This window comes from Spiribacter curvatus, from assembly GCF_000485905.1.
Classification (GTDB): domain Bacteria; phylum Pseudomonadota; class Gammaproteobacteria; order Nitrococcales; family Nitrococcaceae; genus Spiribacter; species Spiribacter curvatus.
Genome location: NC_022664.1, coordinates 114,287 through 169,797, shown reverse-complemented (window position 1 = coordinate 169,797; position 55,511 = coordinate 114,287). Strand labels below are relative to the sequence as shown.

The 55,511-nt window shown below is 62.2% G+C and carries 58 protein-coding genes and 1 pseudogene (2 of these 59 running past the window's edge); 29 read left to right on the top strand and 30 right to left on the bottom strand.

The features are described from left to right. The 4 genes and pseudogenes from SPICUR_RS00830 to SPICUR_RS00815 form a co-directional block, all read left to right on the top strand. Positions 1 to 41, top strand: the 3' portion of a protein-coding gene (locus SPICUR_RS00830) for an aldehyde dehydrogenase family protein (protein ID WP_023365068.1). Its footprint begins 1,411 nt before the window's first position; the window shows 41 of its 1,452 coding nt (coding positions 1,412-1,452); the start codon falls outside the window, past its left edge; its stop codon occupies positions 39 to 41. A 15-nt stretch (positions 42 to 56) separates the two neighbouring features. After that, a pseudogene (locus tag SPICUR_RS00825) lies at positions 57 to 290 on the top strand (BCCT family transporter); the annotation flags it as partial. A gap of 11 nt (positions 291 to 301) precedes the next feature. Beyond that, positions 302 to 2,050, top strand: coding sequence for a hypothetical protein (locus tag SPICUR_RS00820; RefSeq protein WP_023365064.1), 1,749 nt, complete (start codon positions 302 to 304; stop codon positions 2,048 to 2,050). Further along, positions 2,050 to 2,802 carry a DUF3726 domain-containing protein gene (locus tag SPICUR_RS00815; protein WP_023365062.1) on the top strand — a complete coding sequence of 251 codons (753 nt, stop codon included), beginning with the start codon at positions 2,050 to 2,052 and terminating at the stop codon, positions 2,800 to 2,802. Before SPICUR_RS00820 ends, SPICUR_RS00815 begins: the two co-directional genes overlap by 1 nt. Before the next feature lie 140 nt (positions 2,803 to 2,942). On the opposite strand, the gene SPICUR_RS00810 is transcribed toward SPICUR_RS00815, so the two are convergent. Next, entirely contained in the window at positions 2,943 to 4,142 is a 1,200-nt protein-coding gene (locus SPICUR_RS00810; protein WP_023365060.1) for an MFS transporter, read from the bottom strand. A gap of 11 nt (positions 4,143 to 4,153) precedes the next feature. Next, a complete protein-coding gene (locus SPICUR_RS00805; RefSeq protein ID WP_023365058.1) occupies positions 4,154 to 4,636 on the bottom strand; it encodes a YaiI/YqxD family protein in 483 nt (160 codons plus the stop codon). Positions 4,637 to 4,764: 128 nt separating this feature from the next. On the opposite strand from SPICUR_RS00805, the gene SPICUR_RS00800 reads away from it, so the two are divergent. Further along, positions 4,765 to 5,664: a homocysteine S-methyltransferase family protein gene (locus tag SPICUR_RS00800; protein WP_041381543.1), complete on the top strand. Its 900-nt coding sequence runs from the start codon at positions 4,765 to 4,767 to the stop codon at positions 5,662 to 5,664. A gap of 14 nt (positions 5,665 to 5,678) precedes the next feature. On the opposite strand, the gene SPICUR_RS00795 is transcribed toward SPICUR_RS00800, so the two are convergent. Genes SPICUR_RS00795 through SPICUR_RS00780 form a run of 4 tightly spaced genes read right to left on the bottom strand, consistent with a single transcriptional unit; the run spans position 5,679 to position 8,887 of the window. After that, positions 5,679 to 6,350, bottom strand: coding sequence for a haloacid dehalogenase type II (locus SPICUR_RS00795; RefSeq protein WP_023365054.1), 672 nt, complete (start codon positions 6,348 to 6,350; stop codon positions 5,679 to 5,681). A 17-nt stretch (positions 6,351 to 6,367) separates the two neighbouring features. Continuing rightward, on the bottom strand, positions 6,368 to 7,270 hold the full coding sequence (locus tag SPICUR_RS00790; RefSeq protein WP_023365052.1) for a cation diffusion facilitator family transporter: 903 nt from the start codon (positions 7,268 to 7,270) through the stop codon (positions 6,368 to 6,370). After that, entirely contained in the window at positions 7,260 to 7,982 is a 723-nt protein-coding gene (locus SPICUR_RS00785; RefSeq protein ID WP_023365050.1) for a DUF3320 domain-containing protein, read from the bottom strand. Before SPICUR_RS00785 ends, SPICUR_RS00790 begins: the two co-directional genes overlap by 11 nt. Then, complete coding sequence (locus SPICUR_RS00780) at positions 7,979 to 8,887, bottom strand: hypothetical protein (protein WP_148291298.1); 909 nt, start codon at positions 8,885 to 8,887, stop codon at positions 7,979 to 7,981. The genes SPICUR_RS00785 and SPICUR_RS00780 overlap by 4 nt, the downstream gene beginning before the upstream one ends. 33 nt (positions 8,888 to 8,920) lie before the next feature. On the opposite strand from SPICUR_RS00780, the gene SPICUR_RS00775 reads away from it, so the two are divergent. Genes SPICUR_RS00775 through SPICUR_RS00770 form a run of 3 tightly spaced genes read left to right on the top strand, consistent with a single transcriptional unit; the run spans position 8,921 to position 11,517 of the window. After that, on the top strand, positions 8,921 to 9,907 hold the full coding sequence (locus tag SPICUR_RS00775; protein WP_041381947.1) for a membrane dipeptidase: 987 nt from the start codon (positions 8,921 to 8,923) through the stop codon (positions 9,905 to 9,907). A 42-nt stretch (positions 9,908 to 9,949) separates the two neighbouring features. Next, complete coding sequence (locus tag SPICUR_RS10155; RefSeq protein WP_250634649.1) at positions 9,950 to 10,456, top strand: BCCT family transporter; 507 nt, start codon at positions 9,950 to 9,952, stop codon at positions 10,454 to 10,456. Continuing rightward, positions 10,414 to 11,517, top strand: coding sequence for a BCCT family transporter (locus SPICUR_RS00770; protein ID WP_250634648.1), 1,104 nt, complete (start codon positions 10,414 to 10,416; stop codon positions 11,515 to 11,517). The genes SPICUR_RS10155 and SPICUR_RS00770 overlap by 43 nt, the downstream gene beginning before the upstream one ends. Before the next feature lie 3 nt (positions 11,518 to 11,520). On the opposite strand, the gene SPICUR_RS00765 is transcribed toward SPICUR_RS00770, so the two are convergent. From SPICUR_RS00765 to SPICUR_RS00740, 6 genes are all read right to left on the bottom strand, one after another. Continuing rightward, positions 11,521 to 12,189, bottom strand: a complete 669-nt coding sequence (locus SPICUR_RS00765) for an SOS response-associated peptidase (RefSeq protein ID WP_023365044.1) — start codon at positions 12,187 to 12,189, stop codon at positions 11,521 to 11,523. 23 nt (positions 12,190 to 12,212) lie between these two features. Next, positions 12,213 to 13,229, bottom strand: a complete 1,017-nt coding sequence (locus SPICUR_RS00760) for a zinc-dependent alcohol dehydrogenase family protein (protein WP_041381946.1) — start codon at positions 13,227 to 13,229, stop codon at positions 12,213 to 12,215. A gap of 39 nt (positions 13,230 to 13,268) precedes the next feature. Then, positions 13,269 to 13,628, bottom strand: a complete 360-nt coding sequence (locus tag SPICUR_RS00755) for a helix-turn-helix domain-containing protein (RefSeq protein WP_023365040.1) — start codon at positions 13,626 to 13,628, stop codon at positions 13,269 to 13,271. Positions 13,629 to 13,749: 121 nt separating this feature from the next. Next, positions 13,750 to 14,388 (bottom strand): GntR family transcriptional regulator, encoded by a 639-nt coding sequence (locus SPICUR_RS00750; protein WP_023365038.1) that lies wholly within the window; start codon positions 14,386 to 14,388, stop codon positions 13,750 to 13,752. Between the two features lie 6 nt (positions 14,389 to 14,394). After that, the gene (locus SPICUR_RS00745; RefSeq protein ID WP_023365036.1) at positions 14,395 to 15,291 is read right to left on the bottom strand and encodes an alpha/beta hydrolase; all 897 of its coding nucleotides are present in this window, start codon (positions 15,289 to 15,291) and stop codon (positions 14,395 to 14,397) included. Next, entirely contained in the window at positions 15,288 to 16,157 is an 870-nt protein-coding gene (locus SPICUR_RS00740) for a LysR family transcriptional regulator (RefSeq protein WP_023365034.1), read from the bottom strand. The genes SPICUR_RS00745 and SPICUR_RS00740 overlap by 4 nt, the downstream gene beginning before the upstream one ends. 98 nt (positions 16,158 to 16,255) lie before the next feature. Here SPICUR_RS00740 and SPICUR_RS00735 point away from each other — a divergent pair, with 98 nt between their 5' ends. The 5 genes from SPICUR_RS00735 to SPICUR_RS00715 all read left to right on the top strand — a co-directional run bounded on the left by SPICUR_RS00735 (position 16,256) and on the right by SPICUR_RS00715 (position 22,860). After that, positions 16,256 to 17,815 carry a proton-conducting transporter transmembrane domain-containing protein gene (locus SPICUR_RS00735; RefSeq protein ID WP_023365032.1) on the top strand — a complete coding sequence of 520 codons (1,560 nt, stop codon included), beginning with the start codon at positions 16,256 to 16,258 and terminating at the stop codon, positions 17,813 to 17,815. Then, complete coding sequence (locus tag SPICUR_RS00730; RefSeq protein WP_023365030.1) at positions 17,805 to 20,216, top strand: YbcC family protein; 2,412 nt, start codon at positions 17,805 to 17,807, stop codon at positions 20,214 to 20,216. The genes SPICUR_RS00735 and SPICUR_RS00730 overlap by 11 nt, the downstream gene beginning before the upstream one ends. An 83-nt stretch (positions 20,217 to 20,299) precedes the next feature. Further along, a complete protein-coding gene (locus tag SPICUR_RS00725) occupies positions 20,300 to 20,992 on the top strand; it encodes a CsgG/HfaB family protein (protein ID WP_023365028.1) in 693 nt (230 codons plus the stop codon). A gap of 126 nt (positions 20,993 to 21,118) precedes the next feature. Then, a complete protein-coding gene (hemH, locus tag SPICUR_RS00720; protein ID WP_023365026.1) occupies positions 21,119 to 22,237 on the top strand; it encodes a ferrochelatase in 1,119 nt (372 codons plus the stop codon). A gap of 32 nt (positions 22,238 to 22,269) precedes the next feature. Continuing rightward, entirely contained in the window at positions 22,270 to 22,860 is a 591-nt protein-coding gene (locus tag SPICUR_RS00715) for a LysE/ArgO family amino acid transporter (RefSeq protein WP_023365024.1), read from the top strand. Positions 22,861 to 22,902: 42 nt separating this feature from the next. Here the strand turns inward: SPICUR_RS00715 and SPICUR_RS00710 are convergent, their stop codons facing one another. Genes SPICUR_RS00710 through SPICUR_RS00700 form a run of 3 tightly spaced genes read right to left on the bottom strand, consistent with a single transcriptional unit; the run spans position 22,903 to position 24,530 of the window. Further along, positions 22,903 to 23,859 carry a sulfurtransferase gene (locus SPICUR_RS00710; protein ID WP_237220338.1) on the bottom strand — a complete coding sequence of 319 codons (957 nt, stop codon included), beginning with the start codon at positions 23,857 to 23,859 and terminating at the stop codon, positions 22,903 to 22,905. A 10-nt stretch (positions 23,860 to 23,869) separates the two neighbouring features. After that, positions 23,870 to 24,304, bottom strand: a complete 435-nt coding sequence (locus SPICUR_RS00705) for a DsrE family protein (RefSeq protein WP_023365020.1) — start codon at positions 24,302 to 24,304, stop codon at positions 23,870 to 23,872. A gap of 31 nt (positions 24,305 to 24,335) precedes the next feature. Continuing rightward, positions 24,336 to 24,530 (bottom strand): YgaP family membrane protein, encoded by a 195-nt coding sequence (locus SPICUR_RS00700; protein WP_041381541.1) that lies wholly within the window; start codon positions 24,528 to 24,530, stop codon positions 24,336 to 24,338. Positions 24,531 to 24,646: 116 nt separating this feature from the next. Between SPICUR_RS00700 and SPICUR_RS00695 the strand changes: the two genes are divergently transcribed. From SPICUR_RS00695 to SPICUR_RS00670, 6 genes are all read left to right on the top strand, one after another. Further along, the gene (locus SPICUR_RS00695) at positions 24,647 to 25,330 is read left to right on the top strand and encodes a Crp/Fnr family transcriptional regulator (protein ID WP_023365016.1); all 684 of its coding nucleotides are present in this window, start codon (positions 24,647 to 24,649) and stop codon (positions 25,328 to 25,330) included. A gap of 80 nt (positions 25,331 to 25,410) precedes the next feature. Beyond that, on the top strand, positions 25,411 to 26,832 hold the full coding sequence (locus SPICUR_RS00690; protein WP_023365014.1) for a cytochrome ubiquinol oxidase subunit I: 1,422 nt from the start codon (positions 25,411 to 25,413) through the stop codon (positions 26,830 to 26,832). After that, positions 26,829 to 27,827 carry a cytochrome d ubiquinol oxidase subunit II gene (gene cydB / locus SPICUR_RS00685; protein ID WP_023365012.1) on the top strand — a complete coding sequence of 333 codons (999 nt, stop codon included), beginning with the start codon at positions 26,829 to 26,831 and terminating at the stop codon, positions 27,825 to 27,827. Before SPICUR_RS00690 ends, cydB begins: the two co-directional genes overlap by 4 nt. A 3-nt stretch (positions 27,828 to 27,830) precedes the next feature. Beyond that, the gene (cydD, locus tag SPICUR_RS00680) at positions 27,831 to 29,510 is read left to right on the top strand and encodes a thiol reductant ABC exporter subunit CydD (RefSeq protein ID WP_023365010.1); all 1,680 of its coding nucleotides are present in this window, start codon (positions 27,831 to 27,833) and stop codon (positions 29,508 to 29,510) included. After that, the gene (gene cydC / locus SPICUR_RS00675; protein ID WP_023365008.1) at positions 29,503 to 31,194 is read left to right on the top strand and encodes a thiol reductant ABC exporter subunit CydC; all 1,692 of its coding nucleotides are present in this window, start codon (positions 29,503 to 29,505) and stop codon (positions 31,192 to 31,194) included. The genes cydD and cydC overlap by 8 nt, the downstream gene beginning before the upstream one ends. Before the next feature lie 16 nt (positions 31,195 to 31,210). Further along, on the top strand, positions 31,211 to 32,269 hold the full coding sequence (locus SPICUR_RS00670; protein WP_023365006.1) for a tartrate dehydrogenase: 1,059 nt from the start codon (positions 31,211 to 31,213) through the stop codon (positions 32,267 to 32,269). 39 nt (positions 32,270 to 32,308) lie between these two features. Here the strand turns inward: SPICUR_RS00670 and SPICUR_RS00665 are convergent, their stop codons facing one another. The 4 genes from SPICUR_RS00665 to rpmB all read right to left on the bottom strand — a co-directional run bounded on the left by SPICUR_RS00665 (position 32,309) and on the right by rpmB (position 34,592). After that, entirely contained in the window at positions 32,309 to 33,046 is a 738-nt protein-coding gene (locus SPICUR_RS00665) for a cupin domain-containing protein (protein WP_237220337.1), read from the bottom strand. Positions 33,047 to 33,292: 246 nt separating this feature from the next. Further along, complete coding sequence (gene mutM / locus SPICUR_RS00660; RefSeq protein WP_041381935.1) at positions 33,293 to 34,111, bottom strand: bifunctional DNA-formamidopyrimidine glycosylase/DNA-(apurinic or apyrimidinic site) lyase; 819 nt, start codon at positions 34,109 to 34,111, stop codon at positions 33,293 to 33,295. Positions 34,112 to 34,191: 80 nt separating this feature from the next. Then, entirely contained in the window at positions 34,192 to 34,347 is a 156-nt protein-coding gene (gene rpmG, locus SPICUR_RS09670) for a 50S ribosomal protein L33 (RefSeq protein WP_076742123.1), read from the bottom strand. An 8-nt stretch (positions 34,348 to 34,355) separates the two neighbouring features. Beyond that, positions 34,356 to 34,592, bottom strand: coding sequence for a 50S ribosomal protein L28 (rpmB, locus tag SPICUR_RS00655; RefSeq protein WP_023365000.1), 237 nt, complete (start codon positions 34,590 to 34,592; stop codon positions 34,356 to 34,358). 172 nt (positions 34,593 to 34,764) lie between these two features. Between rpmB and SPICUR_RS00650 the strand changes: the two genes are divergently transcribed. After that, on the top strand, positions 34,765 to 35,727 hold the full coding sequence (locus tag SPICUR_RS00650) for a DnaJ C-terminal domain-containing protein (RefSeq protein ID WP_023364998.1): 963 nt from the start codon (positions 34,765 to 34,767) through the stop codon (positions 35,725 to 35,727). Here the strand turns inward: SPICUR_RS00650 and SPICUR_RS10220 are convergent. After that, a complete protein-coding gene (locus SPICUR_RS10220) occupies positions 35,711 to 36,301 on the bottom strand; it encodes a hypothetical protein (RefSeq protein WP_237220336.1) in 591 nt (196 codons plus the stop codon). The two genes, SPICUR_RS00650 and SPICUR_RS10220, sit on opposite strands and share 17 nt — an antisense overlap. Positions 36,302 to 37,355: 1,054 nt before the next feature. On the opposite strand from SPICUR_RS10220, the gene SPICUR_RS00640 reads away from it, so the two are divergent. The 3 genes from SPICUR_RS00640 to SPICUR_RS00630 are packed head-to-tail and all read left to right on the top strand — an operon-like array spanning position 37,356 to position 39,705. After that, positions 37,356 to 38,018 carry a protein-L-isoaspartate O-methyltransferase family protein gene (locus SPICUR_RS00640; protein WP_023364994.1) on the top strand — a complete coding sequence of 221 codons (663 nt, stop codon included), beginning with the start codon at positions 37,356 to 37,358 and terminating at the stop codon, positions 38,016 to 38,018. A 26-nt stretch (positions 38,019 to 38,044) separates the two neighbouring features. After that, complete coding sequence (locus SPICUR_RS09665; protein ID WP_076742122.1) at positions 38,045 to 38,368, top strand: rhodanese-like domain-containing protein; 324 nt, start codon at positions 38,045 to 38,047, stop codon at positions 38,366 to 38,368. Positions 38,369 to 38,385: 17 nt separating this feature from the next. Beyond that, on the top strand, positions 38,386 to 39,705 hold the full coding sequence (locus SPICUR_RS00630) for a TolC family outer membrane protein (protein WP_041381534.1): 1,320 nt from the start codon (positions 38,386 to 38,388) through the stop codon (positions 39,703 to 39,705). A 23-nt stretch (positions 39,706 to 39,728) separates the two neighbouring features. Here SPICUR_RS00630 and SPICUR_RS00625 read toward each other — a convergent pair whose 3' ends face one another. After that, on the bottom strand, positions 39,729 to 41,027 hold the full coding sequence (locus tag SPICUR_RS00625) for a 3-deoxy-D-manno-octulosonic acid transferase (protein WP_148291296.1): 1,299 nt from the start codon (positions 41,025 to 41,027) through the stop codon (positions 39,729 to 39,731). Then, the gene (locus SPICUR_RS00620) at positions 41,024 to 42,139 is read right to left on the bottom strand and encodes a glycosyltransferase family 9 protein (RefSeq protein WP_023364986.1); all 1,116 of its coding nucleotides are present in this window, start codon (positions 42,137 to 42,139) and stop codon (positions 41,024 to 41,026) included. Before SPICUR_RS00620 ends, SPICUR_RS00625 begins: the two co-directional genes overlap by 4 nt. On the opposite strand from SPICUR_RS00620, the gene SPICUR_RS00615 reads away from it, so the two are divergent. Next, the gene (locus SPICUR_RS00615) at positions 42,131 to 42,841 is read left to right on the top strand and encodes a 3-deoxy-D-manno-octulosonic acid kinase (protein WP_023364984.1); all 711 of its coding nucleotides are present in this window, start codon (positions 42,131 to 42,133) and stop codon (positions 42,839 to 42,841) included. The two genes, SPICUR_RS00620 and SPICUR_RS00615, sit on opposite strands and share 9 nt — an antisense overlap. Here SPICUR_RS00615 and hldE read toward each other — a convergent pair. Further along, on the bottom strand, positions 42,823 to 44,283 hold the full coding sequence (gene hldE, locus SPICUR_RS00610; protein ID WP_023364982.1) for a bifunctional D-glycero-beta-D-manno-heptose-7-phosphate kinase/D-glycero-beta-D-manno-heptose 1-phosphate adenylyltransferase HldE: 1,461 nt from the start codon (positions 44,281 to 44,283) through the stop codon (positions 42,823 to 42,825). The two genes, SPICUR_RS00615 and hldE, sit on opposite strands and share 19 nt — an antisense overlap. A gap of 99 nt (positions 44,284 to 44,382) precedes the next feature. On the opposite strand from hldE, the gene SPICUR_RS00605 reads away from it, so the two are divergent. The 5 genes from SPICUR_RS00605 to SPICUR_RS00585 are packed head-to-tail and all read left to right on the top strand — an operon-like array spanning position 44,383 to position 49,374. Continuing rightward, a complete protein-coding gene (locus SPICUR_RS00605; RefSeq protein ID WP_023364980.1) occupies positions 44,383 to 45,342 on the top strand; it encodes a lysophospholipid acyltransferase family protein in 960 nt (319 codons plus the stop codon). Continuing rightward, positions 45,339 to 46,418, top strand: coding sequence for a lipopolysaccharide heptosyltransferase II (gene waaF / locus SPICUR_RS00600; RefSeq protein ID WP_023364977.1), 1,080 nt, complete (start codon positions 45,339 to 45,341; stop codon positions 46,416 to 46,418). Before SPICUR_RS00605 ends, waaF begins: the two co-directional genes overlap by 4 nt. Before the next feature lie 24 nt (positions 46,419 to 46,442). Then, positions 46,443 to 47,411, top strand: a complete 969-nt coding sequence (locus tag SPICUR_RS00595) for a UDP-glucuronic acid decarboxylase family protein (RefSeq protein ID WP_023364975.1) — start codon at positions 46,443 to 46,445, stop codon at positions 47,409 to 47,411. A gap of 28 nt (positions 47,412 to 47,439) precedes the next feature. Next, positions 47,440 to 48,261, top strand: coding sequence for a glycosyltransferase family 2 protein (locus SPICUR_RS00590; RefSeq protein WP_023364973.1), 822 nt, complete (start codon positions 47,440 to 47,442; stop codon positions 48,259 to 48,261). Between the two features lie 15 nt (positions 48,262 to 48,276). Continuing rightward, positions 48,277 to 49,374, top strand: a complete 1,098-nt coding sequence (locus tag SPICUR_RS00585) for a glycosyltransferase (RefSeq protein WP_023364971.1) — start codon at positions 48,277 to 48,279, stop codon at positions 49,372 to 49,374. A gap of 62 nt (positions 49,375 to 49,436) precedes the next feature. Here SPICUR_RS00585 and SPICUR_RS00580 read toward each other — a convergent pair whose 3' ends face one another. The 7 genes in view from SPICUR_RS00580 to glnE are tightly spaced (at most 33 nt apart) and all read right to left on the bottom strand, a layout consistent with a single transcriptional unit that may run on beyond the window. Next, complete coding sequence (locus SPICUR_RS00580; protein ID WP_023364969.1) at positions 49,437 to 50,486, bottom strand: glycosyltransferase; 1,050 nt, start codon at positions 50,484 to 50,486, stop codon at positions 49,437 to 49,439. Continuing rightward, entirely contained in the window at positions 50,479 to 51,444 is a 966-nt protein-coding gene (gene rfaD, locus SPICUR_RS00575) for an ADP-glyceromanno-heptose 6-epimerase (protein WP_023364967.1), read from the bottom strand. Before rfaD ends, SPICUR_RS00580 begins: the two co-directional genes overlap by 8 nt. Further along, the gene (locus SPICUR_RS09900; RefSeq protein ID WP_148291293.1) at positions 51,441 to 52,184 is read right to left on the bottom strand and encodes a sulfotransferase family protein; all 744 of its coding nucleotides are present in this window, start codon (positions 52,182 to 52,184) and stop codon (positions 51,441 to 51,443) included. The genes rfaD and SPICUR_RS09900 overlap by 4 nt, the downstream gene beginning before the upstream one ends. Next, positions 52,181 to 53,125, bottom strand: coding sequence for a lysophospholipid acyltransferase family protein (locus SPICUR_RS00565; RefSeq protein WP_023364963.1), 945 nt, complete (start codon positions 53,123 to 53,125; stop codon positions 52,181 to 52,183). Before SPICUR_RS00565 ends, SPICUR_RS09900 begins: the two co-directional genes overlap by 4 nt. Beyond that, positions 53,122 to 53,376, bottom strand: a complete 255-nt coding sequence (locus SPICUR_RS00560; protein WP_023364961.1) for a zinc-finger domain-containing protein — start codon at positions 53,374 to 53,376, stop codon at positions 53,122 to 53,124. The genes SPICUR_RS00565 and SPICUR_RS00560 overlap by 4 nt, the downstream gene beginning before the upstream one ends. Positions 53,377 to 53,409: 33 nt before the next feature. After that, complete coding sequence (locus tag SPICUR_RS00555; RefSeq protein ID WP_023364959.1) at positions 53,410 to 54,333, bottom strand: branched-chain amino acid transaminase; 924 nt, start codon at positions 54,331 to 54,333, stop codon at positions 53,410 to 53,412. After that, positions 54,333 to 55,511, bottom strand: partial view of a bifunctional [glutamate--ammonia ligase]-adenylyl-L-tyrosine phosphorylase/[glutamate--ammonia-ligase] adenylyltransferase gene (glnE, locus tag SPICUR_RS00550; RefSeq protein WP_041381531.1) — the 3' portion only. It continues 1,740 nt past the right edge of the window; only the last 1,179 of its 2,919 coding nucleotides appear in the window; its start codon lies off the right edge, out of view; its stop codon occupies positions 54,333 to 54,335. The genes SPICUR_RS00555 and glnE overlap by 1 nt, the downstream gene beginning before the upstream one ends.

Below are 55,511 nucleotides of genomic sequence, written 5' to 3'. Positions count from 1 at the left end.
CCCAGGTCAAGACCAGCTACGTGCGGATCGGGGAGCCCTGAACCGGCCATGACCGGCCAAGCACCGTGGTGCGGGCGTTCTGGGGCATCACTCTGGCAGTGATGGCCGCCATCCTGCTCTACATGGGGGCCGGCCAGATCTCCGCGCTGCAGCAGTTCATCGTGGTCACCGCCATCCCGGTCTCACTGGTCCTGCTACCGTCGCTGTGGACCGGGCCAAAAGCCGCCTATGCCATGGCCCGCGAGCAGGGGTTGGTGCGTCAGGCCTCGCTCGCCAAGGCCGAGCCGTAGGGAGGATCGATATGGTCTCGAGAATCCGTCGCACCGTCAGCGTGCAGGCCGACAACCCACGGCCGGATACCGGCCGTGTGCCACTCCGCCCAGCGTCTGAGGTCATGGATCTTGAGCGGCTGGGCAGCCTGCACCCATGCCGGCTAAGCTTCATCCGCACGTTGATGCGCAAGGTCATGGCCGAGCGCTGGGCCATCCAGCGCGAGCGCTTCGATCTTGATGACAACGGTTATGGAACCTGCATCTATCGCGTGGCCAGTCCCACGCGTATCTACAACCTCGTTATCTTCTCGCAGTACCTGGATCCGGATGCACGCTCCGACCGGGTGATCGCCAATGCCTGGGATGTCGCCTTTGCCCTGTGTCTCGGCGATGTCGATGATAGCTATATCGAGCGCCTCCGCGAGAACGTACCGCGTCAGGAGGCGGGGCGCTGTGACCCCCGCGTCATGGTGCTCTCCCGGGCCAACCGCTCACTGCGCAACTTCGACAGCACGGTTGAGGCCCTGTCCCGGGGTCATCAGCCCGATGCCGATCAGCTGGCCCGCGTCGGTTATCTCTATCGCACCACGGCTGTTTACGGCAACGGCAAGTTCGGCATCGCCGACTATCCGCGCATCCGCGAGCTGGAGGATTTCGGACTGCCGTTCTCGGCGCAGATGTTCGCGGTCTATCTGCTGCGCGATTTCAGCATCCGCCAGGTCGAGCATATCGCCCGTTGCCGCTCGCCTGAGACGGCGGTCGGTCTACACCCCGACCTGCAACGCTATCTGGGGATCGGCAACAGCACCGGTCTTGGCATGGCGCCGTTCCTGATCAATCACCCACAGCTCATCAATCAGTGGCTGCTGATGCGCGAATCGGCGCTGGCACGCTGTCTCGGCGAAGTGCCCAATCGGGAGACCCGCGAGCGCATGATTGGACTGATCGATCACGCCATCGCGCACAATGCCGAGACGTTCACCGATGATCCGCGCCAGTCGGCCTGCAACGCGCAGCTCGGCGCCGAGTTGCAGGAAGCCCGCGACTGGCTTGCACAAACCGCCATCCCCGAGGCGATGCTCTGGCAGGCGCTGCTCGACTGGTCACGGGCGTACTGCTCCCTTGAGACCCAGGAGCTGCTCAACTCGCTGTTACTCGAGCTCTACCCCGAGCGGGTGGATGAGCTCGAGCAGTCCATGGGCGCCTCTGAATCGCAGGACCTCGTACCGGAAATGGGTACAGACGATCTGCTGGCACGGCTGCGGCGGGACTATGACTGGGCCCTCAACTACGATTTCGATGATGCTGAACAGACCCATCTATTCTGGTATCGATCGGCCGAGAAGGAGGAGCCGCGCTTGGGTGAGCGCGGCGTTGATCCCGGTGATGAATGGGAGATGGGCCTTGATGTGGCCCGACAGACCCGCGAGCTCTACGACGCCCTACTTGACTGGCGCGCCACGCAGGAACGCTCCACGCCACTGGTCGAATTCCTGCTCGCCCATCCCCGTTTCAAGGGCATCGCCCGGCGCGTGCAGACCCTCTCGGAGCACGCCTTCGGCGACATCCGCGCCAACCTGCTCGCCCAGGGCACGCTGCCCATTCACTTGCTGCGGTGCAAGCTCGCCTTTTTCGGTGCGACCAAGTTCGATCCGCGGTCGGATCGCTGGGTGAGGATCACCCTGTTCCAGGGCGCACCCCGTATCGAGGACATCGGTCAGCATTTCGCGGATGACTGGTGGATGCCCCTCAAGCCCGAGCTCGGAGGAGAGCGTTAATGCATGTCTCTTTGAACGAGTTCACGCCGATCTGTCGCCGCGCCCTTGATGGTCTGGGATTCCCGCCCGGTGAATTCGAGGATGCCGCCGATATGGTGGTGTGGCTCGAGCAGCATGGCCTGGGCGGCGCGGCGCTGCTCGGTGAAATCCTGCCAAGACTCAGCGGTGAACGCTGGCCCGCTCTCACCCGGCGCTATGACGATGGCGGCTGCGTAGTCCTGGAAATGGATCACGGTTCACTGCTGCATGGCGGCAGCCTCGCGGCGGATCTGGCCTGCATACGGGCGCTCGAGTGGGGACTGGGTATCGTACGGCTTCGGGGTTGTCGCGATTGCAGCTTTATCCTGGGCTATTTACCCCGCTGCGCGAGACGGAGCCACCACATCGCCGCTTTCTGGTGCACGGGTGAACCCCGTCGCGCCGTACAGAACGTCGGCGTCGCTCTGGCCGATGAGCAGCTGCCGGTGTTCCACCGCTTTCGCGCCGATGGCGGCGGTGAACAGGAGGCCGATACCGACACCCTGACGATCATGGCCACCCGGGACTTTGCGATGCTGCCCGCTGCGTCTGCCGATCACCCGAGCATCGAGCGCCTCGAGACGGTCACTGCGGAGGAGTTCAATGCCCGTTCGCGGCGCGCCTGGGATCAGGGCGTCGATATCGACCCCCAGATCTGGGGAGAGCTGAAGGTGCTCGCCCAGCGCAAGCTCGTTGAGGCCACTGCCGAGTCCCGCGCCCGTGGCGCCGGGTGAATGGGTAATGATGATTGATTGACGCAATCTGCATGCCATTCGCCCCAACGAGACCAGCATCCGCATCAGTCCTGAGGAATTCGGACCGCGGCAGCGGAGCGATGGCCGCGGTAACCGCTGATCCCGACCGCCCTTATTGATCAGTCGGTGACTCGCGGCCAGACCCGGGTCGCGAGCCACGCACCGAGCAACACGACCGCGGCGATCACCGCCAGCACCGTGGTCAGGCCAAGCTCGGTCATCAGCCAACCGGACAGCGGATAGGTCACCAGCCAGCAGGCATGCGATAACGCGAATTGCGCGGCGAACAGGGCCGGTCGGTCCGCGGACCCGGACGAGCGCTTGAGTAATCGTCCAGAGGGGGTCAGCACCGCCGCATAACCCAGACCGATCACGAACCAGGCACTCAGCAGCATCCCCCAGCTCAGTCCATTTCCGCTCACCCCCACTATCAGGCCAAGCAACCCCATCAGCATTGTCCCCGCGCCCGACATCATCACCGGCCGATCCGACAGGCGATCGAGCAGCTGTGGCAGCACGAGCGCGCTCAGCATGGAACCCGCCCCAAAGGCGAATAGCGCCCAGGCGACCGCCGATTCAGGGCGCCCGAGCAGGCTGCGCACGAGCAATGGCGTATTCACCAGCACCAGGGCGCCACCCGCGGCGGCGGCGAGATTCAGCGCGAGCAGCCCCCGCAGGCGTGGCGTCGCCAGATAGATCCGGATCCCCCGGGTCGTCCGGTCATAAATCCCACGCCGCTCCGGGATCTCGGCTTTAGGCAGCAAAACGGTGACCACCAGCGCAGCGGAGGCCAGAAAGCCAATCACCGTGCCAATGAAAAGCGCGTCGTAGGTGAGCACGACCAGCAGCAGCGCCGCCAGTGCGGGGCTGATGATGTTCTCCAGATCATACGCAAGGCGTGACAGCGACAGTGCCCGGGTATAGCGTGCTTCATCGGTCAGCACATCGGGAATGGTCGCCTGGAACGTCGGCGTGAAAGCCGCCGACGCCGACTGCAGCATGAAGATCAGCGCATAGACGTGCCAGACCTCGGTGACGAATGGCAGACTGATGGCCGCGAGCGCGCGCACCAGATCCAGGCCGACCAGGAGATGGCGGCGGTTGAATCGGTCAGCGAACGCCCCGGCGATCGGCGCGATGCCAACGTAGGCGACCATCTTGATCGTGAATACGGTACCGAGCACCAGCGAGGCCTTATCCCCCGCCAGATCGTAGGCGAGAAGCCCGAGCGCGACCGTGGCGAGCCCGGTCCCCAACAGCGCGATGACCTGCGCGGCGAGTAGGTGTCGATAGGCCCGATCAGCGAGGACGTCCAGCATGAGCGCTCACCTCAGGGCCGAAGCTGCGCGAGATAGCGATCCAGGGCATCCGCGAAGCGTTTACGATCGGCGGCCGTCAGGCCTGCCGGCCCTCCGGTATGGATGCCGCTGCTGCGCAGGGTTTCCATGAAATCACGCATCTGCAGCCGGGCGCGGATATTCTCACGGGTCTGCGCCTCACCCCGGGGCGTCAGCACAACCGCATCCCGATCAATCACCTCTGCGGCCAGTGGGATATCACCCGTCACCACCAGATCGCCGGCGCTCACCCGGCGGACGATTTCGTCATCGGCCACATCAAAGCCTGAAGCGACCTTCACGGTATCAATGAGGGGCGAAGGTGGCGTTTGGATCGGTTGGTTGGCGATCAAGGTGAGCCTCACGCCGGTTCTCTTCGCCGCCCGAAACAGGATTTCGCGAACGGCGACCGGACAGGCATCGGCATCGACCCAGAGACGTTGAGTGATCCGATCCGCTTTTGGAGTATCCACCATGGCGGCGAGTCTAACTGCCGGATGCGCACCGGCAACAGCAGGCGACGGATTCTGGTGGTTGGCGCTTCAACTTCCGCGTCCACAGGCTGTCCGAGCAACTGACATATCCTCAATACGGAAGCAGCCCATTGGACAACAGCACATTGATCCTCCTTGACGGCGGCATGGGACAGGAGCTCCGCCGGCGCAGCCAGCAGCCCGCTTCCCCGCTCTGGTCGGCGCAGGTCATGCTCGACGAACCAGCGCTCGTCACAGCGGCCCATCGCGATTTCATCGCCGCAGGGGCGGAGGTCATCACCACCAATACCTACGTCGCGACCCCACCGCGACTCGCCCGCGATGGACAGCCTGACTGGTTCGCGCCGCTCCATGCGGCGGCGCTGGAGGCGGCCCATCGAGCGCGCAACGAAGCCGCTCGGCCGGTCCGCATCGCGGGCTGTCTGCCGCCGCTGGTCGCCAGTTACCACGCCGAGGTCGTCCCCGATGATGAGACATGCCTGCGTGACTATCGCCATATCGTATCCGCACAGGCGAGTGGCGTTGAGCTTTTCATCGCCGAGACCATGACCCTCACCCGTGAGGCCGTTGCCGCAACGCGGGCCGCGCGGGAGAGCGACCGCCCGGTCTGGGTGGCGTTCACGGTGGATGACCGGAACGGCCAGCAATTACGCTCGGGCGAGGCACTGGCGGACGCGGCCCGAGCCGTCGTCGGTGCCGGGGCCGAGGCGGTGCTGGTCAACTGCTCCGCGCCGGAGGCCGTCAGCCACGCCATGGGGGATCTGGCGGCGACTGGGGTGCCGTTCGGCGCCTATGCCAATGGCTTTGCCGCGGCTGCGGATCTCCAGCCGGGTGGCACGGTGGACGCTCTGACCGCCCGTGAGGAGCTTACGCCCGCCGCTTACGCCGCCCATGTCAGGGATTGGATCCATGCGGGTGCCACGCTTGTGGGCGGGTGCTGCGAGATCGGGCCGGCGCATATCGCCGCGATCGATACGATGCGCGCCGAACCGGCGAGCGCCAGGGACTAGGTTCCGGGGATCGCTCAGGCCGCGATCAGCGTTTCTGCCAGCGTCCCGAGATCATCGGCGACGAAGTCGGGCCGGGGCAGATCCGCGAGGCGGATCTCGGCATTGCCCGCGCGCTTGACGAACGCGGCCTGACAGCCCGCCGCCTGGGCACCGATCGTATCCCAGCCGTGGCAGGCCACCAGACATAGATCCCGCATCGGCACGCCCAGTGCCGATGCCACCTGGCGGTAGCAGGCCGGCGCGGGCTTGAATTGCCCCACGGGATGGACGCTGTAATGTGCCTCAAAGTATTCGGCGATCCCCGCCCGCTCGAGCGGCGTCGGGGATGCGGACGGCGGCGAGTTGGTCAGCGTCACCAGCCGGAATCCGCCCACCCGCAGGCGATCGAGTGCCGGGACCACATCCGGATGGGCTGGCATGGAGCGGATCAACTCACCCAGTGCCTGTTCATCCGCGGTTGCCGGTCGAGCCCCCACGACCTCGGCGCGCATGCGAAGGGTCGCGACCGCCAGCTCGTCGAGCGGCATATAGTGCCCCGCGAGCGTGACGGTCTGGGAGTAGAGGATCAGTTCCGCGAACCAGTCACGCATGGCGTGACGATCACCCAGGCAGCGCTCGAACAGGGGCTCGAGCGTTGTCAGATCCAGTAGCGTCTCATTGACGTCGAAAACGAGTATCGGCTTCATGGCTGCCACGCTACCACTCAACAACCGCTACCGGTCGGGCACTGTTGATGGTCGCGTTCGTACTGGATGGTGGTGTGCTGGATGTTGAAGTCCGCGGCCAGCATGGCTGAAGCCTCGTTGATGAGCGTGTCGTCGCCCTCGGGATCGGGTTTGACGAGATGAACGGTGAGCGCGTTCTCGGTCGTGCTGAGCGCCCAGATATGTAGATGATGGGCGGAGTTCACACCGGGCAGCGCCTCGAGCCGGGCCCGGACCGCGGCTGGATCAATGCCCCGGGGTACGGCGTCGATGGCAAGCGCCAGCGAATCCTTGAGCAGCTGCCAGGTGCCGATGAAGATCACCGCCGCAATGACGAGGCTCACCACGGGGTCGATCCAGGCGAGCCCGGTCAGCACCAGCACCGTGCCGGAGACCACAACGCCAACCGATACCGCCGTATCGGCAGCCATGTGCAGAAACGCCCCGCGGATATTGATATCTCCCCGCTGACCCTTAAGGAACAGCAGCATGGTAATGGCGTTGATCACCACCCCGATGGCCGCCACCCCGATAACGGTGAGACCGGCGACATCAGCCGGATCAGCCAGCCGTCGCACGGCCTCCCAGGTGATCCCGCCGACCGCGGCGATGAGGATCAGCGCATTGAACAGCGCCGCCAGAATCGTGGTCTTTTTCAGGCCATAGGTCTTATCGTCGGTGGCGGCCTTGCTCGCCATCCAGCTGGCCGCCCAGGCCATGGTGAGCCCCATGACGTCGCTGAGGTTATGACCGGCATCGGCGATGAGCGCGAGCGATCCGGCCATCACGCCATAAGCCGCCTCAATCACCACGAACAGCGTGTTGAGCACCACGGCGATGGCGAATGAGCGGTTATGGGCATCGAAATGCGCGCTATGGTCGTGGCTATGATCATGTGTCATGTCGCGGGGAGGATAACGTGGCCACGCGGAGCCCGTCGCCCACCACTTCCAGTATTCCCGCATCGCGCAGGGCCGCCAGTGGGGCCTGTAGCCGCTCGCGGGCGTTGTCGGTCAGCCGCGTGAATCCGATGGCATGGATGCCCGCGTTCATGGCCGTCTCGGCATCGTTGGCGTTGCCATCGAGCACAGCCCGGAAGAGCGCCAGCATGAGCTCTTCATCACTGACACCCTCGAGGTGCCGGGTTTTCTCCGGCGCCTCACGCCAGTCGCGATAGGACGGCTGGAGGAACTGCACGGGACGGGCTACGAAATCGCCCCGCTGGCTCAGATGCGCGGTTGCCGACAGGACCTCGAGGCGTGCCTCGATCCGATCGCGGATGCGCGAGCCGAGCCGCCCAACGTCGGCGGCCACCAGCAGGCGGTCAGCGAGGGTATCGAAATGCAGCGGTCCCTCGGTGTCGACAACGCGCTCGATCGCCGCATCGAGCCGGGCATCAGCGATTGCATGAAAGTCGTCATAACCCGCCAGTGCCAACCGATTGGGATCAATCGCTTGATAGGCGCGTATCGGATGAAGATCGGGTGTCCACCGGGTTGGCGCGTCAAGCCGGCCGGGGTGCAGCCGTGCCGCCGTTGCCCGTGGGTCCGGACGCCGCAGGAGCTGTTCATGCAGGCGAACCGCTGCCTCAAAGCCGCCGAGGTCGTCTGTCATTCCCGCTCTCCGATCAACTGGAGTTCGACACCGAGGGATTCGATCAGCCGGTCGAGCAACGCATCCTGCAGGATGGTGCGTGGCCCCAGCGCCAGGCCGGCATCATCGATGGCGAACACCGCCTCGGTGCGGGTCGCCTCATCGACGCGCTCGGCGAAAGCGCCCGCCAGATGGTGGATCACGCCGAGGATCGCCGCGGGGTCTTCGGCGGCCGGACGATCGGCCAGGGCGTGCTCGAGCACCCTACCCGCTGCATTGACATCGGCAACCAGCACCGCCGTGAATGGGTTATCGGGGACATGGGCGTCAGCAACTGCCGCATCAAGCGCCCGATCGCCCCGCCCCATGACGGCGGTGAGGTAAACGAGCGCGGCGAACAGATCGCGGACCGGTTCGGCGGATGGGACGATGGAGTATGCACCAAGCACGGCCTCGCCGGCGGCAGCCGCGGTGCCCGTATCCACCTCAATGCGCTCCCGGGCCTGGCGGGCCTGCTGCCAGCGCCCGACGGCCCATTGCAGGGCACTGGCCATTAACCGGATGCCCCACGCCGCGAGGCGGAAGAATCCCCGAGTCAGGCTCGCCAACCCCATCAGCGCCAGGTAGATTCCATTGGCAGCCGCCGCTTTCTGGCCACGGAACTGCACGCCCGCGAACTTTGCCGACGAGGCGCCCGGCCGCAGCCAGTTGATGGTGCCGAGCCCGACCTTGCTCGAGACACTCACGCCGCTTTTGGAGAGGTTTACCTTGGCGACATCAGGCCCGTATCGACCCCGGAGCACAAACCGGCCGTTCTGCATGGCGACCTGGGTGTTCCTCGCCAGCCGAGTGGAAACACGAAAGCCATGGCTGGTATTACCGGTCAGGTTGATGCCGGCGGCCTTGACGTGAGCGCGCAGCGCCACCCCGCCGGTGCGGCTCCCCCGAGGGCCGGGGACATGGCAGAACGAGTGCGCATCGACGGGCTCCAGTACAGCAACTGGAGCCGCGCGATCTTTGAGGAAATGCGGGCCGCGGGGCTGGATGCCGTGCACGTCACCGCCGCGTACTGGGAGAGTGCCCGCGAACTCATGGCCAACATCGGCGCCTGGCACCGGCGCTTCGAGGCGCATGCCGATCTGATCATGCCGATACGAACGGCGGCGGATATCGACCGGGCGAAGGCCAGCGGGCGCACCGGGATCATCCTCGGGCTCCAGAACTGCTCGCCCATCGAGGACTCGATCGATCTTGTATCGGTGTTCAAGCAGCTCGATGTGCACATCATGCAGCTCTCCTATAACAATCAGTCGCTGCTGTGCAGCGGTTATCTCGAGGATGATGACAGTGGTCTCTCCCGCTTCGGCCGCGAGGCCATCCGTGAGATGAACCGCGTTGGCATGGTTGTGGACACCTCGCACACCGCAGAGCGCTCGACGCTCGAGGCGATTGAGTATTCGAGCCGCCCGACCGTTGTGTCCCACGCGAATCCGCAGTCGGTCCGCGACACCCCGCGCAACAAATCCGAACGGGTCATGCGAGCGCTGGCGGAGAGTGGCGGTCTGATGGGGTTCAGTTGCTATCCCTTCCATCTGCCCGCCCGTTCGGACACCACCCTCGAGGCGTTCACCGAAATGGTCGCGCGGGCCGTGGACGTCATGGGCGTATCGCATCTCGCCATCGGCACCGACCTCTGTCAGGACCAGCCGATCGAGGTGCTCTCGTGGATGCGGAACGGCCATTGGGCCCGGGTCATGGATTACGGCGAGGGCTCGGCCGATCAGCCCGACTGGCCCGCGCCACTCGGCTGGCTACGGGGAGCCGCTGACTTCCCCAACATCGAGCAGGGGCTCGAGAAACGAGGCTTTTCGTCACCGGAAGTCGACGCCTTGATCGGCGGGAACTGGCGACGCTTCCTTGACGGGGCATTGCAACCCCAGGGCTGACCAAAACCGACAATACCCAATGGAACGATCAGGAGAGAGAGCATGAGCATCGATAACGATCAGCGCCGGACTCAGGCGCCCCCGGCATCAAACATCGGTGAGACCTTCGGCGATCCATGGGTGCTCGGCCTCAGTGCCGGGTTCATCCTGCTATTCGTTGGTCTGTCCATCTTCGACGTCGATCTGGTCAGTCAGCTCGTGGGCAGCGGGTTTGCCTGGACGGCCAAGTATCTCGGCTCATACTTCCAGCTCCTGCTGCTGCTGACCTTCGTCATCGCCCTCGGGGTGGCGATCTCGCCGGCGGGCGGGGCGGTCATGGGTGATCTCGACAAGCCCGAGATGAGCACCTTCCGCTGGCTGGCGATCATCATGTGCCCCTGCTCGCCGGCGGTGGCGTGTTCTCGCCGCCGGCGAACCGGTCTATCACTTCATCGCCCGACGCCGCCCGCCTTTGAACCGAGACCGGCACGGTCGAGGCCATCCGCGGGGCGCTCGCGCAGTCGTTCATGCACTGGGGCTTTCTCGCCTGGGCGGTGCTCGGCGGGCTGACCAGCCTGGTGCTGGTGCACGCGCACTATGTCAGGGGCCTGCCGCTGCAGCCGCGCACCCTGCTCTACCCGTGTTCGGTGATCGGGTCATGCACGGCGCCATCGGCGGCTCTCGATGCCGTGTGCGTGATCGCCGTGGTGGCGGGGACCGTCGGGCCCATCGGCTTTCTCGCCACCCAGGTCGCCTATGGCGGCAGCGTGCTGTTCGGCTTCTCCGATGGCTACGGCACCCAGCTCGCGGTGCTCGTGGTGCTGGGCATGATCTATGTCTCCTCGGCCGTGAGCGGCATCCATCGCGGCATCCAGCTGCTCAGCCGCTTCAACGTCTATCTCGCACTCGCCATCGGCGCCATCATCCTGCTGTTCGGGCCCACGCTGTTCCTCATCGATGCCTACACCCAGGGCATGGGCGCCTATCTGGGCAACTTCCTCGCCATGGCCACCATGACCACCCAGACCGCGCCGGAGTGGTGGATGAAGTGGTGGACGGTGTTCTTCTTCGCCTGGTTCATCGGCTACGGGCCGCTGATGGCGCTGTTCGTCGCCCGTATCTCGCGCGGCCGCACGGTGCGCGAGATGATCCTCGCCGTCTGCGTCGCCGCCCCCATCGCCACCACCGTGTGGTTCACGCTGCTCGGCGGCTCGGGGATCTTCTACCAGCTCAATGGCAGCATCGACCTCGCCGAGGCGCTGACCAACTTCCAGTTCGATGTCGCCACCCTGACCGTCGCCGAGGCCCTGCCCCTTGGCTCGCTCATGGCCGCCGCCATCCTCCTGCTCACCACCATCTTCGTGGCCACAACCGGTGATTCCATGAGCTACACCATCTCCATGGTGGCCACCGGCCATGACCGGCCAAGCACCGTGGTGCGGGCGTTCTGGGGCATCACTCTGGCAGTGATGGCCGCCATCCTGCTCTACATGGGGGCCGGCCAGATCTCCGCGCTGCAGCAGTTCATCGTGGTCACCGCCATCCCGGTCTCACTGGTCCTGCTACCGTCGCTGTGGACCGGGCCAAAAGCCGCCTATGCCATGGCCCGCGAGCAGGGGCTGGTGCGCTGAGCATCAGCCCTCAACGGGCTCGATGAGCGTTGCATCGTCCTCGCTGGGTCGATTGACGCGGGACGAGACCGGCCAGGCGGTGAGCCTGGCCGGATCGATCCGCTGAACCGACCGCCGGATCGCCGGGCGGGTAGTCAGTGACGGATCAAGCCAGGCCGTGATGGCCTCGGGCGCCAGTACCAATGGCATGCGCGGGTGGATCGTCTCGGCGATACCACGGGCCGGCTCGGTGATGATCGCACAGCAGCGGCCCGGAGCCTGATCCGAGTCGGCCCATAGGCCGGCGTAGAAGATCAGCGGCGCATCTGCCGCGCTGACGTACCAGGGTTGTTTACCGCTCGACGTCGGCTGCCACTCGAACCAGCCATTGGCCGGTATCAGGCAGCGGCGGTGGGCGAATGAATCCCGGAAATACCGTGACGATGCCACCTTTTCCGCCCGGGCATTGATGGGCGCCGGTGCATCATCCCCCGCCCATTGTGGGCGAAAGCCCCACCAGCCAAGGCCCAGCACCGGCTCTTGCGGTGATGAACCCGCGTACACCGTCAGGATGGATCGACCGGGCGTGATGTTATAGCCCCACGCCGAGGTCAACTCTGGCTCGGCGGCTGTCGCCCCGATCGATCGGGCGACCCCATCGGGACGGGCATGGAGGTCGAAGCGTCCGCACATCGGTCAGACCGTGGAGGTCTAGTCTAGATATCGATGCAGATCTTGCCGAAGTGGGCGCCGCTTTCCTCATGCTGGAAGGCCGCGACCAGCTCGTCGAGGGGGAAGTGTCGGTCGACGACCGGGCGGATCCCGGTGGCCTCCATTGCCTCGACCAGATCCTGCTGATCACGACGGCTACCCACCAGCACCGCCTGCAGCCGCTGCTGTCGCAGTAATGCCTGAATCAGCGGGAAGTCACCGTTGATGCCGGTGAGCACACCGATCAGCGAGACATGGCCACCCACCGCTGCGGCCTTCATTGACTGCTGCAGCGTACCGGGACCGCCGACCTCAACGACATGATCGACGCCGCGTCCATCAGTGAGCTCTCGAACCGCATCACCCCATTCCGGCGTCTGCCGGTAATTGACGACGGCCTCGGCGCCCATGGCCTGTAGACGGGCAAGCTTCTCATCGCTGGATGACGTGGCAATCACCCGCGCCCCGGCCGCCACGGCCATCTGCAGCGCGAAAATCGACACTCCACCGGTACCGAGGGTCAGCACGGTCTGCCCGGGTTTGAGGTTGCCGTTGACGAACAAGGCCCGCCAGGCCGTCACCCCCGCCGTCGTCAGCGTCGCCGCCTCGGCATGACTCCAGCCCGCGGGAATGCGCGTAAAGGCGGTAGCCGCGCGGGTCACGGCATCACGTGCATAGCCATCAATGCCGTCCCCCGGCGTCCGGCCAAAGCCCTCGGCGATGGCGGGTCCATCGATCCAGTCCGGAAAGAAGGTGCTGACCACTGCATCGCCTACGGCAAAGTCACTGACGCCGGGACCGACCGCAACGACATCGCCTGCGCCATCGGACAGGGGAATGCGCGCCTCGTCCCGAGGTGCCATTGGCCCCTTTACCACGCCATAGTCATGGAAGTTCAGCGAACTGGCACGCAGCCGCACGGTCATCTCACCGTGGCCCGGCGCGGGCGGGTCGTCGGCGTGGTCGATGCTGACGTTATCGAAGCCACCGCCGGGGGCGAGTCTGAGTATGCGATTGGCCATGTCCATCTCCTCCGCAATGATCGGGACCGTTGATCCCGATCATGCTGAGGGCCCGGGCGCCCGGAGGCAAGCACTCCGCTCCCGGACCTCGGCGAAGGCATTGATGACGCGCTCTGTGGGAAGCAGCCGGACCAGGCGTCGGTCCTCGCCCTGACGGGACTTGATCAACCAGCCATCAGCCACCAGCTGTGCAAGGTTATAGCGGATCCCGGTCACGGAGTACGGCAGCATGGCCAGCAGCTGCTTGACGCTCAACGGCCGCTGGCGGTGATGCGCCCGCGTCACCGCCACCAGGATATCCAGCGGAATCAGTGATGCACCGTAGGGGAGCGCCGGCGTTATCGCCTCCCTCAGCTGCTCGGTCAGGTGCGCGTCGTTGAGCACCGTCTGCCGGTCCATGGCGACCCCCTGTTTCCCCAGACTTACCGGACGCTAGCCACGCCACCGGCGAGTCGCAATCAAATTCGAGTACTAATTTAGTAGACGAATGACCGGGAAACCGTGATCGGGTACCGCTTCGTCAGCCCGGTTGCTCGGGCTGGCCACGGGCCACAGAAAGGATATGCACCTGCATCAACTCACCAGCACGCTCGCCATCGGCATGGGCCAGCGCATCGACGATCCGGGCATGCTCATCAAGTGCATTCTCCATGACTGGTCGGGTAAGTCCGTAGGTACTACGTGCCGAGATTGCCCCGTGCAGGACGGTTTCCAGCGAGCGCTGCAGCCGGCGGCTGCCCGCTGCTGCCAGGATGGTCTGGTGGAACTCGAGATTGAGATCGCTCAGCGCATCATGTGGGGGTTCGGGACGCCTCAGCAGTGTCCATTCCTGATCGACCACCGCGCGCAGTCGGGTCAGTTGCGTGGCACGGATGCGAACCGCGGCACGTCGGGCGGCATAGGCCTCGAGCAGCGCCCTGAGCTCGAAGACCTCGTGGCTGTCCTCGCGGGTCCACTCAATCACTCGGGCACCGCGATAGGGAATGATCTCCACCCAGCCATCCCCGGCAAGCCGCGCGAGCGCGTCGTGCACAGGCGGCGTCGAGGCGCCCAGCTCATCGGCGATGGCTTGTTCCTTGAGGAAGTCCCCGCCGTTGAAATCGCCCTGGAGAATGCGCTGGCGGATGGCGAGGCAGATCTGGTCGGTCACGGTGTCCATAGGCGGTTAATCCTGCCCCCGGTATTGCCCGGTTGCAATGCCGGCCACCACGCCCTCAAGGAAGGCGGCGAGCCGGGGCCATTGGTCGGCCAGCTCGTCGCTGAGATCATGACCGCCTTCGAGCCAGACCAGGGTCGTTGTCGCGGGATGACCGGCCTTTGCGAGCGCCTCGGCATCCGCCGGCGGAATCACCTGATCGCGACACCCATGGGCGATCAGCACCGGCACGCGGATCCGCCGGATCACCGCCACCGGGGCAATGGCGGCGAATCGGTAACCGATGACGGCTTCAACATACCGCAGCACCAGCCAGCCAAAGGGCACGAACGGCACATGGCGGGCGGCGAGCCAGCGCTTCATCATCTGCTCTGGATGGACAAAGCCGGACAGACTGATCACTGCGTCGACATCATCGCACCAGGCCGCCGCCAGCAGGGTGGCCGCGGCACCCACGGAGTGGCCGGCCAGCACCAATGGCCCCTCATCGCCGCTGTCACCGCGGCGCAGCCAGGTCACCGCAGCGAGGATATCCTCGGCGAAGCGCGGCATGGACGAGAAATCATCGGCATCGCTATTGCCATGGTTACGCACATCGAACAGCAGGACCTGCCAACCGGCCTGCTGCAGTGGTCGTGCCAGTGACAGCATGAATAATCGATTGACCCCCCAGCCGTGACAGATGACCACGCGCCCGATGCGCGGATCACCGTCCAGCAGCCACCCGGACAGCCACCGCCCCCGGACCGTGGGCACGCGCACCGCGACCCCGTTGACTCCGTGATCCGCCGGACTGCCTGCCACCGATCGCCGGGGAGCCGTCAGGCTTCGCCGCAACCACCCCGTCGCTGCCCACGAGAGCGCCACGACCACCAACAGCGCCCCGCCAATCCATGCCAGCGTCATCCCGACAGAACCTCACGCAGCAATGGATTGGGGAATCGGCGTTCGGTGGTCACCGCATAGAAGGTCTCGCTCATCGCGGGCAGACGATCGGCCTCCAGCAATTCCCCCGTATCGAGCTCATCGCGCACGACGATCGGAGGAATGACGGCGAGCCCCACCCCCTCGCGGGTCAGGAGCCGGAGCATCGCCATGTCATCGATTTCCGCGGCGATATGGGGTTGCACATCGTACTGGGCCAGCACCGCTTCAAAGGCCGTGCGCAGGCCACTGGAGCGGGTCGGCAGGAGCAGCGGTGACGTCGCCAGGCGACTCAGCAGTGACTGCTCGCCATCCACCAGCGCTGGCACACCAATCAGGCTCACTGGCTGTTCCGCGACGCGATGGGTGATGAACGGATGGAGCGCGTCCGACCGCGGCGACGCGTTGGTGAGGACAACATCCAGCTGCAGGGCGCTCAGTGCGTCGAATAGCTCACCGGCCCCGCCGGCGCGCAGCACCACCTCGACATCGGCCCGATCGAGGACCGGACGCAGGAAGGCGAGCTGGAAATTCCGCGACAGCGTCGCGAGCGCGCCGACCCGCAGCGCCTGTCGGGTGCGTGCGGTCTGCTGAAGGGTAGCCACCAGCTCATCACCGGTGGCGAAGATGGTGTCGGCATGGTCGAGTGCGATCCGCCCTGCCTCGGTCAGATGCAGGGCGCGCCCGCGGCGCTCGAAAAGCGGCTGTCCAAGGCGCTCCTCGAGCTGGCGGATCTGTGACGATAGCGCCGACTGGGAGATCCGCAGGCGCCTGGCCGCCCGTGTGAGGTGGCCTTCGTGAGCGACCACCTGGAAATACTGGAGATGATGGTAATTGAGCTGAGCCATATCGTTCTATTTTATCGAACATATAGCACGCATTTCAGTATTTTTAACTAATGAGTGTCTTCATTAGGATGTTCCGAGCCTGATCACCGGGGGAATCAATGAACGCCTATCTTCTGCCATTAGTGAGTGCCGCGACACTGGCACTGGTCGCCCTGCTGGCCATTCGGACACCCGGGCGGCGGCCACAGCGACTGTTACTCGCGGCCGAGGCGGCGACCCTTGTCGCCCTGGGTGGCGCCATCGCCACCGCCGTCCTATTCGCGCTTTTCGGTCCGGGAACCAGCCCCCTCCTTGGTGCCGGCGGTATTGGTCTGAGCGCCCGTGTCGACAGCGTCAGCGTCCCGATGATCCTGCTGGTCGCTTTCATCGGCTGGGTGGTGGTGCGCTATGCCCGGGTCTATCTCGATGGCGAGGCCCGCCAGGGGGTATTCATGGGCTGGCTGCTGGCGGCGCTGGCCGCGGTCCTGCTCCTGGTGCAGTCGGGTAATCTCATCCAACTCGCGCTGGCCTGGATCGTCACCGGTCGCTGCCTCCAGCAGCTTCTGTGCTTTTATGCCGAGCGCCCCCGGGCGGTCCGTGCCGCCCGTAACCGGCTGGTCTTTGTGCGGGTTGGTGACATCGCCCTGGTCGGCGCACTTGGGCTGCTGGTCTGGCAGTTCGACAGCACCGATATCGCGACGGTGCTCGAGAGCGCCCGGTCCGCCACCGGCACCGGCATCCTGCAGGGGACAGTCGCGCTGCTGGCCGTCGCCGCACTGCTCAAGTCGGCGCAATTCCCCACCCATGGCTGGCTCACGACGGTAATGGAGGCCCCAACACCGGTGTCGGCCCTGCTCCATGCCGGCGTGGTCAATGCCGGCGGCTTCCTGCTGATCCGCCTCGCCGATGTTGCCCTGCTGAGCCCCGGAGTGCTCGCCGTGCTGGTGGTCGTGGGCGGCTTCACGGCCCTGTTTGGTGCCATGGTCATGCTGACCCAGTCCGCGGTGAAAACCTCGCTTGCCTGGTCAACCATCGCGCAGATGGGGTTCATGATCATGCAGTGCGGTCTTGCGCTATTCCCACTCGCGCTACTGCATATCGTCGCCCACTCACTTTATAAGGCTCATGCGTTCCTGTTCTCCGGCGCCGCCATCGACGGCGTCGCCAACATCCGCCGCCCCGGGCCGGTCGCCACTCCAAGCCCGAGGGCGGTGGGCCGCGCCTTCCTCATCGCCCTGCTGATCTTCGGGGTGATCGGGTTCGCCTTCGGCCTCGATGACAAGCCCCCTCAGGCCATCGCGCTCGGCGCCATGCTGATTTTCGGTGTCGCCTATCTAATCGCTCAGGGCCTCGCCGATGCCGCGCCGCGCACACTGACCCGACGCACCGCGCTCTACTCCGTCGGCGCGTCGATCAGCTATTTCACGCTCCAGATCGGTGCGGATGCCTTCACCGCCCGCGCGCTACCGGTGGCACCGGCGCCCGGCCCCCTGGAGTGGGCACTGCTGATACTGACCGTCACCAGCTTCGGGCTGGTCGCGCTGGCTCAGGCGCTCTTCCCCCTCTGGGCCTATCACCCGGCGGTGGGGGGATTGCGGGTGCATCTCGCCAACGGCCTGTATGTCCACGTTCTCGTCGAGCGCCTGCTCGGCCACTACGGAGATCCCCATGTCCGCTGATCCGATGATCATCGCCGATCAGGTCGGCCGCCAGATCCCGCCGCTCTGGCCCCTGTCCGCCTCCGTCGCCGTCAATCCGTTCATGGGTCAGACGCATCAGACACTCGCGGACACCCATGCCCGACTGCGCCGGATTGGCGGGATCGACGCGATTGCACCACGGGCCTGGCACTGCGAGCAGTTGGACGCCGCCACGATGACTGAGGCCGATCTGCTGGCTGCGTTGATGGCCTCACCACACGCCGAGCGGCCCGCCGACTGCGAACAGCTGATGGCAGCGGCACGACAGCCCCGGCCTGCGGCTGAACCGACACCGACCGTCGCCGAGCTGGCGCGATCGATCTCGGGGACGGACTGGCCGGAGATCGTCGAGGAGCGCATCGGCCACTGGGCCGGCGGCTACTTCGACCAGGGACAGGCGCTGTGGGCGGCACCCCGACGCGGTGACACCTGGACGGCCTTCCGCAGCCATGCCGTCCATGACCTGACGCCGGAGATCCTCGGGCTGACCGGGTTTGCACGCTTTGTCGCCGACGCGCCCGACCGCCCCGGCATCTATCTGCAGCGCGCCATTGAACGGCTCCAACTGACGCCAGAGATGCTGCCCACCTACTGGCACAGCCTGCTACTCACGCTGGGGGGATGGGCGCAGTACGCCCGTTACCAGCAATGGCAGGCGGAGCTCGAGGGCGACACCGACTCCACCCTGGTCGAGCTGCTGGCGATCCGCCTGCTCTGGGACGAGGCGCTGTTCACCCACTACGGCGATGCACTGAGCGCGGCCTGGGCGGATGCCAGAGCCCGCCATGCTCAACCCGTGACCCTGAGCGCGGACGATGTGGTCGACGAGATTCTCCAGGAGGCGGCCGAGCGTGCCCGTCAGCGTCAACTCGCCGAGGCGATGGGCACAACCGATGACGATACCGAATCGGTTCCACCGAATGCGGCGCCGCGGCCCGCCCTGCAGGCGGCGTTCTGCATCGATGTCCGCTCGGAGGTCTTTCGACGCGCGCTGGAGCAGGTGGTACCGGCGGCACAGACAATGGGATTTGCGGGTTTTTTCGGTGTCCCGGTCACACATCAGGGCTTCGCCTCCGATCTGCAGGAGTCGCGGCTGCCGGCGCTGCTCCAGCCCAGCCTTCACTCGCGTGCGGGCGGTGGCGGGCAGGACGCCGCGGACACGGCACGGCGCCATACGGCGCGCGCCAAGCGGGCCTGGGGACGGTTCAAACTGGCGGCGGTCTCATCATTCGCGTTTGTCGAGGCCATGGGGCCGGTCTACATCACCCGGCTCGCCCGGGAGGCCCTGGGCATCGCCGACAGGCCACTACCGGGTGGGCCAACGCCGCACCTCACACCGCTACCGGCGGCCCGTGAACGTGTTGATACCGCCGAGACGATCCTGCGGGCGATGTCGCTGACCGATGGGTTCGCACCGCTTGTTCTGCTCATGGGCCATGGCGCGAGTGTCACCAACAACCCCCATGGCAGCGCTCTGCAGTGCGGCGCCTGTGGCGGCTATGCCGGTGACGTCAACGCACGCTTACTGGCCGGGCTGCTCAATGACACATCGGTGCGCGCCGGCCTCAAGAATCGGGGCATCACGTTCCCCGAGGACACCTGCTTCATGGCCGGTCTGCATGACACCACCCGTGACCGGGTCCAGCTCTATGATCAGGACCTCGAAACAGCGGTGGACCGGGACCTGCTAATACGCGTGCAGACCTGGATGGCCGACGCTGGCGAGCTCGCCCGAACCGAGCGCGGCCGGTCGCTGCCCCATGCCGAGAGCACCCGAGCCATTGAACGGCGTGCTCGGGACTGGTCCGAAGTCCGGCCCGAGTGGGGGCTCGCCGGGTGTCAGATGCTGATCGCCGCTCCTCGAACCGTTACCCGGGGTATCGATCTGGGCGGACAGGCATTCCTCCATGATTACGACTGGCGTGCGGACGCCGGTCAGGACTATCCGGTCCTCGAGCTCATCCTCACCGCACCGGTGATCGTTGCGAGCTGGATCAGCCTCCAGTACTACGGCTCCGCCGTCGCTCCGGCGCTATTTGGCGCTGGTAACAAGCTGATTCACAACATCGTCGGTGGCATCGGCGTGCTTGAGGGCAACGGCGGGATGCTGCGTACCGGTCTGCCATGGCAGTCGGTCCACGACGGTGAGGGTCGACGCCATGACCCCCTGCGACTGACCGTCGCCATCCAGGCGCCAAAAGCGGCGATCAGCGACACGCTCGCCCGGCATCCCTCGGTACAGGCATTGTTCGACAACCGCTGGCTGCACTTGCTGGCGATGGACAATCAGGGCCGGCTTGCGTGGCGCTATACCAGCGACGGGCAGTGGTCGCCCATGGCCCATCACCTCGAGGGGGGACATGACGGCGACGCCGGCTGACGCATTGGTGCGCTAGAATCAAACAGATGAATGATCAGGCAAGCTCACGGTCTGATCACTGAACACGACGATGGAGCGAACCCATGCCAACAACACAGCGCTTACTGACTTTTGGGGCCCTGATGGCCATCGCACTGCTGGTCGCGGGTTGCGCCTCGGTCAGCGGTAGCGGGGAGTACAACCGCAGCTATGACTTCGCGACGGTGGAGCGCACCGCCGTGGTCTCGGTGGATGGTATCGGCGGCCAGGCGGCCCGGGATCAGGTTGCCAGCATGTTCAATCAGGCGCTGCTGGGCCGCGGCTACAGCCCGGTCGAGCGCAGCCAGATCAAGACCGTTCTCACCGAACAGGATTTCTCCCGTTCGGATGTGACGACTGCCTCGGGAGCGGCGAAGGCAGGCGAGATTCTCAACGTCGACAGTGTCGTGCTGGTCAACGTCCCTGAATTCGGCGACGACATGAGCATGAGCGGCCAGATGGTGGATGTGAGCAACGGCACGATCCTCTGGTCGGCTTCCGGCAGTGCACGCACCGGTGCGGACATGACCCGTCGGGCGGGTCAGATACTGGGCGCGATCGGTGGCGGCATCATTGGCGCGGAGGTCGGCGGTGACGGCGACACGGGCGCCATTCTCGGCGGCGTGGGTGGCGCTGTGGGCGGTGGCGTTGCCGGTGATGCCCTGTCCACCCAGCGCCAGGAGCAGACCGCCGTGCTGGTTGATCAGCTGACCCGGAGCCTGCCGGCACGCGGGATGGTCAGCGACGACGGAGAATGATCCAGTGAATCCAACGGCCTGAATTGGATAGACGGCGACTATCAATCCATCCAGATTGTTGCATTTTCCCCGTCGCTCATTCCGGCCTATCATTGCCTTTTAATCTCAAATGCAAGGTCAATCGACATGCCGATGTACACTTCCAAGCCCAACGCACGCCACGATGATGCCCCGCGTCTGGGCGTGCTGGTCACCAACCTTGGCACGCCCGATGCGCCGACAACGTCCGCACTTCGCCGCTATCTTGCGGAGTTTCTGGGCGACCCGCGTGTTGTGGAGATCAACCGGGTGCTCTGGTGGCTACTGCTTCATGGGGTGATACTGCGTACCCGGCCCAAGAAATCCGCCGCCGCCTACGCGGAAGTCTGGGAGGAAGGCGGTTCCCCGCTGCTGACCATCGGCAAGCAACAGACCGCGGCGATCGATGAGCGGCTGCAGGAGCGGATGAACGGGCCCGTCTCGGTCAAGCTTGCAATGCGCTACGGCAACCCGTCGATCCGCGAAAAGCTCCAGGAACTCCGGGATGAGGGGGCAGAGCGCATCGTGGTGCTGCCGCTCTATCCGCAGTATTCGGCAACCACCGTCGGTTCGACCTATGATGCCGTCTTCGATGAGCTCAAGAAGTGGCGCAAGATCCCCGAGCTTCGGCTGGTCGGCCAGTACCACGACGATCCCGGCTACATCACAGCGCTTGCGAACAGTATCCGTGAGCATCGCGAAGTCCATGGCAAGCCTGAGAAGATGCTGTTCTCCTTCCACGGGATGCCGCGGCGATACCTGCTCAACGGCGATAACTATCATTGCCAGTGCCAGAAGACCGCCCGTCTGGTCGCCGAACAGCTGGAACTGGCGGACGATGAGTGGCAGGTGACCTTCCAGTCGCTGTTCGGGCGTGAGGTCTGGCTGCAGCCCTATACCGACGAGACCGTGAAGTCGCTCGCGGAATCCGGCATGAAGACCCTGGACGTCATCTGTCCCGGCTTTTCCGCCGACTGCCTTGAGACGCTTGAGGAAATCGAGGGCGAGAACGCCGAGATCTTCGAAGACAACGGTGGCGAGCACCTGCGCTACATCCGCGCACTCAATGCGCGCGAGGATCATGTCGACATGCTCACGGATCTGGTGGTGGATCATGTGCAGGGCTGGCCAGAGGCTGATCCTTCGGTCAGGCGCAGTCGCCGTGACCCGCAGGCGACCCTCGAGCGGGCGCAGGCCATGGGCAGCAGTCAGTGGATGGATGAATAGCGCTGATCACGGTCTTTGCCACCGGTCTGGCGGTGGGCCTTGGGCTCATCGTCGCGATCGGTGCCCAGAACGCCTTTGTCCTTAAACAGGGCCTCAACGGACAACATGTCTTTACGGTATGTCTTGTCTGCGCGCTCTCCGACGCGATCCTGATCACCATTGGCGTAACCAGCTTTGGCCAGGTAACTGCCTGGCTACCCTGGCTCGAACCGGCTATGCGCACGGCCGGCGCACTCTTCCTTTTCCTCTATGGCGCCCGAAGCCTGCTGGCCGCGGTGCGTCACCAGGGTGCGCTGCAGCCGGATAGCGCCGTCGCTGGCGGCAGGCCCAAGGACTCACTGCGCACGACGCTGGTCACCTGCCTGGCCATAACCTGGCTCAATCCGCACGTCTATCTGGATACGGTGGTGATGCTGGGCACCGTCTCTTCTCAGTACCAGGGGACCCGGGGTGCATTCGCCGGCGGTGCGATCTCGGGGTCTTTCCTGTTCTTCTTCACGTTGGGCTACGGCGCGCAGAGACTGCAACGCCTCTTCGCCCGCCCAATGGTCTGGCGCCTGCTCGAGGCCGCAATCGGCGCTGTCATGTGGCTGATCGCCGCCCAGCTGGCGCTGGGGGTTTAGGGAGGTTTGGGACAGGCACAAAGCCCGCCCCAAACACCGCGATTATTCGCCGATCACCAGTGAGCGATCACCGTCGAGGGTCCACTCATGCAGTGAGCCATCGTAGAGCGAGACATTGGGCAGGTCGGCAATCTCGGACATTCCGAACCAGGCCAGCGACGATACGTGGCCCGAATTGCAATAATTGATGATCGGGCCATCCACGTCAGGCAGCATCGCCGAGACAATCGACTGTGCCGATTTCGGCGAGCGCCAATAGACCACGCCATCCCGGACCTCTACAAAGAGTGTGAACGGAACAGGTCGGGCACCGGGCAGATGGCCATTGCCATCCACATAGTCTTTGCTCATCTGGCCGGTGAACTGGACAAGCGGACGATTATCCACCAGTTGCGCTGATCGCCCGCCATCAATCACGGCCTGGACGTCCTCCGTCGCCGAGAACAACGCATCCCGAGCAGCGCCGGCGGTATAACGGCCATTCGCCGACGATCCGGGCGAATCCGCAACCGCGCCACCCGCGGCATCCCAGGCGGCCACGCCCCCATCAAGGATCGCCACGTTGTCGTGGCCAAGGTATTTCAGTTGCCAGTAAAACCGGGTGGCCACTGTCGCATCGCCATAGACCCTGTCACCCGCCGGTGCGATGACAATCGCATCGTCATCATCCACGCCCAGCCCTTGCATGACGGTCTCAAAGCGCTCGGGTGACGGCGCCAGATACTGGATTGTGCCCTTCATGCCTGGGCGCTCAGTCATGAATTCGGACAGCCCGACAAACGGCGCGTCGTCAATGAATCCGGTGGCATCGTAATTGGACGGACGACGCGAGACATTAATGAGAGTGGTGGCTTTTTCATGATCCAGCACCCATTCGGCATCCACCACCGGCCCCGGTACCGCCACCGCGTCAGTCGTCTGGGCGACCGCCATACCGGGTAGCGTCATCGCGACGCCCAAAAGGGTCGCGACGAGTAATTCAGGTAAGCGCATATTCATCCCTTTATTATCAGAACGTGAAGCGACGGACATCAGGATCTGCGACGAGCGCGCCAATCGCCGGTGGCTGGGCGACGCCCACGCCATCAATCAGATCAGCCTCGGTATAGTCGCGATTCGGCAGGTAAATGGCGCAGACATCTACCTGAACACCGTTACTCACCAGCCGCTGGATCATCTGCGCCGGGCTTGCATCAGGCCCGCGCAGGGTCTCCGATTCACCCGTCTGCGCCGTTACGGCGAGGTCACCCGCTTCATCGCAGAGCAGCACCTGAGGGATTGCGCCCTTCTTCTGCGCCTGCATGGTGAGGATCAGCGCCATCGCCTGTGTATCGTCCTCGTCGCTGGTCAGGATGGTGAGCATATCCGCACCGCCCTGAGCGACCGCTGCCGCGGAGAACAATGTGAACACAAGGCTGGCGAGCAGTGGTTGTATCGTCTTCATGTTGGTCACTCCTGTTGTAGCATGGGATGGATCAGGTGCTGCGACCGCAGGTATTCAGACCGAGCAGGCTATAGGCCGGGCAGACGCTGAACACAGCGGTTGCCAACGGCACTACACCGATCCAGCCCCACGCCATGCCCTGATTGAAGACCGCCAGCGCGATCAGGGCGAGGCCCACTGCGATGCGTAGGGTTCGGTCAACGGGTCCGATGTTCCTTTTAAGCATTCATTTGCTCCTTACAGTGCGAGTCAGGTTCGGGTTAAATGATGGGTCCAGTAAGCGCTTCCCCACGCGGGTCATTCAGTGATGAAGTCACACAACACAGGTAGGTCAGAGTCGTGATGGATCCCGAGCAAACCGCAGTCACGAGCAATGCATTGTTCGAAGCGCTGGACGAGGGGACGTGGCATCGCGTGCATGAAGGCGGAAGGCGCATGCAGGTCTCGGCCGGTACGCCGTTGTTCGCGGCAGGCGATCCATGTCAGGGACTGCCGCTGGTGCTCAGTGGCGAGATCCGCGTACAGATGATCGGCGCCTCCGGGAACGAAATCGTCCTCTATCGCATCAAAGGAGGAGAGATGTGCCCCCTCTCTCTCGGTTGTCTGCTCACGAATAACAGCCATCAATCAGAGGCAGTTGTTGAGCAGGACAGCGAGGTGCTGGTCATCCCCGCAGGACTGACCGAGAAACTGATGAATGATGCAGTGTGTTTCCGCCGGGCGCTGCTCGAGAGTTATGGTCAACGATTGCAGTCGCTGATGCTGGTCATCGAAGAGGTCGCTTTCCGTCGATTGGATGAGCGATTGGCCCAGCGACTTGTCGAGCGTCAATCATATGGACGATTATCGGCCACTCATCAGGATCTTGCGGTAGAATTGGGGTCTGCTCGTGAGGTTGTCAGTCGACTCCTCAAGGAGTTTGAGCGTCGCGGGATGGTCGAACTCGAGCGCGGGCTGATCACCATTACCGATCTGCCGGCGCTCAATCGGATCGGCCAGGTGAACACGGACGGAAAGACTGACTGAAACCAGGCCACTCGCGCCGGCCCGGGTAGAGACAAGGCGTCATCGCTGCGCCCTGATTGGATAAGACAGAGGCAAATGTCATGGAATTTGATCCAGTACTGATATCGCGGATCCAGTTCGCTTTTATCATCTCGTTCCACGCCATCTTCCCGGTGTTCACCATCGGGCTGGCGTCGTATATCGCGCTGCTGGAAGGCCTGCACTTTAAGACCGGCAACCGGGCATGGGCCCAGTTATCACGGTTCTGGACGAAGGTCTTCGCTGTCGCGTTTGGCATGGGCGTGGTCTCGGGCATCGTGATGTCGTTCCAGTTCGGTACCAACTGGAGCAACTTCTCACAGGCATCCGCAAATTTCCTCGGGCCCGTTCTGAGTTACGAGGTGGTGACCGCGTTCTTCCTCGAGGCCGCATTCCTGGGTGTACTGCTATTCGGCCGCGAGAAGGTGCCGCGGGGCACTCATCTGTTCGCGGCATGCATGGTTGCCCTGGGAACGTTCATCTCGGCGTTCTGGATCCTTGCCGCCAACAGCTGGATGCATACGCCCGCCGGCGTTGATTTCCGCGACGGTGTATTCCATGTAACGAGCTGGACCGAGGCGATCTTTAATCCGTCGTTCCCGTATCGGTTCACGCACATGGCCGTTGCCAGCTTCCTGACCGGCAGTTTCGTGGTTGCCGGCATCAGCGCCTGGTATCTGCTCAAGGGCCACATGGTCGAGGCGAACAAGAAGGCACTGTCGATGTGTCTGTGGATGATCCTGTTCCTGGCGCCGGCACAGGCGGTGATCGGTGACTTCCACGGCCTCAACACCATGGAATACCAGCCGACGAAGCTGGCTGCGATGGAAGGCAACTGGGAAACCCAGGCCGGTGCGCCACTGCTGCTGTTTGCACTGCCAAGCAAGGACGAGCAAGGCAACCTGTTCGAGGTCGGTGTACCGAACCTGGCAAGCATCATCCTTACCCATCACGCGGACGGCGTGGTTCCGGGTATCAATGAGGCCTCTGCGGCAGAGCAGCCACCGGTATCGATCGTTTTCTGGACGTTCCGCACCATGGTGGGCATCGGATTCCTGATGATCGCCATCGGCATCTGGGGCTTGGTCCTGCGACTCCGCCGGCAGCTCTATGAGCCGGGACTGTTCCACCGGGTGATGCCGTTGATGATTGCTGCGCCATTCATCGCTGTTGTCGCAGGCTGGTTCACTACGGAATCGGGGCGGGCGCCCTGGCTGGTCTACGGCATGGTCAGCTTCTCTGAGGGCATCACTCCGTCATTGAGTGGCTGGATGGCCGTTGTCAGCCTGATCGGCTATATGGCGGTCTACGCCGTGGTCTACGGTGCTGGCGGCTATTATCTCTGGCAGGTCGTCAAGGGCGGCATGGATGAGACGGTCCCCGGTAGCGATGAGTCTGGCGCCCATCCCAAGCGTCCGCTCTCCGGCGGTGGCCCGATCGGCAATGCAGCGCCCGCTGCGCCGCTGAAGGGAGACTGGACATGATCGACTTCACAATGATCTGGGCGGCCATCATTGCCTTTGGCGTGATCATGTACGTCCTGATGGACGGCTTCGATCTGGGCGTGGGGATCCTCTATCCCTTCGCTCCGGACGAAGAGTCGCGCGACATCATGATGAATTCGGTCGCGCCCTTCTGGGACGGTAACGAGACCTGGCTGGTACTGGGCGGCGCCGGCCTGCTGGGCGCTTTCCCGCTGGTTTATTCTGTGCTGCTGCCGGCCCTGTACCTCGGCGTATTCCTCCTGCTTGCCGGGCTGATCTTCCGCGGAGTCGCCTTCGAATTCCGATTCAAGGCAAGCCGCGAGAAAAAAGCCTACTGGAGTACCGCGTTCTGCGTGGGCTCGGGCGTTGCCGCCCTGGCTCAGGGGATTGTCGTCGGCTCTTACATTCAGGGCTATCAGACCGAGAATATGGTCTATACCGGCGGTGCGTTTGACTGGCTGACGCCGTTCTCGCTGCTGACCGGTGTCGGGCTGCTTATCGGCTACGCGCTGCTCGGCAGCACGTGGCTGATCATGAAGACCGAGGGATCAGTCCAGGATTGGGCATACCGTATGACGCCAAGGCTGCTCGCCGGACTGCTCAGCATCTTCCTCATCATCAGTTTCTGGACGCCGCTGGTCGACGAATTCGTGCGCGATCGCTGGTTCAGCAACCTGTTCGTGATCTGGCTGCTGCCAGCCGGCGCGATGGGATGCGCCTATCTCATCCTCCGGGCGGTCCGTCGTCGGGATGAAGGGCTACCGTTTGTCGCGACGATGGGGCTTTTCGTCTTTACCTACCTCGGACTGCTCGCCAGTAAGTGGCCCTACGTCGTCCCGCCGGACTACACGCTCTATGACGCTGCCTCGGCGCCGGAGTCGCAGGCCTTCCTACTGGTCGGCGTGCTTTTCGTGATCCCGGTCGTTCTGGCCTACACCGCCTGGACCTACTGGGTCTTCCGCGGCAAGGTTCGTGCCGGCGAGGGCTATCACTAGGGAATGACGCCGAAAGAATGGCTGGCCCGGCAACGCCGTGAAGTTGCCGGGCCGCTCCGGCTGGCCGCGCTATGCGGCACCATCGAAGGTGGACTGATCATCGCTCAGGCGGGTTTCATCGCCTGGCTCGTGCAGCAGGTTGTCATGAACGAGCGGCCGCTGGTCGATTTCGTGATCCCCGCCCTGTTACTGATCGGCGTGGTGAGCCTGAGACCGGTGTTCGCGTCGCTGCGCTCGGCCGCTGGCATCTCTGCCGCCGCCCGAGTCCGCGCCACCGTCCGCCGTCGCCTCCTTCATCATGTCGAAGCGCTGGGCCCGGCGGGTCTGGCGGATATGAGCGGCGGTCAGCTGAGCAGTCAGCTGACCGATCAGGTGGACGCACTCGACGGGTATTTCGCACGCTACGTTCCACAGATGACCATCTCGGTCATCGTGCCGGCTGCGATTGCGGTCACCGCCTACACGCTGGACTGGATCGCGGCAAGTTTCCTGCTGCTGTCCGCGCCGCTCATCCCTCTTTTCATGGCGCTGGTCGGTATGGGCGCGGAACGACTGAACCGGGACCAGTTCCTGGCACTGGGTCGATTGTCAGGGCAGTTCCTGGATCGCGTTCGCGGTCTTACCACGCTGCGGCTTTTCGGACGAACGGAGGACGCCGCAGAGGGTATCGTCTCGGGCTCGGACGAATACCGGCAACGGAGTATGCGCGTCCTCCGCGTCGCTTTCCTGTCCTCCGCCGTCCTTGAGTTCTTCGCCTCAGTAGCCATCGCAGTCGTGGCGATCTATATCGGCTTCGGGCTGCTCGGCTATATCGAATATGGCCCGTCGACACAGCTCACGCTTTTCAGTGGCCTGTTCATCCTTCTGCTCGCACCGGAGTTTTTCCAGCCACTACGCACGCTCGCTCAGCACTACCACGACCGCGCCACTGCCCTCGGCGCCGCCGAGCTGCTCAACGAGCTCGAATCGCGACCCGCGACGGAGGGAAACTTCGGGACAGGCACGTTGCTCGAGGGTGAGAACCTTGGGGGAAACTTTGGGACAGGCACATTGCAGATCTCGAAGCTTCGAGTCGACCGTGTCGGACGTGGAACGGTTGTCCATGTGGATTCGTTCAGCGCAGACGCCGGCGAACGGGTTTTGATCGAAGGCCCGTCCGGCACCGGCAAGACCTCATTGTTGCTGACGATCGCCGGTCTATTGCCCCCCGCTGAGGGCCGAATCGATAGCCGCTTTCCGGATCGCCGCATCGGCTGGCTGGGCTCGCCACCTTTCCTCGCGAATGCAAGCATTCGGGCCAATATCCGCTTCGGCAACCCCGAGGCGAGCGAGCAGATGATCGTCGATGCCGCTCATCAGGCCGGCGTCATGGAATTCACGGAGCGATTGGAGCTAGGGCTCAACACCACTGTGGGCGAACGCGGTCTCTCGCTGTCAGGCGGACAGTCCCAGCGCGTCGCGCTTGCCAGGGCGCTGATCTCGCCAGCGCCCATGATCCTGCTCGACGAGCCGACCAACGCTCTCGATGCAACAACCGAGGCGTATGTCCTGAAGGCCATCAACACCCTGGCGAGTGAGGGAAGAGCCGTTGTAATCAGCAGTCATGACGCCGCGCTCCGCACAGTGGCCGATCGTCGCTACCGCATCAGTGACCAGCGCCTCGAGATGATCGTCGATGAATGAACTAAAGCCCTATCTCCAGATGCTGGGCCGTTATCGCGGCCGGCTCGCACTGGGCGCGGTGCTCATGCTTGCGACCAGCGCCTCGGGGATCGGACTACTTGCTCTGTCGGGATGGTTCATTACAGCCACTGCTGTCACCGGTGCCCTGCTGGCCGCCGGTGTCGCCGCCACGTTGGATATCTACGTCCCGGGAGGTGGCATCCGAGCGTTTGCCGTCTCCCGAACAGCTGCCCGGTATTTCGAGCGCATATTCAACCACGACACCGTCCTGCAGCTCCTCCGGGACCTGCGGGGCCGGGTGTTTACCATGCTGAGTCGACTCAATCCGGCGGAGATGGCACGCCTTCGCAGTGGCGAGCTACTGAACCGGCTGACCACCGACATCGACCGGCTGGATGGGCTGTACCTGCGCGGGCTTTCACCACCGCTGGTCGCATTGCTCGCCATCCTCATTGTCGGTGCACTACTCGCGATCGGCGCACCCTGGCTCGGCGGACTCGTCGCTCTGGTGCTGACGACGATGGCGGGCGGCTCACTGCTGATGTCATGGCGGACCGGTCAGCGCCTGACCCGCGATCTGGCGGAATCATCGGCGGCGTTACGGGCCACCGCCATGGACCATGTCACCGGGCTATCGGAGCTCACCGCCTTCGGCAGTCTCGACCATCACCGACAAGCGGTCATGGATGCCGATCATGAAGCTCGACGGCGCGATGAGCGGCTCGCCAAGCGGATGGCCTATGGCGAAGCATTCCTGAATAGCGGTGTGCAATTGACCGCAATCGGTGTCCTGCTTGTTGCACTACATCTCGTGCAGACCGGCCAGATCAGCGGTCCCGTCGGCGTGATGATGCCGCTTGCCGTGCTTGCCCTCCTCGAACCCCTGGGTGTCCTCCCCGCCGCGGGCCTTCAGCTCGCCCGGGCGCGAGCCTCGGCGGAACGTCTACGCTATGGGACAGGCACAATCGAGGACATGGCCACCGGCATGGGATCGGCGCTGAGAACAAGCGGTCTCACCGCCGCGCCACGGGTGACGATCGAGTCCGTTTCGCTGATTCGAGGTGCAGGGGCCAGAGTCCTCGATGGCTTGAACCTCGACATCCACCCCGCAGAGACCATTGGCGTAATCGGCATTTCGGGATGCGGCAAATCCAGCATTGCCGCCATGATCGCCGGGCAGATCGCAGCCGATAGCGGCAGAATCCAGATCGATGGCACTGACATTGGGGATTTCAGCGTGGATTCGCTCTACCTGGAGCTGGCCTATCTTACTCAGCAGACCGATCTTTTCAGCGGCACATTCGCCGGCAATCTCCGAATTGCCAATCGCGATGCCGATGAGCCGACGATGTGGACAGCTCTGCAAAGCGTCGAGTTGAGTGACTTCGTCGCATCCACCGATCACGGACTCCATACCTGGGTGGGCGAATCCGGGATGGAGCTATCAGCGGGACAGGCACGACGTCTTGCACTTGCCCGACTTTTCATGCGGAATCCGAAACTCGTCATTCTCGATGAACCGCTTACTGGTCTCGACGAGGACACCGCCCGAGCGGTTTCCGCCACTCTGTCCGAGTGGCTTGCCAAGCGCACCGCGATCGTTCTTGGGCATGGATCGGAGGCGCTACCGAGCGTCGACCGTCGCCTGACCCTGCGTGCGGGCGTCCTCTCCGAGTCGAACTGAACAATAGAGGCACGCTATGACGCACCGCATCGCACTCATCCCCGGGGACGGCATCGGCAGAGAGGTCATGCCCAGCGCCATTCGCTGCCTCAACGCGCTCGCACGCCGCCCGGGCCTTGATTTCGCGCTCTCTGACTTCCCTTACTCTTGCGAGTACTACGCGCAACACGGCGCTATGATGCCGGATGACGGCATCGATCAGCTCCGAGCGCATGACGCGATCCTGCTGGGCGCGGTGGGCTATCCAGGTGTCCCCGATCACATCTCGCTATGGGGCTTACTACTGCCCATCCGCCGGGAGTTCGGGCAGTACGTTAATCTTCGACCGGTTCGTCTACTTCAGGGCCTGACGTCTGCCCTGCGAGATCGTGGCCCGGAGGACATCAACTATCTGGTGATCCGCGAGAATAACGAGGGTGAGTACTCCGACATTGGTGGCCGGCTGTACGACGGATTACCCGAAGCGATGGCGATCCAGGCGAACGTCATCACGCGCAAGGGCAGTGAGCGGATTCTGGATTACGCCTTCCAGACGGCACAGTCGCGGTCCCGTCAGACACTCGCCTATGCAACCAAATCCAACGGCATCAAGCACAGCATGCCCTTCTGGGACGAACAGGTCGCCGCAATGGCCCCCCGCTATCCCGATATCTCGGTCGAGCAGTATCACGTCGACATCCTCGCCGCGAATCTCGTCACTCACCCGGACTGGTTCGACGTGATCGTTGGCACCAACCTGTTCGGCGACATCCTCTCGGATCTCGGGCCCGCAACCGCCGGCGGCATTGGCGTGGCGCCCTCGGCGAATATCAACCCCGATCCAGCGGTACCGTCCATGTTTGAGCCGGTGCATGGCTCGGCGCCGGATATCGCGGGCGGCGATATCGCCAATCCAATCGCCATGATCTGGAGCGTCGTCATGATGCTCGAAGATCTCAAGGAACATGACGCTGCCCAGGATCTGATGGGCGCCCTCGAGGCCGTAACCGCCGAGGGTCGCGTCATGACGCGCGACCTTGGCGGGCAAGCCGGCACCGTTGAATTTACCGACCGCGTCCTCGCTGAGCTCGGCTAATCGGTCGCCGGTTCAGGGCGGGCTCAGCCTGATATCGGTTTATGCGGGCCCGTCGGCCACATGACTTAAATGCCCGCTCTTAAACCACAGTCGTGCGCCGTCGGGACCTGCTTCGGCCTCGAAGACCGACCCTGGCGGCAGGCGGAGCCAGTCCCATGCCTCGATGCTATCAGTTCCGTCGGAAAGCTCACCGGACAGCAGAAACACCTCAAGCCCGCCCGTTGCATCAAGGTGACGACGGGTCCCGGGCGCCCAGCTCTCCATAACCACCTGTTCACGCGGGTCCTCATGAAGAAGTAAACGCTCAACGCCGATCGCGGGCTGATCCCACGTCGCTTGATTCGTATCGAGCCGAACGGACGTCCGATCCTCGGGATCGAATTGATGCAGTTTGACGAGAATCGTCGCGCCATCCGTCGCCGCTGGGGTATGCGAGGTTGTTGGTGGGTTGCGTACATAGCATCCCGTCGGAAAGTCCCCGTCCTCATCCTGGAAAGTCCCGTCGAGTACGATGTACTCCTCGCCACCATCATGGGCATGTGCCGAAAAAGCGCTGCCCGGGGCGAAGCGCACAATACTCGTAGCCCGCGCGACCTCTTCTCCCACGCGGTCGAGCATCCGCCGCTCCACTCCCGGCATGGGGGAAGCAACCCAGTCGCTGGCATTGAAGCGAACAGCCGCTCGCTGTTTGAGATCCGCGTTAATGTACAAAGCTATCTCCTTTATTGAATGTCCGACCGTTAGGCAAATAGATTGATGAATCGTGCGGGTGTCCAACCTCTCCCGCAGCAGGTTCAGCGAGAGTGTGTCCGAGAAACACGTTGGCGCAAAAACATCCGATCGGCGGTACATCGCCAGGCATCGCGCCCGGGACAGTATCCGACAACGATTCCGCACATCTAACCGCCCATGGTGGGTGAGAGTATGTTTGGAGAGTATGTTTGGAGAGTATGTTTGGGACAGGCACGTTAAGGGGGCTGTTCGGGACAGGCACTTAACGAGTCATCTAACTGACCCAGCCGGTCAGCGCTGGCAGCCAGGGCAATAGACGGTGGCACGCTGAGCGAGTCGTGTTGAGCGCATCGTCCTCCCACAGCGCGGGCACGTCGTCCCACCTCGCCCGTAAGCGTCCAGTGACTGCTGGAAATAGCCCGGCTGGCCATCGCTGCGGGCGAAATCCCGCAAGGTCGTGCCACCTGCCTCAATAGCCTCGGACAAGACGGCTTGAATGGAGGCGGCGAGTCTATCGTAGCGGCGCTGGGAAACCCGTCCCGCGCTGCGTCCGGGATGAATACCAGCCCGGTGCAGTGCCTCGGTGGCGTAGATGTTACCGACACCGACAACGATATGACTGTCCATGATGAACGATTTGACCGCTAATCGACGCTTATCCGCTATGGCATACAGATAGGCGCCATCGAACCTGTCATCGAAGGGCTCAGGTCCGAGTTTGCTTAGCAGAGCGTGCGATTCGGCAGGCTCGTCAATCAAATGAACGCTCCCGAACCGACGGGGATCATGGAAGCGGAGGCATCGGTCGTTACTGAATACCAGATCAATGTGGTCATGCTTCTGAGGCGGCGTTGCGCGTGGGACAACGCGGATATAGCCGGACATACCCAAATGAATAAGCAGTGCGTTATCCGAATCGAGCCGCATAATCAGATACTTGGCGCGCCGGTCCAAACTCTGGACCTGAGCACCGGTTATACGATCGGAGAGCGCAGCCGGAACGGGCCAGCGCAGTCTCGATTCACGGACTATCACCCGATCGATCAACGCTCCGACACAGTAAGGTGCCAACCCCCTTCGTGTCGTTTCCACTTCCGGCAATTCGGGCATCAGGCTTGAGTCCATCCAGGGTGCGGACATAAAAAAGCCCGCACGTGGCGGGCTTTTGGATCAGCGCGTAGGTGCGCCTTTCACTTAATCTTTGCTTCCTTGTAGACCACATGCTTACGGACAACAGGGTCAAACTTCCGAAACTCGAGCTTGTGCGGAGTGTTCCGGCGGTTTTTATCGGTCGTGTAGAAGTGTCCAGTCCCGGCGGTCGAAACAAGCTTAATCTTATCGCGCATGATTTACCTCAGACTCTCTCGCCACGGCTACGCAGGTCAGACACGACCTGCTCGATGCCCAGCTTATCAATAAGCCGCATACCCTTGCTCGAGATCCGCAGCCTCACCCAGCGGCTCTCGCTCTCGAGCCAGAACCGGTGGTAACGCAGATTGGGCAGGAACCGGCGGCGTGTCTTGTTGTTTGCGTGTGAGACATTGTTTCCGGTCATCGGGCGCTTGCCGGTGACCTGACAGACTTTGGCCATTTGGCCCTCCCGAAATCCGTTACAGAGCCGTTGCGCTGTTGCGCTCGCTGAGCCGTGCTTTATACCAGCATCGATCTGCTCCTGCAACGTCAGCGCCCCTTACTACTTGAATTTACTCCGGGAAAGCACAAGGTCTGCAGTAGGATTCGTTTGGGACAGGCACAAACAGGAAATGGAATACCGGGACTACTACAAAACGCTCGGCATCAGTCAGGATGCATCAGACGATGACATCAAAAAGGCTTACCGGCGACTCGCCCGGCGCTATCATCCGGATGTGAGCGAGGAGCCGAACGCTGAGGCTCAATTCAAACGTGTCGCCGAGGCTTACGAAGTCTTGAAAGACCCAGAGAAACGCAAGCTCTATGACCAGCTGGGAGAAAATTGGCAATCCGGACAAGACTTTACGCCACCACCAGGCGGTCAGCGCACTAAGTCACGGCAAACCTATAGCGCTGGTACAGAAGGCAATTTCGAGGACTTCAGCGACTTCTTCGAGAGCATTTTCGGGCATGGCGCGAGAGGCGGCTTCAATGACCCCTTCGGTAGAGACCAACGACAGACTTCAGAATGGGACAGGCACTACGGGCCCTCACATGGCCGCGACATTAACGCCGAGCTGACCATTGAACTTGAAGATGCCTTCGCGGGCTCAACGAAGACAGTTACCTTGAGCACGACGGGACAGGCACCTCGTGAATTACGGGTAAAGATCCCGGCGGGCGTGACTGACGGGCAGAAAATCAGGCTCAAGGGTCTGGGTGAGTCTTCACCAAATGGCGCCGATGACGGCGATCTACTCATCAAAGTCAACATTAAGCCACATCGGCATTTCCAGCTCGATGGGAAGAATATCCACCTAACGCTGCCGATCGCGCCTTGGGAAGCAGCATTAGGTGCGACGGTGGCAGTGCCAACGCTCGGCGGCAAGGTTGAGCTGAACATCCCGGCCGAAAGCCAGAGTCAGAAGCGTTTACGGCTGAAAGGCCGTGGGCTCCCGGGCAAAAAACCCGGCGATCAATACATAAGCCTTCTGATCGTCAATCCGCCCGCGAAGGGAGAGGAAGCAAAATCGCTTTTCAGATCGATGGAGAAGGCTCTGGAGTTCGACCCACGCGCTAACCTGTCGGGCTGAATCCACGACCGACATCCGCAAACAAACCGGCGACGCCACGATAGCCTCTGACGTAGCGCCGTCCGAACTGGCGTGCGAGCCCAGACAGGCTGCTGGCATGCCCAAGCACTGACTGGTTGTATCGCCGCTCGCCAGTCACAAACTCCATCATTCCAGATGCTGCTAGACCGAGACGAGCCAGAACAGGTGGCAATTCAGTAGCGATGACTGCCGAGTCAGGACGCACTATGCATCGTCCAGTCCATTCAAGGAGTTCGAGGTATTCAAGCTCATGACCGGGCAATGCCTCTGCACCCGCTGGCGAATGACTCCCGTCGAACGCCATAATGCTTGGACTCTGCGAGTCGCTGCCAAGCCCAGTACCGGCGTCATTGAATCGCTGGTTAGCGGAGCACTCCGACGCTGCCTCTGGGCGGTCCACGATCCCGGCCCTCACTGGATTGAGGTCGACATACGCCATCGCGGCAAGTACGGCACCCTCATCCGCGAGCGCCTGACAGCGGTAGCGCCCCTGCCAGAAGTGACCGGTAACTCCGTCCTCTTGGTTGGCGCGTCGCGCAATCGGTTCATTCAAACAGCGCATGAACCAGGAGATACTCATTAGTCGTGACCGATACGCCTCTATCACCCGCTTCATCCCGGGATGAAGGCCAGTGGAATGATCAGCTTTGATCATCTCATGCATCCACGCGGGGCCTTTGAACACACTCAGCCAACGGCGCAGTACCTCAACGGGCGACCACGACATTGCATCTGACTCGTCGACTCGCACGACTAGATGGTAGTGGTTCGACATGACCGCGTAGGCGCACAGCTTAACCGCGAAAGCATCCACAAGCCGACCAAGCCGCATCCGAATCCACTCGCGCCGGTGAGAGTAATCGATGCCTGTCAATGGGTCATCACCACACAGGAACTGCCGCCGCACACAACGGGAGACCAGGTGATAATAAGGCGTTGCATCGAGTGCAATCTGAGTACGGCGCGGCTGTCCCATTCTCAAGCAATTCCTCGGCAGGCTCTCCGTTCGGCGGAGAGTGGCAGTGAATAGAGTGGAAACAGCCGCCGGCCGGGCGGTCCGGCATCCTTTCCTTAACCGCATTGCCGGCGACTGACCACGATTTGAGTGTCTCCGAAGCAGATGACTTTTACCAGCCTGATCAATTGGTTACTGATCGAGCGGTAGCAAATGAGCGATAGGCGGAGGCGGTGGTTGGGGATTGCGACGCTTCAGGCACGCCTTCATAGGTACAGGACGCCCGGGCGGACGCTATGGCCTAGAGCAATAGGACAGGCACGAACGTGATGCGATCGTTAAAGGGAAATGATCGGCAGAAAAAAGGTGACCAGCCGCCAATCCGGGGACATATCAGCTTCCCTGCTGCCAAATCCGACGGGCCAGCGGCTGGTCGGTTTCAAGTATCCACACCCTGCGACTCTAATGGTATCCCCCATATGAGGGGGTAGCGGTCGCGCTTGTCGCGTTCAACCAAACAACTTAACCTTCACGGCAGTGTTCAGGTTTGGGACAGGCACATTGTCGCAGACAGCGCGCTAAACCGCGCCGTCTGCACCCCAGTCTTTCGCCCAATACCGAATTTTATTTTTTTAATCATGAGTTTAGCTCGATGACCGACGTAGACCTCGCCACTGCGCAGGAAAACATGGTGGAACAGCAGTTACGCACCTGGGATGTCCTCAATGAGCGGGTGCTGGAAGTCATGCAAAAGCTGCCACGCCATGCTTTTGTGCCGACGGCGTTTGCAAACCTCGCTTATGCCGATATGCAGATTCCGCTTGGGAACGACCAAGTGATGCTGGAACCAAAGGTTGAAGCACGGCTTCTCCAGGCACTCGACCCGCAACCAAACGAGCGGGTGCTCGAGATTGGCACAGGATCGGGCTATCTGACGGCCTGTCTGAGTGAGATGGCCGAAGATGTAACCAGTATTGACTTGTACGTGGGGTTCACTGAGTTGGCGTCGAAGAACCTCAAGCAGCAGGGCGCCGAGAACATTCGTCTTGAGACCGCGGACGCGGCATCGGGCTGGGACGATGGGCAACTTTACGACGTAATTGCCGTCACCGGCTCTCTGCCCGAGCTCCATCAGGGGTTTCACCGCAGCCTCACTGAGGGGGGGCGGTTGTTTCTGATACTGGGACAGCTACCGATCATGGAGGCTGTCCTGATCACGCGGGTCTCAGACGACCAGTGGGCATGCGAGAGCCTGTTTGATACAAGCGCGCCCGCACTGGTTGGCGCGCCGGTCACACGCAGCTTCGCGGTCTAGAGCCCGCGTTTTATCGGATCAACGCATTGAAGACCATCACACCCACGGAATTGAACGAGCAGTTAAGTAAGGGACAGGCACATCTCACTCTGCTCGATGTGCGCGAGGACTGGGAAACCGATATCAATCATCTTGAGGGCAGCATTTTCGCGCCGATGAGCCGGATGAGTCCTTCCCTTCTGAGCAAACTCCCAAAGGACGTGGACACCGTTGTGATCTGCCATCATGGGATTCGGAGCGCTCAGGTGGCTAGCTGGCTCGAACAAAACGGTCATCAGCGAGTCCTCAATCTGAGTGGCGGGATAGATGCCTGGTGCCGTTGTGTCGATCCCGGCCTCCCACAATACTGATCAGACAGGATCTACTCATGCCTTATCCGGAAAGAAAGCCAGTCGCCGCGGCCCTATTGACCGCCGCCTTTATGGTGGCTGTCCCAAACTTCGCCAGCGCCGAAGGCCTATCCAGCATTTATGAGCGGGCACGCAGCAGTGATCCTCAGTTCCAGCAGGCCATCGCCGATCTAAACGCCCGAGAGGAGCTGCTCCCTCAGGCAAAGGCCGGGCTGCGACCGAATGCTTCGCTGGACTCCACGTACAATGCGATAGATAACCGCGACGCAGATGACCAGTACCGTGAGCTGACCTACGGGATCTCACTGCGCCAGCCGCTCTTTCGCTACTCGGAAAGTCAGGCGGTGGATCAGGCGGATGCACAGGTCAGTCAGGCCCAAGCCGAGTTTTCATTCGCGGAGCAGGAGCTCATCTTGCGTGTCGCTGAACGCTATTTCGCCGTTCTGGATTCACGCGAAGCCCTGGATGCCGCCGAGGCCAATCTGGAGGCCATACAGCGTCAGCTCGATCAGGCCGAACAGCGATTCGAGGTCGGTGTAATCGCCCGCACGGACGTCGAGGAGGCTCGTGCTCAAGCGGATCTCGCACGCGCCGAGCGGCTTCAGGCAGAAGACGATCTCGCCAGTCGGCGTGAAGAGCTAAGGGAGCTTACGAATCGGGCTCCCGCGGCGCTCAATCCCGTTAAAAGTGGCATCTCACTGACACCACCGGAACCTGCCGAACCCTCTGCCTGGAGAACACGGGCAGAGGAGGAAAATCGCCAGTTAGCCGCCGCACGATTTGCAGCTCAGGCAGCAATGGACGGGATCGATATCCAACGCGGCGGACGTCTACCGACCGCTGATCTGGTCGCTGGATATAATCGCTCACATGAGTATGGGAAAAGCGGTATAGAGCGCGAAGCCAATCAGTTGAGCGCGGGCGTTGAAGTAAACTTTCCGCTCTACCAGGGGGGCGAGGTGTCCTCCAATATCCGCGAGGCGCAATTCCGTTACACCGAGGCGCGTGAGTCGCTGGAACAGACCCGCCGTACAGTCGCCCGTAACGCAGCCAATGCCTACAGAGGAGTACTCACGGCGCTGGAGCGGGTGCGCGCGCTTGATCAGGCACGGGTATCAACGCGCGCGGCCCTTGAGGCCACCGAAGCCGGCTTTGAGGTGGGCACCCGTACGATTGTCGACGTGCTCAATGCCCAGCGCGAACTTTTCAATGCAGAACGCGATTATGAACAGGCGCGTCACGCCTATCTGCTCAACACCCTGACATTGCAACAGGCGGCGGGGACGCTGACCGAGGCCGATCTCGAACGAGTCAACGGATTACTCGCGCAGCGCTGATCCAAGACTAACGGCCAGCTCGGTTAGCGGGTCTCTGGGCGGGTGCCGGACAAAACCGTGTCCTCAAGGATTTTCATCGTCCGGGTGCTCGCCCCGCGATGGGCCTCAATCACTGCCTGTGCGTTTCGACCAGTCGCATCCAGAACGTGCCTGTCCCGAAACAGATGCTCCAACGACTCTGCAAGTTCGTCCGCATCGTGCACCCTGAAACGGGCGCCCTCGCTCGCGAGTAACTCATCCACCTGCTGAAAATTCCTGACCTGGGGGCCCATCAGTACGGGTTTACCGAGTACAGCCGGCTCGAGCGGATTATGACCACCAACAGGCACCAGGCTTCCACCAACAAACGACACATCACCCGCCGCCAGGTACTTGATCATTTCCCCCACGGTATCCGCTAGTAATACGTGGGCCGTCCTGTACGGCTCACTGCCCTCGCCAGGCGCCGAAGCCTTGATGACGTGCCTGTCCCAAACTTCCTCTCCATCGACGTCCAGCCACTGAAACCGCTCGGGATGCCGGGGAACAGCGATCAACATGGCATCGGGAAAACTCGCGAGCAGGGCCTCGTGCGCCTCCCGAATCCAGGCCGCCTCACCCTGCCGAACGCTGGCAGCGACCCAGACAGGACGCTCACGCCCAATCAATCCCCTTAACTGCCATCCTGCCTCTACCTGGCTTTGGTCGATCGCCTGGTCGAACTTCAGATTGCCGGTTATGTGGATCTTGCGGTTTGGGACAGCCATGTTGTGGAAACGTCCCGCATCTTCCTCGGTCTGCGCACAGATGCAGGTTATGCCCTGAAGCGATTGGCGGATCAGGGCGCCAAAGCGCTGATACCGAATCAAGCTCGTGGAGCTCAATCGGGCGTTGATCAGGGCGACCGGGATATTCCGTGCCGCGAGTGTAGCGAGACGGTTCGGCCAGATCTCAAGCTCGATGAAGATCGCTGCCGCGGGGGATAGAGCGTCAACAAAACGGTCGACGGCCTTGGGGACATCCACGGGTGGGTAGCCGCTTTCCACTCTTGCTCCATAGCGACGGCTGATTGTGTCCAGTCCGGTCGGCGTATTCGTGGTAATGAAAAGCGGCCAGTCGTCGTTAAGCAACTGGTCGATCAGACTCTGCGCGGCCCGCACTTCTCCAACGGACGCCGCATGGACCCAGACCGCTCCTGGGACCGGCGGCCGAGCGCTGTAGTTGCCCCAACGCTGTTGCAGGCCCGCTCGATACGCCCGGTTTTTCCGCCCGAGCCGCCATAAATAAAACCGATAGGCAGGTGACAGGCAACGCGAGAGCATGCGATAGACGGCTAAATTCACCGGCTCAACCGCTCGCCAACGGGTGTCGCCATTAGTTGGTCCAGTCGCTCCGTCACCATTGATGGCGTGATGAGTTCCATTGCCCCAGGATCACGAACGCGTCTTCCCCAGCGAATCGCATCGACATCGCGTCGAAGAAATCGTCGGACAGCCTCCGGATAGGCGTTCACCACCCAATTACGCCCCAACACGGGACCGGTCCGGTTCGGATTGGATGTGGCATATAGCCCGATTGCCGGCGTCCCTGCAGCCACCGCCATATGGACCGGTCCTGAATCCGGAGCAATCACCGCAGTCGCCCGCTGGATCAACGCGAAGAGCGTTTTGAGATCTGTCTGGCCGATGAGGTTGAGATTTGGGACAGGCACGTTGCTGTACTTCCCCAACTCGCGCTCGATGCTATGCCCGTAGGCCCGCTCGATCTCGCTATTGCCGCCGGTCAGGACGACTTGCAGACCGTGGTGCACTGCGGCATGCCGTGCGACGCAGGCGTAACGTTCAGCTGGCCAATTCCGGAAATTACGGAACCGATCACTGCTGCAGGGACTGAGCACCAGAAGCGGCGGTGCGGCGGTGTCATGCGGGCAGACAAGGCGGTCCACCGCGTCATGCGCCGCCTTTGGGATCGGAATGTCCCACCGGAGCGTTCGATCCCGGACCCCCATAGCCTCGCAAAAGCCAAAAAAACCGTCCGTGACATGGCCTGGCGTCAGTGGGGGGATACGGCGATTGATAAAAAGACCATGACCGTCGCGGGATCGCGAGCGGTCGAACCCCAGGCGTACCGGGGCACGGACAGCCCTTGAGGCCAGACCGGCCCGAAGCGCGACCTGCATGAGCATTAGAACGTCAAAGCGGCGAGATCCGAGCTGGCGTCGTAATGTGCCTGTCCCATTGTTTTTCTCGTGAGTGATAATCTCAACACCGTCGAGGTCGCCGAGCAGGCTGGCCTCAGTTTGACCCATCACCCAGGTGAGTCGTGTCTCTGGCCGATGGGTCTGGAGCGTACGGACAATGGGGACGATGTTGCAGCAGTCACCGATGGCGGAGAGCCGGAAGAGACATAGCCGCTCCGGTTGTGATTCAGTGGAGTGTGAACGGTGATGGCCCATATATACTTCCGACAGCACGAGCGTGATTACTTTATCAGTCCCCTCTCCGCCTCGCCCGCTGACCTACCGGCATATCTCTTCGATGCACAGTCTGTTGAGGCGCGGGGTTTAATTGAGCACCGGGCCAGCGGCCGTGCCGAGGCCTATTTCCTTCACTTCGACCATCGACGCCTGGTGCTTCGCCATTATCGGCGGGGTGGGCTCCCGCGCCATCTCAGCAACGATCGATTCATATGGCCGGGCCTCCGCCGCAGTCGGCCCTGGCGGGAACTCGTGCTCACCGCGCGCCTCCGCGAGCTTGGCCTGTCCGTGCCTGTCCCATACGGCGGGCATATCCGAAGACAGGGATTCAGCTACACTGCAGACATCCTCACCGACCAGATCCCCGGCACCCGATCATTGGCCGATCTCGCCGCGAGCGATATGCCCGCGCCGATCTGGCGTGAGGTCGGCCGGGTAATACGACGGTTCCATGATGCGGGGGTACACCACGCCGATCTCAACGTGCGCAATATCCTCATCGATGACAATCCGAGCGTCTGGTTGATCGACTGGGACCGGGGCCACCTGCATGCAAGCGCAGCGATGAAGGCACGGAGTCTGGCGCGGCTGAAACGCTCTCTCAGCCGCGAACCTGCCCTGGCGTCGGCGGCGAACAGTGGCTGGCCCGTTCTCATCCAGGCCTACGAGGATGGCCCCTGAATTCGGTCGATGATCGCGCTAGTAGACTCGCCCTCAATAAAGTCGAGCACTCTCACCTCGCCTCCCGCCGCTGTAACGGCGTCGTAACCGGCAATATCCTGTGGCTGGTAGTCCCCGCCCTTAACCAGAATATCCGGTTGTATCGCCTCAATGAGCGTCGCCGGCGTGTCGCCCGAAAAAGCAATCACCCAATCAACTGACCCCAGTGCCGCAACAACGGCCATCCGCTGGGCGAGGGGCATCACCGGGCGCCCATCCCCCTTGAGCCGTCTCACCGATTCGTCGTCATTGATGGCAACGATCAGGCGGTCGCCGAGGGAACGTGCCTGTCCCAAATAATGCACATGACCGGCGTGAATCAGATCAAAGCACCCGTTCGTCATAACAATGCGCTGACCTCGCTGACGGAGCGGCTCGAGAAGACTGATCAGCACCTGTGGATCGGTGATGGGGTAATCGCCTGGCGACTGACCAGCAGCGGCCTCCAATTCCGGGACGGTCACCGACGCCGTGCCCACCTTTGCAACCACCAGCGACGCCGCGAGATTCGCCAGTGCAGTGGCCTGCCGGAATTCGGCGCCCGCCGCCAGCGCCGCGGACAACAATGCAATGACGGTGTCGCCCGCCCCGGTCACATCGAAAACTTCCTGTGCGTGAGCCGGCAGATGGCAAGGCGACGCTCCGCGGCGTAGCAGACTCATGCCCGCCTCACCCCGGGTCACCAGCATCCCGTCGAGCGAAAGCGCCTCAAGTGCCGTAGGGACGACATCCTCAAGGACGTGCCTGTCCCAAAGCTGGTGCCCGCGATCCAACGTGCGAGCTCCGTGCTTTTCCTCGTACTGCCTGAACTCGCCAAGATTGGGAGTAAGCAGTGTCGCACCGGCATAACGATCCCAGTCTGTTCCCTTTGGATCGACGAGGATTGGGACAGGCACTTCACGTGCTTTGCCGATCAGCGCCTGGACGTGCGAGAGCGTCCCTTTGGCGTAGTCGGACATGATGACCACATCGGTCTCGGCGAGGGCCTGTGTAAACATATCCATCAGGCCATCGGTTTCCGTGGCGGTGAATGGCCGTTCGAAATCGAGCCGCATGAGCTGCTGGCGCTGGCTGAGGACCCGCAGTTTGCAGATGGTTGGATGGGTGGCGACGCGCTGAAGTAATGGATCAACGCCGCCCTCGCGCAGGCGGGACTCGAGAAGCCGACCATGATCATCGTCACCGATCAGGCCGATGATCCGGACCTGGACCCCCAACGCCCCCAGGTTCATGGCAACGTTCGCGGCGCCACCCGGTCGCGCATCTTCGCCATCCACGCGCAGCACCGGTACCGGCGCCTCAGGCGAGATCCGGCTGGTTGGGCCATGCCAGTAGCGATCGAGCATGACATCACCGACCACGAGTACTCGGGCGGTACCAAAATCGGGCAATTCCAGCTGCATCGAAACCCTCGAGGCGGTAGATTGTGTGACCAATGATGCAGATTCTAGCAGGCACCAAGATCAATCACGCGCCAACATCCAGCCAGAGCTCGCCCTGACGTGTCCGATTCCAGCTCCGCGACGACCGACCTGCGCCATCGCGTCAGCCAGCGCTTTTCTCTGGCGCTGCTCTGGATGCTCGGGAAATTGCCGCCACGCATTGCCTTCGCAATCGGCGAGGCTGTCGGTCGGCTACTCGATCACTTCCCGACCCAACGACGCAGGGTCGCGAAGCGAAATCTCGAGCTTTGTTTCCCGGAATTGGGACAGGCACAACGTGATCACATCATCCGCGTTAATCTGCGCTACACCGGCCGAGCGGTAGCGGAAACCGCGCTTGCCTGGTTCGGGGGTGCGCGTGTCGATCGAATCCCCTGCAAAGTCCATGGGCTGGAGCATCTGGAAGCAGCGCAATCGGACGGGTCGCCAGTCGTTCTGCTATCGGGGCATTTTCTATGTATTGAGCTCGCCGCCCGGCTGATCGGGCCCCGGATCCGGATGGCTGCGATTTACAAGCCGATGCGTAAAAAACCGCTCATGGACCAAGCGATGCTGCGGAGCCGGTCGCGGACGCTGGCAGATGCACTGCCACGCACGGAGCTGCGGAAAATCGTGCGGACACTCAAAGAGGGAACGCCAGTCTGGTATGCGGGGGATCAGGACTATGGCATCCGCAACAGCGAATTCGTGCCCTTCATGGGTGTTCCGACACCGACCACGACCGGATTGATGCGTCTCAGCAGAATGAGCGGCGCGAGGGTCGTACCGCTGTTTTTCAACGTCAACGCCGATGGCAGCGGCTATGAAGTCTCTCTGGCACCGGCGATGTCGGGATTCCCGACCGGTAATGACCGCACCGATGCCCAATGGATGAATGCGGTCATCGAACGGGGGATCCGCGCGCATCCCGAGCAGTATCTCTGGCTCCACCGCCGGTTCAAGCACCCGCCACCAGGCGAGCGGCCAGCCTATGCCAATGCGCTGCAGAAACCCCACAACCGCCATGGAGAGATCCAATGACCGACCAGCCCAGCGACGCCATCCTCGTCGTCGGGCCGGGCTGGGTAGGCGACATGGTGATGGCACAGAGCCTCTTTCGAGCGCTCAAGCGTGAGGCACCCGACCGCGCAATCGATGTAATCGCTCCCTCTTGGGGACAGGCACTTCTCGAGCGAATGCCGGAGGTTCGTCACACATTCACCCTACCAGTCGCACATGGCGAGCTGGGACTCATTCGGCGCTGGCGTTTGGGACAGGCACTCAAACGCCTCCTCCACGCTCGAGCGATCGTACTGCCGCGCTCGGCAAAGGCCGCCCTTATCCCCTGGATCGCGCGTATTCCAAAACGCACTGGCTACCTGGGCGAACATCGCTACGGGCTACTCAACGACATCAGACCGCTTAACCGGGAGCGCACCTACCGAACAGTCGATCGCTTCGTCGCGCTGGCCGAGTCAAATGCCTCGAAGTTTGCACAGTTTGGGACTGCACAGTTTGGGACAGGCACAAACCCACCACCCATCGAACCGCCACAGCTCATTAGTTCCAGCGATCAGCAGCAAGCGACTCTCGCAGCATTGGGACTCAATGGAAGGTTTGGGACAGGCACAATCCTCACCCTCTGCCCTGGCGCCGAGTACGGCCCGGCGAAACGCTGGCCCGCGGGATATTTTGCTGCGCTGGCGAGGGAGTATCTGGAGCGCGGCTGGCAGGTAGGGCTGCTCGGTTCTGATAAGGACAGTGAGCTGGCCCAGGCGATTGCCAGCGAGGCCCCCGAAGTCATCGACCTGACGGGCGAGACCACGCTCAGTCAGGCCATCGATCTGCTCGCGGCCAGTACGGTGGTCGTCACGAACGACTCCGGACTCATGCATATTGCCGCCGCCACACCCGCTTCAGTCATCGCCCTGTACGGTTCATCAGATCCTCAATATACTCCGCCACTTAGCCACCATGCGACGGTTATCTATCGAGGCCTCGAGTGCAGTCCCTGCTTCGAGCGATACTGCCCGCTCGGGCACCTCAACTGTCTGCGTGGTATCACACCGGACTATGTGACCCACACGATCGATCAGCAACTGAGTCAACTCAGCTGATCCAAGCAGTCGAGACCCTCATCCATGCCGACTCGCAACCACTTCCGTAAAACCTATCTCGTCACCGGCGGCGCAGGATTCATCGGCTCGCATTTATGTGATCGGCTTATAGCGGCCGGACATGGAGTACTCTGCGTCGACAACTACCTCACGGGCAGCCGCGATAACATCGCTCATCTTTTGGGCAACCCTTACTTTGAGGCGATGCGCCACGATGTCACGTTCCCGCTTTTCGTCGAGGTCGATGGCATCTTCAACCTCGCCTGCCCTGCCTCTCCAGTGCACTACCAGCGGGATCCGGTTCAGACCACCAAGACCAGCGTGCATGGCGCCATCAACATGCTGGGACTGGCCAAAAGGCTGAATGTACCGATTCTTCAGGCCTCCACCAGCGAGGTGTATGGCGATCCTGAGATCCATCCGCAGACCGAGGATTACTGGGGGCACGTTAACCCGATCGGTACCCGTTCTTGTTACGACGAGGGAAAACGCTGCGCCGAGACACTGTTCTTTGACTACCACCGCGAGCATAACCTTGAGATCAAGGTGGCACGAATCTTCAACACATACGGTCCACGCATGCACCCCAACGACGGGCGGGTGGTCTCGAACTTCATCATGCAGGCGCTGCGCGGCGAGGACATCACGCTCTACGGCGACGGTGAGCAGACGCGTTCGTTCTGTTATGTCGATGATCTGGTCGAGGGATTGATCCGTCTGATGGATACCGGTCCAGCGGTCACCGGCCCAGTCAATCTCGGTAATCCTGGGGAGTTCACTATGCGGGAGCTCGCCCATCAGGCCATCATGGCAACCGGTGCCGGCAGCCGCATGATCCATGCACCGCTCCCCGCCGATGATCCGAGACAGCGTCAGCCCGACATCACCATCGCCAAAGACGCCCTGGCGTGGACACCACAGGTAGCGCTTATCGATGGACTCAAGCCGACCGTTGCCTACTTCCGTGATCTGGTCGAGCGAGGTCTCAGCTAAATTGAACGATAATGCCGATTGCCGAGGTTTGGGACAGGCACTTCCCTTATCCGTCGCCATCATCACCAAAGATGAAGAGGCGAATCTGCCGCGACTCTTCGACAGCCTCGAGCGTCTGGAACCAGCCGAGGTGATCGTCGTTGATTCGGGATCGACGGACTCGACGGTGGCCATCGCCCGCGATTACGGCGCCCAGGTTATCGAGACTGACTGGCCAGGGCACGTCGAGCAGAAAAACCGGGCACTCTCGGCCTGTCATCAGCCCTGGGTCCTCTCCCTGGACGCTGATGAGCCAATCAGTCCCGAACTGGCTGATAATCTCCGCGATCTGCTCGCGAAAAACAACGCTCCCCAGAGAAACGGCTACGAGATCAGCCGTCTCACCTATTACCTGGGCGACTGGTTACGCCACGTCTGGTATCCCGAATGGCGTCTGCGACTGGTGCGTCGCGGCATGGCGAAGTGGACGGGCTATAACCCGCATGATCGCCTTGAGGTAGAGGGGGCAACGGGACGTATCGACGGAGATATCCACCATTACTCCTACACCGGTGTCGAGGATCATTTCCGTCGGAGTATCGATTACGCAAAGATCGGCGCGGAGGCCCTGTCTGCCCGCGGCAAGCCATTTCGGTGGCATAAGATGATCTTTTCGCCACTGGCCCGCTTCATCCGCCTACTGATCTTCCGCCAAGGCTGGCGGGATGGATGGCGTGGCTGGATCATCGCCTGGTCTTCCATGTTCTCCGGTTTTCTCAAGTATGCATTCCTCTACGAAATGCAGCGCCAGCAGCGCAAGTTTGGGACAGGCACAAACGGAACCACTGACCGAGATGGAAGCCACGGTTAGGGACAGGCACAAAACATGACCCAAGACACGCGCCCACCCAAAGTCCTGATCGCAGCACGCCAGAGCCATATCACCGAGGTCGAGATGATCAAGGGGCTGCGACAGAGCGGCATCGATATCCACGCAGCATTTGAATCCACATCGCCCCAGCTGCAGGCGCTGCAGGACGCAGGCGTCCCAGTCCGTACACTTGATCTGCGAAGCAATGCCGATTTCCGCAGTGCACGCCGAATACGCCGCTGGATCAAGGAAGAGGGATTTGAGATTGTCCACGGCCTTGCAAACCGACCCGTGGCCAACCTCATTTGGGCTAGTTATGGCCTGCGCAATAAAGTCGTTGCCTACCGTGGAACCGCCGGTCATGTATCACGCTGGGATCCCACCTGTTACATCAAATGGCTGAATCCACGCATTAACAGAATCGTCTGTGTCTCGAAGGCCGTCGAACGGAACCTCGCGGCGAATGGCGTCAGCCCGGACAAACTGATCACCATCTACAAAGGCCAGGATTTGCGGTGGTATGCAGATCTTGATCCTGCAAAGGGTCGAGCCGCCGTCGATCAGGAATTCGGTATCCCGTCCGGCACCCTTTTGATTGGTATGGCAGCCAATATGCGAACGGTGAAGGGGGCTGATCTGCTACTCCGCGCCCTCATGGAACTACCAGATCATGTCCATGGCTTTTTTATTGGTGAAGTAAGAGATCCGATTATTGACGAGCTCGCCCGTGATAGACGCATTTCCCACCGGGTGCACTTCACCGGATTCCGCCCGGACGCACCTCAGCTGGCCGGTGCACTAGACATTAATGTCGCCCCGTCACGCTCTCGCGAGGGCTTAAGCAAGTCAGTCATCGAGGCCATGGCGCAGCGTATCCCGACAGTGGTATCCGATGTCGGTGGCTTGCCGGAATTACTGGGAGAGGACGGCGCGCAATACGTCTTCCCAGCGGGTGACAGCGCTCTTTTCCTCGAACGGCTGAAGTCCTTAGTGGAAGCCCCCCACGAAAGGCAACAGGCCGGCAATCAGGCACGACATCGAGTAGAGACGGTTTTCAATCTACAGGCGACCGTCGAGAAAACCCGTAAAACCTACTACGACCTTGTCCGGTAAGGCGATCGTCGACCGTATGCGTATCGGGCCGTCCAAGCATTAGCTGATATCAGCGATAGCCGCTATGCATTCTCGTAAATCGCCGCGTACGCTGTCGCCATCGCCTGGGCGTTCATTGACGCCGCCACATGGAGACCGTGGTTACTCAACTGACGCGCTAAATCCGGTTCATCAATCAGGCTCGCAAGAGCGTCGCTAAGCGCTGCCGCGTTGTTCGGTTTCACCAAAAGGCCTGAAGTTGAGTCCACGATAAGATCGGGGATGCCACCAACCCGTGTTGCCACCACAGGGACGCCGGCAAGCATCGCCTCCAGCAACACAGAACCAAGCCCCTCATGGCGGGATGGAAACGCGAATAGATCGAGGGCACCGAGATAATCCTGAATAGGGCTTACCTGGCCGGCAAATCGTACCCATGTAAACCCACTCGTTTCTCGTTCCAGGGACTCGCGATCAGCCCCCTCACCAAAGAACACGAGCTCAACCGGATAACCACGTGCTCGTAACCGTTGCACTGCATCAATCAGTACCCGTTGGCCTTTATGAGCATCCCGTAGTGCGCCAGCGTGTCCAATGAGTGTGGCATCCGGCTCGCTGATCAGCTGCCGGCGAATGTCGGCTGAAGCGGCAGGCTGTGGCGTCCGGCTGGAGTGCGAAGAGGGGATTCGATGGACTGTCTGCTGTGGACAGAAGGACTGCACCGCCGCACAGGCCGCTGACGAAATACCGACGAGCCGGTCGGCCTGTTGGTAGGCGCGGCGTGTAATGGCCCGATTCTTCGGCGGCTGCTGCATTCGCCGGGTCACGACATATCGCATCCCCCGGAGCCGCTTGAGCCACCAGGCGAGGTAGACACCCCGCGCTTCATGGGCATGGGAAACATCCCATACGCCGATCATCCATGGCGACAGCAAACACTGCCATGGCGACAGAACGCTGATATCCTTCAGTGATCGCACGGCCTTGGCAAGGGGCTCATCAGGATAGGCGCAGAGCCCCTGGCGGTATCCTCTTGCCGCAAGCGCCTGCATCAACAGCCATGTCTGCTGCTCGCCTCCCCGCCATCCCCGCGCGAGGTTGATATGCAGAACACGTGGGTGTCCATCACTCATCGATAACGCCAGCTGACCCACGCCCGTCGAGCCAGGTCATATAATGCTCGACACCTTCAGCCACCGGCATGAACGGCTCGGAATAACCCGCAGCGCGCAGGGCCGTCAGATCTGCCTGGGTGTAGCTTTGATAGACACCCCGCAGATCATCCGGGAAAGGGATGTAGTCAATATCACCGGAGCCCGCATGCCGGATGACCGAGCGCGCCACTTCATTGAAGGGCTCAGCGAAGCCCGTACCGCAATTGAAAACGCCACTGACTGCCGGGTTGTCGAGCAGCCACAGATTGACCCGCACGGCGTCATTCACGTGGACAAAATCACGCTGCTGTTCGCCTGCTCCATAGCCGTCGTTGCCCTCAAAGAGTTTCACTACGCCGTCGGCACGCAGCTGCCGGTAGTGATGCCGGGCGATGCTCGCCATCCGGCCTTTGTGAAATTCTCTCGGACCATATACGTTGAAATAGCGGAGACCGGCAATTTGGGAGTGAGCCGTCGGTAGCTTGTCAGCAACGTATCGGTCGAACAACGCCTTTGAGTACCCGTACATGTTCAAGGGTTTCTCGGCGCCGATTTCTTCTTTGAAATCGGTATTCGATCCATAAACGGCAGCTGACGATGCATAGATAAATGGAATCTTGTACGCCAGGGATATCTCGAGTGACTGTCGGGAGAATTCGTAGTTGTTCTCCATCATATAGCGACCGTCCCACTCGGTTGTATCCGAGCAGGCACCAAGGTGGAAAACGGCATCGACCGTCTCGTCCCCATTCTCAACCAGCCAGTCCAGAAAGGCATCCTGATCGAGATAATGGGCAATACGCGCATCTCGGATATTGAGGAATTTTTCGCCGTTGGTCAGATCATCAACAACCACAACATCCTCGCGGCCGCGCGCGTTCAGGCCATGGACCAGATTGCTGCCGATAAAGCCGGCGCCGCCTGTTACAACGATCATGTGTCCTCCAATCTCGGGCCTTGATAACCAAAGGTTTCGATCTCGAAGCGGCAGCGCTTGCGGATGAGTCGGTCAACTTCCGGTGCCGCGCTGAAAAGCTCGACCAAGCTGGGGCCTGACTTGGGACGAACACCCTTTTTTGCCGTCATACCTGCGAATAGATTGGCCACACCAGTGAGCGCGGGAAATTTTTTCTCAAGATCCTGAAGATCTTCGGTAAAGTGCTCGAACCGAATGAAGTGATCAATCACACATTGATCGCCGATAAAATACTGCCGGTGGTTACGATCAACAAGGCGATGATTACTCAGACACCAGCTTTTGAAATCCGGAAGCTTTTCACGATCTCGATTGGCCCAGTAATAAGAGGACACCATATAGTCCCAGGGGTTGCGCACGATTGACACTTTGGCCAGACGATTCCACGTCCGCGCCCCGAGATGCCACTTGGCACGACGGGCTGCACTATGATCATGATGCCGACGTAGAGGCTTGCCTTTAACGAGATCTCGAAAGTCGCGCCACGTAGGGCGCGTTAAAAGCTCCGAGAAAGGCTTCATATGATTCATTGGCCCCTTGTATCCGAGTTCCGCCCTTGCATTGTCGTCATGACCACCTAAATCAAACGGCGTAATGACATCACCCGCCTGTGCAAAGGCCGACAACGCAATCTCTAATGAACTCCCAGCCGTCTTGCGCGACTTGAGAAAGAGAATGCCTGGATCATGGAGAACGATCATTTAACGCCCTTTATCCTTTTGTATGGATTCAAAGTCATCGATTCCCGCTTGGCAAACCGCCGATAGGTCCACTGATACTGCTCAGGAGACTCCCGTACCAGGCGCTCGATTTCCCGGTTGAGCGCCGCCGCGGCAACCGCCGGGTCGGCATCATCCACCGGCTCCGCCACCCGTCGCCAGTGCAGACGATACCCCGCGCCCCGTTCCAGACGCTCGGCCCAACCAATGATGACCGGCGCATCGGTGCGCGCCGCCAGTTTGCCGAACAGGGTCATGGTCTTGGCGTTGCGACCGAAGAATGGCACGAAGACGCCCTCACCCGGTGGCGACTGATCAGGCAACACCCCCACCGCTTCACCCGCCTTCAGGGCCTTGAACAGCGCGCGAATACCCGACGGTCGCGCAGGCCAGAAGACCGCCCCGCTGCGGGAGCGCCCGCGATTGAGTAACGCTTCGAGCTCAGCCCATCGGGGAGGACGATAGAGCGCATTGAGTCTCACACGCTGCGCAAGCCAGATCTGTAAGAGCTCCCAGGCGCCATGATGCGGGGCAATCACCAAAAGGCCCCGGCCTTCGGCGATTGCATCATCCACGACATCAGCGCCGTCGACGGCCTTGATCAGCCCCAGCACCCGTGGCAACGGCCAGTGCCAGACCGCGGCGAGCTCGAAGAGCACCTTGGCATTCTCGCGAAGCGATGCCCGGGCGAGGCGCTGACGCGCCTCCTCGGACCAGTCGGGGAAACACAGATCGGCGTTGACCCGCGCGACATGCCACTCTTCGCGGCGGAGGCGCTCGGTCAGCCACGCCGCGGCATTGCCGAGGCGGTGCAGGGCGGGCAGGGACAGCCGGGATAGGAGCCGGAGGGCGACATCAATCGCCCTTGCGCGCCCATGCAGAGGGACGCGCTCATCGGCGGAGGGAGGGGCCGAGTCAGTCACTCCCGGCGATGATGTTCGGCCAGCGCCGGATCATCCGGATCGAAGTTACGGATGAAGAACTCCGCTCCACAATAGTGGCACTTCGCATGCCCTGTCTTGTGCACTGGCAGATAGACCCGCGGGTGACTGTTCCACAGATACATCCCGGGCATCGGGCAGGATAGCGGGAGATCGTCCACCGTGATCTCGTAGCGGTTCTCGCTATTGGGTCTGATCAGGTCGTTGCGGTCGTGCGTCTGCGGATCGGGCACATCAGTCTCCTCGATACAGTTCCGCGTCGGCGTTCAGACGACGCGGGTCAGCCAGTCGCCGTGGATCTCCGAGCGGCCTTCAACGGCGGCGAAGAAACGGCTCTGCACATCGGTGGTAATCGGTCCGCGTCGGCCCTCGCCGATCACTCGACCATCGACCTCGCGGATCGGGGTGACCTCGGCGGCGGTCCCGGTGAAGAAGGCCTCGTCACAGACGTAGACCTCGTCACGGGTGATCCGGCGTTCGCGGACCTGATAACCAGCCTCGTGGGCAATGGTCATGATGGCATCGCGGGTGACACCGGCCAGCGCCGAGTGCAGCTCGGGGGTATGAATAACGCCGTCGCGGACCATGAACAGATTCTCGCCGGAGCCCTCGGCCACGAACCCTTCCGGATCGAGCAGCATGGCCTCGTCATAGCCACAGGCCACGGCTTCCTGCAGCGCCATCATGGAGTTGATGTACTGCCCGTTCGCCTTGGCGCGACACATCGCGATATTGACGTGATGGCGCGTGAACGACGAGGTCCGGACGCGGATGCCGCGCTCCATGTTCTCCTCGCCCATGTACGAGCCCCAGCTCCAGGCGGCGACGATGAGATGCGTCTGCAGATTATCGGCCCGCAGCCCCATGCTCTCGGCACCGAGGAATGCCATGGGTCGGATATAGCCGCTGTCGAGGCCGTTCTCGCGGACCGCGCTGATGCAGGCCTCGCGAACCGTCTCCGGCGTCCAGGGGAGGGTCATCCCGAGGATTTTCGCCGAGTCGAACAGCCGGCGGATATGCTCCGGCAGCCGGAAGATCGCTGGACCCTGCTCCGTGTTGTAAGCCCGAATGCCCTCAAACACGCCCATGCCGTAGTGGAGCGTATGGGTGAGCACATGCACCTGGGCATCCCGCCAGGGCACCAGCTCACCGTCCATCCAGATCCAGCCGTCCTGATCGGCCATACTCATCAGCCGCTCTCCTCAGCGTTGGTGTCCGATCCTGGCTCCATGAGTGCATTCCAGACGCCGATAACCGCTGCACGGGAGTGCTCGACGGCCGTCCCGGACACCCGGGCGGGCTGTTCCTGGAGGGTCAATCGATGGACCATGCCGCGATATTGGCGATAGGCGTCGGCCAGGATTCGGGCTTGTTCGGTGGTTAACTCACCCGCCCGTTCGAGCTCGTCGAGCAGGCGGATATTGTCGGTATAACGTAATACGCCGGCGTACTGCTGAACCCCGGCCAACGTGCCGTATTGAACCATGAATTCGATATCCGCGATACCGCCCCGATCCTGTTTGATATCGAACTCATCCGCGCGGCCCGAGCCGAGTTCACGACGCATGCGCTCACGCATCCGCCGGACCTCTTCGCGGAGTTCATCGCGTCGACGCGGGCGGGTCAGGACCTCGCGACGCAGCTGACCGAAGCGATCGCGCAGCGACTCGCCGCCGGCCACCATGCGCGCTCGTACCAGCGCCTGATGTTCCCAGGTCCAGGCCCGTCCGCGCTGATATTCGACGAAGGCGTCAAAGCTGATGGTCAGCAGGCCCGACTGACCACTGGGCCGTAACCGGGTATCGACCTCGTAGAGAATGCCGCCCGGGGTAAGGGTGTTGAGGATGTGGATGAAGCGCTGGGCCAGTCGCGAGAAGAACACCGCCGGTTCAACGGGCTTCTCACCGGTGGTGGCTGACCCCGCGGGTACCGGATCGTGCAGGAAGACGACGTCCAGATCGGAGCCGTAGCCCAACTCCAGCGAACCCAGTTTGCCGTACGCGATGACGCCAAAGTCAGCGACTTCGCCATCATTGCGCAGCGGCTCACCATAGCGCTGACGGACCTGGCGCCAGGCCAGGTGCAGAACCCGCTGGAGGATCACCTCAGCGATATCAGTCAGGTAATCACTCACCAGCATGACGGGGATCGCGCCGGCAAGATCCGCCGCGGCGACCCGCAGCACCTGGGTCTGCTTGAACTGCCGGAGGATTTCCATTTGCTGTTCGAGATCATCGATATCGGCACTCGCCATGCGACTGTCGGCGTCGGCCGCGAGGGCCTCACGGCTTAACGGCGCATAGAGCGATCGCGGATCGAGCAGCTCATCGAGCAGCATGGGGTGGGCTGAAAGATAGCGGGCGATCCA

Excerpts from the sequence above, each read along its gene's own strand:
- SPICUR_RS00740 (WP_023365034.1), bottom strand. The coding sequence starts at position 16,157 with ATGGCTCAGCTCAATTACCATCATCTCCAGTATTTCCAGGTGGTCGCT.
- cydC (WP_023365008.1), top strand. The coding sequence starts at position 29,503 with ATGAATGAACTAAAGCCCTATCTCCAGATGCTGGGCCGTTATCGCGGC.
- SPICUR_RS00790 (WP_023365052.1), bottom strand. The coding sequence starts at position 7,270 with ATGACACATGATCATAGCCACGACCATAGCGCGCATTTCGATGCCCAT.
- SPICUR_RS00690 (WP_023365014.1), top strand. The coding sequence starts at position 25,411 with ATGGAATTTGATCCAGTACTGATATCGCGGATCCAGTTCGCTTTTATC.
- SPICUR_RS00650 (WP_023364998.1), top strand. The coding sequence starts at position 34,765 with ATGGAATACCGGGACTACTACAAAACGCTCGGCATCAGTCAGGATGCA.
- SPICUR_RS00630 (WP_041381534.1), top strand. The coding sequence starts at position 38,386 with ATGCCTTATCCGGAAAGAAAGCCAGTCGCCGCGGCCCTATTGACCGCC.
- SPICUR_RS00810 (WP_023365060.1), bottom strand. The coding sequence starts at position 4,142 with ATGCTGGACGTCCTCGCTGATCGGGCCTATCGACACCTACTCGCCGCG.
- SPICUR_RS00805 (WP_023365058.1), bottom strand. The coding sequence starts at position 4,636 with ATGGTGGATACTCCAAAAGCGGATCGGATCACTCAACGTCTCTGGGTC.
- rpmB (WP_023365000.1), bottom strand. The coding sequence starts at position 34,592 with ATGGCCAAAGTCTGTCAGGTCACCGGCAAGCGCCCGATGACCGGAAAC.
- rfaD (WP_023364967.1), bottom strand. The coding sequence starts at position 51,444 with ATGATCGTTGTAACAGGCGGCGCCGGCTTTATCGGCAGCAATCTGGTC.
- hldE (WP_023364982.1), bottom strand. The coding sequence starts at position 44,283 with ATGCAGCTGGAATTGCCCGATTTTGGTACCGCCCGAGTACTCGTGGTC.
- SPICUR_RS00640 (WP_023364994.1), top strand. The coding sequence starts at position 37,356 with ATGACCGACGTAGACCTCGCCACTGCGCAGGAAAACATGGTGGAACAG.
- SPICUR_RS00775 (WP_041381947.1), top strand. The coding sequence starts at position 8,921 with ATGGCAGAACGAGTGCGCATCGACGGGCTCCAGTACAGCAACTGGAGC.
- SPICUR_RS00745 (WP_023365036.1), bottom strand. The coding sequence starts at position 15,291 with ATGACGCTGGCATGGATTGGCGGGGCGCTGTTGGTGGTCGTGGCGCTC.
- SPICUR_RS00735 (WP_023365032.1), top strand. The coding sequence starts at position 16,256 with ATGAACGCCTATCTTCTGCCATTAGTGAGTGCCGCGACACTGGCACTG.
- SPICUR_RS00760 (WP_041381946.1), bottom strand. The coding sequence starts at position 13,229 with ATGGCCAATCGCATACTCAGACTCGCCCCCGGCGGTGGCTTCGATAAC.
- mutM (WP_041381935.1), bottom strand. The coding sequence starts at position 34,111 with ATGCCCGAATTGCCGGAAGTGGAAACGACACGAAGGGGGTTGGCACCT.
- SPICUR_RS00755 (WP_023365040.1), bottom strand. The coding sequence starts at position 13,628 with ATGGACCGGCAGACGGTGCTCAACGACGCGCACCTGACCGAGCAGCTG.
- SPICUR_RS00785 (WP_023365050.1), bottom strand. The coding sequence starts at position 7,982 with ATGACAGACGACCTCGGCGGCTTTGAGGCAGCGGTTCGCCTGCATGAA.
- hemH (WP_023365026.1), top strand. The coding sequence starts at position 21,119 with ATGCCGATGTACACTTCCAAGCCCAACGCACGCCACGATGATGCCCCG.
- SPICUR_RS00595 (WP_023364975.1), top strand. The coding sequence starts at position 46,443 with ATGCCGACTCGCAACCACTTCCGTAAAACCTATCTCGTCACCGGCGGC.
- SPICUR_RS00765 (WP_023365044.1), bottom strand. The coding sequence starts at position 12,189 with ATGTGCGGACGCTTCGACCTCCATGCCCGTCCCGATGGGGTCGCCCGA.
- SPICUR_RS00795 (WP_023365054.1), bottom strand. The coding sequence starts at position 6,350 with ATGAAGCCGATACTCGTTTTCGACGTCAATGAGACGCTACTGGATCTG.
- SPICUR_RS00615 (WP_023364984.1), top strand. The coding sequence starts at position 42,131 with ATGGCCCATATATACTTCCGACAGCACGAGCGTGATTACTTTATCAGT.
- SPICUR_RS00750 (WP_023365038.1), bottom strand. The coding sequence starts at position 14,388 with ATGGACACCGTGACCGACCAGATCTGCCTCGCCATCCGCCAGCGCATT.
- SPICUR_RS10155 (WP_250634649.1), top strand. The coding sequence starts at position 9,950 with ATGAGCATCGATAACGATCAGCGCCGGACTCAGGCGCCCCCGGCATCA.
- waaF (WP_023364977.1), top strand. The coding sequence starts at position 45,339 with ATGACCGACCAGCCCAGCGACGCCATCCTCGTCGTCGGGCCGGGCTGG.
- SPICUR_RS00620 (WP_023364986.1), bottom strand. The coding sequence starts at position 42,139 with ATGGGCCATCACCGTTCACACTCCACTGAATCACAACCGGAGCGGCTA.
- SPICUR_RS00700 (WP_041381541.1), bottom strand. The coding sequence starts at position 24,530 with ATGCTTAAAAGGAACATCGGACCCGTTGACCGAACCCTACGCATCGCA.
- rpmG (WP_076742123.1), bottom strand. The coding sequence starts at position 34,347 with ATGCGCGATAAGATTAAGCTTGTTTCGACCGCCGGGACTGGACACTTC.
- cydB (WP_023365012.1), top strand. The coding sequence starts at position 26,829 with ATGATCGACTTCACAATGATCTGGGCGGCCATCATTGCCTTTGGCGTG.
- SPICUR_RS00695 (WP_023365016.1), top strand. The coding sequence starts at position 24,647 with ATGGATCCCGAGCAAACCGCAGTCACGAGCAATGCATTGTTCGAAGCG.
- SPICUR_RS09900 (WP_148291293.1), bottom strand. The coding sequence starts at position 52,184 with ATGATCGTTCTCCATGATCCAGGCATTCTCTTTCTCAAGTCGCGCAAG.
- SPICUR_RS00555 (WP_023364959.1), bottom strand. The coding sequence starts at position 54,333 with ATGAGTATGGCCGATCAGGACGGCTGGATCTGGATGGACGGTGAGCTG.
- SPICUR_RS00710 (WP_237220338.1), bottom strand. The coding sequence starts at position 23,859 with ATGAATATGCGCTTACCTGAATTACTCGTCGCGACCCTTTTGGGCGTC.
- SPICUR_RS00770 (WP_250634648.1), top strand. The coding sequence starts at position 10,414 with ATGCACTGGGGCTTTCTCGCCTGGGCGGTGCTCGGCGGGCTGACCAGC.
- SPICUR_RS00670 (WP_023365006.1), top strand. The coding sequence starts at position 31,211 with ATGACGCACCGCATCGCACTCATCCCCGGGGACGGCATCGGCAGAGAG.
- SPICUR_RS00585 (WP_023364971.1), top strand. The coding sequence starts at position 48,277 with ATGACCCAAGACACGCGCCCACCCAAAGTCCTGATCGCAGCACGCCAG.
- SPICUR_RS00730 (WP_023365030.1), top strand. The coding sequence starts at position 17,805 with ATGTCCGCTGATCCGATGATCATCGCCGATCAGGTCGGCCGCCAGATC.
- SPICUR_RS00820 (WP_023365064.1), top strand. The coding sequence starts at position 302 with ATGGTCTCGAGAATCCGTCGCACCGTCAGCGTGCAGGCCGACAACCCA.
- SPICUR_RS00580 (WP_023364969.1), bottom strand. The coding sequence starts at position 50,486 with ATGAGTGATGGACACCCACGTGTTCTGCATATCAACCTCGCGCGGGGA.
- cydD (WP_023365010.1), top strand. The coding sequence starts at position 27,831 with ATGACGCCGAAAGAATGGCTGGCCCGGCAACGCCGTGAAGTTGCCGGG.
- SPICUR_RS00705 (WP_023365020.1), bottom strand. The coding sequence starts at position 24,304 with ATGAAGACGATACAACCACTGCTCGCCAGCCTTGTGTTCACATTGTTC.
- SPICUR_RS00725 (WP_023365028.1), top strand. The coding sequence starts at position 20,300 with ATGCCAACAACACAGCGCTTACTGACTTTTGGGGCCCTGATGGCCATC.
- SPICUR_RS00815 (WP_023365062.1), top strand. The coding sequence starts at position 2,050 with ATGCATGTCTCTTTGAACGAGTTCACGCCGATCTGTCGCCGCGCCCTT.